This is a genomic window from Jiangella asiatica (genome assembly GCF_004349065.1).
GTDB classification, from domain to species: Bacteria; Actinomycetota; Actinomycetes; order Jiangellales; family Jiangellaceae; genus Jiangella; species Jiangella asiatica.
Genome location: NZ_SMKZ01000001.1, coordinates 171,688 through 229,358, shown reverse-complemented (window position 1 = coordinate 229,358; position 57,671 = coordinate 171,688). Strand labels below are relative to the sequence as shown.

Sequence of the window (57,671 nt, the reverse complement as noted above, 5' to 3'; positions counted from 1 at the left end):
AGGCCGCCGACCGTCTCAGGCGTAGCGTCGTCGCCGCCGGTCGAGCAGTGCCAGCCCGGCGTGCGCACCACACCGAACACCACGGTCGACGCAGGCGAGGACGGTGGCAGCGTGGCCGTGATCCCGTGCCCGCTGACGTCCACCGACGACGGCGCGCCGGCCCGCAGCGACGCAACGGCGGCCGACAGCGCCGCCCGGTCGAGGCAGCCGAGAGGGTTGGCCGGCAGCCGGGCCGGGCCGTAGACCCGCAGCGTCACCTCGACGGCGCCGTCAGCACCCGCGGCGCCGGCCCGCAGCACGGGCGCGCCGGTGTATACGCCCGGCAACCGGCTCGACTGCCAGAGGACGGCCCGCCAGCCGGTGGCGTCATCGAGCACCTCGCCGACGAACGCCGGCGCAGCGAGGTACACCTCGGAGCCGGCCGGGCAAGACGCCGTAACCCGCACCTCCTGCGGCAGGGCCGCGCCGGCCGCGGGCTCCAGCAGGAAGTGGCGCCGTCCTCCGGTCACCGACAACGCCGGGTCGGGCATCAGCCGCACCTGCGGCACCGTGTACACGTCGGCGCCGAGCGCGGTCTCCTGGTTTCCGAACGGCGCTGGGTCGGGCGACGCCCAGGTGTCGGCTGGGCGGACGGTGACCAGCGGCGCCACCTCGGGGTTCTCCGCCAGCCGGAGCGATCCTGCCTCGTCGGCCACCACCCGGGCGCCGATGGCGAAGATGGCGTCGACCACCGGGTTGGCGGGGTCGGTGTTGGCCCGCACGTAGCCGCTGTACCCGAAGCCCAGCCCGGCCAGCGCCACGGAGACGTCGTCGGGGATGGTGCTCGAGTAGTACTGCGACCCCTGCCCGCCCAGCAGCATGGGGTCGTTCTGTGTGACGTGCGCACCCGGCGACACCCGCGTCGCCGGCCAGGCGTCCGCCGCTTGCACGAGCGCGCGGACCTGGTCGTTCGTCTCGCCCCAGACCGGGCGGGCCGACAGGAACTCCGCCCGCGCCTGGTCGATCGCCACCGCACCGGCGGTCGCCTCGACGACGACGGCGGCGCCGACCACGCCTGCTGCCATCGCGGCGACCCACGACGGCGGGCGGGATCGGCCGCGCCCCGCGACCAGCCAGGCGATCAGCGCGATCGCGGCGACCACCGGGACGGCGACGCGGGTGGTCGGCGTGACGAACGAGCCGGACCGTACGGCGAGGTAGAGGCCGCCGACCAGCACCAGCGGCGCCACCACCGGCACGACGCCGCGCAGCCCGGCCGAGCCGGAGATCCAGCCGGCGATCACCAGCAGCCCGGCGACGACGAACGCCTGCCGGAACGGGCTGCCGTTGGGGGTGTCGAACCCGTGCCACACGGCGTGCGTCAGCGCGATCTGCATGCTCAGCACCGTCAGCCCGATCACGACCGTCCACATCAGCCGCTCGCGCCACGGCACCGCCGGGTTGAACGGCAGGCTCACGGCCAGGAGCAGCAGCACCGTTCCGACCGCGAGCCCGGGACTGGAGCCGACCCCCTCGCTGCCGGCCAGCAGGCGCGACAGGAAGTCGAGCCAGTCCATCGCGTGGAACTCGCCTTCCGGGCTGGGCCGCGAGTACCGCACCGCCCAGAACGTCGGCACCAGCAGCGGCGCCGCCAGGCCGATGCCGGCGGAGACGGCGAGCGCGCAGCGCAGCACTCCGCCGAGCCGCGTCCGCCACGACACGGACGACTCCCACGACAGCACCCGCACCAGCACGACGATCGCCGTGCCCATGGTGGCCATGTAGACGGTGTAGAACTGCGACGTCCACAGCAGCGCCACCACGAACGGCGCCACGCACACCGGCAGCCACGACCGCCGCTGCAGGATCCACTCGCACAGCAGGCACAGCACCGGGAACGCCACCAGCCCGTGCAGCCAGACGGTCATGTAGGCGCCGTCGTCGAGCGCCCAGCCGCACAGCGCGTAGGAAACCCCGGCGGCGACAGCGAGCCAGGCCGGCCCGGCGGGCCGGACCAGCCGCAGGTAGGCCGTCATAGCGGCCGCCGCCAGCGCCAGCGCCACGACCGCGATGACGAACAGCGCAAGGTCCATGCCGTCACGCGGGAACAGCAGCACCAGCCAGGACAGGGTGCTGCCGAGATAGGACATGTAGTCGCCGAGGAACGGGACGCCGAACCCGCTGGACCAGTTGAAGGTGATGTCGCCAGCCGCGTCGCCGGTCAGGACGTCGCGCAGGTGCGCGTGCATGGGGATCAGCTGCTGGCCGAGGTCGTTGATGTTGCGCGACGCGTCGCCGAACGGGAACGTCCCGCGGATGGCACCGCTCGCCATGAACGCGCCGGCCGCCAGCACCGCGGCCGTGACGGCGGACAGCAGGGCCGTCCGGCGCGGCGGTGGTCCGTAGACCTCCGCGCCGCAATGCAACCTCGCAGGCGCCTCGTGCGTATACACAGTAGTTGCACCGATCCATCGGCTCGCGAAAGCGTCCCGACCCGGGCCGCACAATAGCGCTGACCGTAGCACGGCATTAAATGGTGCCCTTGCAGGGAGGGATATTGCACTCGTTCCGTGCCACAATGACGCCGTTGCCATCGCCACCGCGGAGTCCGAGATCCGAGCTTCTATACCCATGGCTGCCGCCTATGGGTAGGACAACAATTCAATGACGACCGCAGGACGTGCTGTGTGGGTCGATCGGCACTGATCAGATAGCAGGGGGGAACCGCATGATCACCTCGATCGTCGTGCCGTGCTACGGCGAGGCGGACGGGTTGCCGATACTCTATGCCCGGCTGGCCGCAACGTCGGAGATGGCAGAGACCGACATGGAGTTCGTCTTCGTCGACGACGGCAGCACCGACGACACGCCCGCGGTCCTCCGCAAGCTCGCGGAATCCGACTCCCGCGTGAAGTACATCGCGCTGAGCCGGAACTTCGGCAAAGAGGCAGCCATGCTCGCCGGCCTGCGTGCGGCTCGTGGCGACGCCGTCGTGATCATGGATGCAGACTTGCAGCACCCGCCCGAACTGATTCCCAAGCTTCTCGAAGAACACCTGGCCGGCGCCGACCAGGTGGTGGCGCGGCGAGACAGAACCAACGATCCGCTATTTCGGCGAAATCTCAGCCGCCTCTACTTCCGAGCGGTCAACTCCGTCGTCGACGTGCGCCTGGCCGACGGAGAAGGCGACTTCAGGTTGCTCAGCCGCCGTGCACTGGACGCCCTGCTCAGCCTGACCGAGCACAACCGGTTCTCCAAGGGATTGTTCGCATGGATCGGGTTTCCCGTAACCGTCGTACCGTTCAAGAGCGGAATACGCGAGCACGGCAGCTCGTCGTGGTCGCTCGGGAGCCTTGTGAACTACGGCGTCGACGGAGTCCTGTCGTTCAACATTAAGCCCCTACGGTCGGCGATCCACGCCGGGATTCTGCTCGTGATCGGATCGGCTGTGTATCTCGCCTGGCAAATCATCAATGCCCTCATGGTCGGCGTGGACACCCCCGGGTACTTGACGTTGATCGCGGCGATCATCGGCCTGGGCGGAGCCCAGATGATCGTGCTCGGCATAATCGGGGAATATGTCGGTCGGATCTTCCTGGAGACCAAGCGCCGACCACACTTCATCGTCAAGGAATCGAACCTCGACACCCCGCGTCTACCGCGATGATCGGTCAGGCTCTGAGATTCGTCGTCGTAGGCGGTGTCAATACGGCGACCTACTACGGGTTCTATCTCTCGATGCGTGAGTGGATCGGGTACTTGCCGGGGCACGTCGTCGCCTTCGTTCTCTCCACGATCGGGTCGTTCTTCCTCAATACGCTCTTCACCTACAGAGTCAGACCGACGCTGCGGCGGTTCCTGCTCTTCCCGCTGTCCACCGTGGTCAACTTCGTGGTGACGACCGTCGGCGTCGTCGTGCTGGTCGAGTATGTCGGGTTGGGCGAACGGGTGGCCCCGCTATTCGCGGCTGTCATGGCCATACCGGTCACCTTTGTCGTGGCACGGCGTCTTCTCGTCGGACGAGCGAGAGGCGAGGGGCTGCGCCGAGGTGAGGACCAGATGATCACAGTGTTCGAGCGTCGGTCGCGACCACAGTGACCCTTCCGCCAGCCCCGGACGTTGCATAGGCGTTTGGGTGGTGTCGAGTACGGCGGTCCATCGCGGTGGGCTCGGAAGTGAACCCGGGAAGGTCCCGCTCGGAGGGGTTCCGGGTTTTCGCGCTGTTTGGGTCAGATCACAATTTCAGTGATCTTTCCATCGAGGATCCGCCGGGAGGTGTCGTCGCCGGCGTACGCGCCCATCACGGCTCCACCGGCGATGTCGGCGACGCCCGGCAGCGACGTGCCCGGTCCTCGCACATGGTTCGGCGATCAGCTTCTGATTGCGCAGGCCCAGCAGCAGTACACGTCACGGGCATCGCCCTTGGACTCCCGCGCCTTTTCGAGTGTGCATCGCGCAGGCGAGAACCACGCACGAATCCCTAATCTAGGTTGGCAGGCAGCGTCTTCGCCGCGCGGTCCGGCGGTCAGAACGGCACAGCGACAATGTCGCGGTCAGTCCTGGTCGGCTCGCCGGCGATGCTGCGCGCGTGGATCGTAGAGAAGGTCTGGTCATGGAGCGACCACGACGGCTCCCTCGACGCTGTGGGGTCGTAAACTGCCCAGCCGGCGCCTCGGGCTAAGGGATTGACGACAAGATCGGCTGCAGTCTAGCATGTCATTACTTTGCTCTCGGCCGAGAGATCAGTCAGCCAAGAATCTGGTTTCATTCGCCAAGAGGTCCAATCCGCGCGCGGACAGCGGGTCGAAGGGCCTCGAATCTAACTGATTGGTGGAACATGCGATTCAATAATTGGCGAAATCTTGCTTTGACGGCAGCCTTTGCGACCGCATCAGCATTGACAACAGGGGCCATCGTAACGCCATCTACGGAGGCGTCCTTCACGGGCCAAGTATCGAGCAGTCAGCCTGGACTGCGGGTCGAGATGACGGACACCTTCAACGGTAAGGATGTTTATACCACTCAGTTCAGCGACAGCTCAGCGCCGAGCGCTCAGGAAGCTGCTGCGGCGGCAGCTTCCCCTGGTCAGTGTGTCGGAACCTGGATCACGACTACAGCTCGAATCGGCTTCTTCTCCCACGCCCGCGCCGACTCCACTATCAAGTACTTTCTCGAAGCCGGATCCACGTGGCCGTGTCGCGATCTCACACTGGGCGGCCGTTATGACGCTTGTGGTGTCACCAACGGCAATGGTTGGATCCTGCTTCCCGACCTTGTCACAGGGGCACCCTGGGCTGGCTTCACCACGAGCGCATGCACCGTGGATCCTTAAGCAACGTCCCGAGGAGGCCATCCGAATCAAGTGCATTCGCATGGCCTCCTCATTGCGATGAACTTACGAATATCGAAGAATTCGGCGATGAGGACACATATCGCCCAGGCGGCGCCGGCTCGCATTACGACCAGCGTTGCGGAATCGACCACTCTCAGGTTCACCCGACCTGACGATATCGCCATCACGCCACGGCATGACGGTCACCTGCCGGCGCAGCTGCTCGCCTCGCGATGGCCGGCCCGTAGCTGGAACTCAGTTCGATGGCGAGCCGAATCCATCTTCGAGGGGACCATATGCTCCTCCGCTACCGCCCCGAACGCCCACCGGCTAGCCGCCGGCCGCGGTGCTCAATCGGTGCGGCGAGCCGGTGACCGCAGCGTCGTACGGGTCGGCGAACGCCTGCAGGTACTGCCAGCCCGCGCACCGTCCAGGCGCCGTTGGTCGAGGTGAATTGAGTGAACGCGGGTGCGCCGTGCGTGAGGATGCGGCCGGAAATAGCGGCGACCGCCGTCGTCTGCGGCACAGTAATCGTAGCTGCGATCAAGTCACCGCCGGTGATGTAGTCGCCTGCGGCCCTCCAGCATCAGGTCGCCGTCCGCCGTGAGGGTCGCGACCTCCGCGCCCCCGTTGTCGACGGCCGATGCCGGTGTGCCGGTCAGGGTCATGGCCGACGCCACGGCCAGGGCCGCCGCCGCGACGACCGTCCTACCTCGCCCCCGGCGCATCGGCGCTCAGAACAACCGGTTGTAGCCGCCCCAGCCGGTGCCCACCGTTCTGGCCCGGCCGAAGCCACCGGTGCCGTTGCCCGGGTAGAGCACCAGCGTGCCGACCGTGCTGCGAGCGACGATGTCGGCCCGCCCGTCGCCGCTGGCGTCGCCGACCCCGGCGATCTGGTAGCCGTTCCAGCCGACGCCGATGCGCCGCGGCGTCCCGAACGTGCCCGCGCCCCCGCCCGGATAGAGCCAGAGTGACCCGTCGGATCGGCGGCCGACCAGGTCACCGACGTTGTCGCCGTCCCAGTCGCCCACCCCGACGAGCGTGGTGAACGACTGCCAGCCGCTGCCGATCCGGCGCTGCTCGACGAAGCCGCCGCGGCCGTTGCCGCGGTACAGCCACAGCGTGCCGTCGGAGGTGCGCCGCGCGATCAGGTCCGGGTTGCCGTCGCGGTCCCAGTCGCCGGGCGCGGTGACCAGGCTCATGATCTGCCAGCCCGAGCCGATGCGGACCGGCCGGGCGAACGTGCCGTTCCCGGCGCCGGGATACAGCAGGAGGGTGCCGTCGCGCCGCCGGGCGATCATGTCGTCGCGGCGGTCGCCGTTCCAGTCCCCGGGCAGCGCGATCGAGACCATCGCGTTCCAGCCGGTGCCCACCGAGCGCATCCCGACGAGGGCGCCTCCGACCACATCGGCGGCGACGAGTGAGCCGTCGGAGCGGGTGGCCATCAGGTCGGCCCTGGCGTTGCGGTTGGTGTCGCGGCTGGGCGACAGGCTCATCGTCGTGACGGTGCCGGCCCGGATCGTGCCCAGCCGGGCGTAGAGGGCGTCGCCGGGGCAGGCCGTCGCGGCCGCGTCGCGGTGCCCGGCGATGGCCGGCCAGCTCTCGCCGTCGTAGTTCACCGCGTGCCGCGGGTTGACGCCGTGGATGCCGAACTTCCAGCCGAACAGCTCCTCGTAGGCACGCAGCATCTGCGCCGTCGGCGGCGAGTCGGTGTAGGTGCCCAACGCCGAGGCCGCGAACGCGTCGTCGTTGTAGCCGGCCGTGTGCGCGCCGGTCACCGCCCGGTTGATGCCGCCGTAGCGGCCTTCCCAGATGCGGCCGAACCGGTCGATGATGAAGTTGTAGCCGATGTCGTTCCAGCCCCGGGAACGCACGTGGTAGACGTAGATCGAGCGGATCATGCTCGGCACGTCCGCGGCCGAGTACTGCGTGGCGCTCACCGTGTGATGCACGAAAGCCCCGTTGACCTGCCCGAATGTCGGCGGGTCCGCCCGCATCGACTCGTCGGCGCCCCACTGCGAGCGCCGGTAGACCGAGGGCTGCGGCGTCGCGACCCGCTCGTCCTGCGCCGGTGCCCGCTCAGCCTGGGGTTCCGCCGAGGCCGCGGTCGGCGTCGCCGACGGGTCGACGAGGTCCAGGCGCAGGTCGCCGAGCTGCCGGGTCCCCGGACGCACGGAAGAGTCCACCCGCACCTGGATGCCGTCGGACTCCGGCACCAGCAGCGGGTCGGTGCCGTTGCGGGTGGCGGCGGCCTCGGCGGAGCCGGGGTCGGGCTGGTGGTCGGAGTCGGCGGGCAGCTCGTACCACTGCGACCACGTGCCGTCGGTGCGCACCCGCGCCCACGCGGACACCGGCGCGGTGCCGGTCCAGGTGACGGCGGCCAGCTGGAACGGGCTGACGTCGTACTCCGGTGTGTAGACGACCGGGACGGTGCCCAGGCTCGGGTCGTTCGCCTGCCCCTCGGGCGTCGGCGGCAGGGTGCCGATGCCGCCGAACGCGCTGCTCATCGCCGGTAGCCGGACGGTCTGCAGCTCCTGCCGATCAACCGCCGCATCCGCAGTCGTGGTGGGGCCCGCGGCCGCACCGGGCTGCGCGGGCAGGGTGAGGCCGAGCGCGACGAGAGCGCCCGCCAGTACCGCGCGCATCGTCGTCATCGCCGACCCCCGTGGTGGTGCCAGGTATCCCAGTAGTAACAACAGTCTCACTGGTCACAATTGACACCGCAAGCACAATCGGCCGAAATCTGCAGGCGGGACGGATCAGGCGTCGACGCCCAGGAAGCCACCCAGCACCCGCGCGGACTCGCGACCGTCGTGGAAGCGCTGGACATAGTCGACGCCCGCGGCACCGGCCTTGATGGCCTCGTCGCGCTCGGCGACCAGCCGCTCGATGACGTCGCCGAGGTTGTCCGGGGTGGCCTCGAGCAGCGGCAGATCGACCGGGATACGCGCCCTGACCTGGTCCGCGACATGGCCGACGGTGACCCGGCCGGCCGCCATGGCCTCGCACGCCGCCACGCCGTACGAGCCGAGCAGCAGTTGGTCGACGACGATGTCGGCGTCCTGGATGATGGCCATCAGCTCGCCGTGCGGCACGCCCTGCACCCGCCGGTACTCCACGACACCCCGGTCGTGCAGCTCCTGCACAGCGGCGTCGACGAAGGCCGACCCTTTCAGCGCGCTGTGCGACGGGGCGTGCACCACGATCGGGCGCTCCCGCTCGAGCACCGGCCGGTCGGTCCGCAGCTCGTCGACGGCCACCACCACCGGCAGCCACGTGCTGTTCTCGACGAAGTCGAGCAGGTCGGGCGTGGTGACGAAGCGGGGCCCCGCGAAGTCGTGGATGGCGTCCTGCACCATCTGCGTGGCCCGCTGCAGCCGCCCGGTCAGCTCCTCGTTCGGGTCGGAGAACGGCGAGTAGCGGTACCACTCGCGGTGCAGCCGCGGGTCGCGCACCTCGGAGCCGTGGAAGACCAGGCCGGTGCGGATGCCGGCCAGCTCGAAAGCCGGCAGATCGGTGTCGAACAGCTGGCCGCGGGCCTGTCCGAGGATGGGCCGGCCAGCCTCGAACAGCACGTGCGTGACGTGGTGCAGCACGTAGTCGGCGAACTCGACCATCCAGGCGAGGTCGGTGCGGAACTGCTCGGACGGCACCACCCGGTGTGCCCGGAATATGAAGTCGCCGGTGTCGGCCATCAGCGACTCCGCGTGCACCGACGGCAGCGACCGCTCCACAGCGCTGGCCCACTGCCAGGCCTGACCGGCGCTGTTGGCCGGCCCGATGACAAGGTACGGCCGCTGCGCCCCGGGGCTCGGTGCGGCCGGTGTCTCGGCCGCCGCGGCCACCGTCTCGGACCGGCCGGCGGGCAGCTCCAGCGTCGCGTCGAGCAGCTCGCCGTAGAGGTCACGCAGCGCGTCGGCCTGCCGGTCCCACGAGATGGCCTCGAGCAGGGCGGGCTCGTGCGTGGCGGCGCGGTAGCGCGCCTTGTCGGCGAGGACGGCCTGGACCTGCCGGGCCAGGTCGGCGGCGTCGCCGGCGCGGAACGGCTCGCCCACCTTCCACTGCCGCACGAAGCCGCCCAGGCTCGGCAGGTCTGTGACGACCATGGGGATGCCGGCGTGGATGTACTCGAACAGCTTGTTCGGCAGCGCGACGTCGTGGTTGCGGGGACCGGCCGTCAGCGGGTGCACGCCGACGTCGGCCGACCCGAGGAACGGCACGACCTGTGACGTGTGCACTGGGTTGACGAAGTGGACCTGGTTGTTGACGCCGGCCTGCTCGGCCTGCTCGCGCAGGGTGTCGACGTAGGCGCCGGTGGTGCTGGGCACGCAGACGACCGCGAGGTGCACGCCGGGCAGGTACCGCATGGCGTCGATGACCAGGCCGATGCCGCGCGCGGGCGTGAGGCCGCCGGAGTAGACCACGAGCGGGGTGTCGTCGCTGAGGCCGGCGCGGGCTCGCAGCGATGCCGGCTCGTCGGCCTGCACCTCGATCATCGGGGTGTTCAGGATGACGGTTGGTTCGCGGTCGAGCCGGTACCGCTCGGTCAGCGCCGCCGCCAGCGCCGGGCTGACAGTGACGACTCGGTCGGCGCGGCGGATGTACTCGCGCTCGTGGTTGCTCCACGCCTTGACGAAGCGCGGCGTCCGCGGGCCGTAGCGGGCCATGCCGGCGACGAACTCGTGCGCGTCGTAGACCACGCGCATGCTGCGTCCGCGCAGGCTGGCCCGGCCCGCGGCGCGGACCGCGACACCGATGAGGTGCATGTCGTGGGCGTGCACGGCGTCGGGCGCGAGGTGGTCGAGGACCTTGCCGAAAGTGGCCTCGTAGTCGTCGGCCTCCGGCAGATAGGTACGCCAGCGCGCGGGCCAGGTGATGCGATTGCCGACGAAGTCCCAGCCCTTCCACCCGAGCTTGAGCCCGTCGCCGACGCGGTGACCGACGCCCGCGCGCACCCGGACGCCGCGACCGACGGCCTTCCACAACAGGTAGCGCACCTTGCGCGCGACCACGCCGAAGCGGTAGGTCACGTCTCCCGCACCGCCGCCGCGGTGCGCGATGGCCCAGCCGGAGTCGGCCTTGACCTCGCCGAGCCGGGCCCGGACGCGAGCGGCGCGGGACAGGTGCTCGGCGCGGGTGCGGTAGCCGACAAGGGGCGGGCGCCAGGCTCGCCGCATGCGCCGCCGCCGGTTGCGCTCGTCACGCATCAGGAAGTTGACGGGCAGGCGGACGATCAGCGCGTCACCGAGCCGCTCGAAGGATCGGACTCCGTCGAAGGCGACGCCGAGCACCGTGACCCGAGCGCCGCCGTCGACGAGCGCGAGCGCCTCCTTCTTCACCCTGCTGTCGGCCGAGACGTCGTTCCCGACCATCATGACGACGTGGACGCGGTGGTCCGGCTGGGCGTCCGAAGTGCTCACTTCTAAGCCGCCCGTCCCACCACGACGCGGGTGACGCCACTCCAGCGCGCCGCCTCGGTGACGTCGCGGCCGTCGACCAGGACCCGGACACCGGGGAGGTCCTCGGAGCCGAGCTCGGCGTACTCGGGATGATCGGCCTGGACCACAGCCGCGTCGACCGGCTCGCCCAGCGTGTACGGCGTGAACCCGAACGAGGAGAGCTCGTCGTCGCTGTACATGGGGTCGTGGACCAGGACCTGCGCGCCCTTGTCGCGCAGTGCCTGGACCGCGGGGAAGACCCCGGAGAACGCGGTCTCCTTCACCTTGCCCCGGTAGGAGGCGCCGAGCACGACCACCCGGGCGCCGGTGAGGTCGCCGTAAGCGGCCTCGACCAGCCCGACGGTGTAGGCCGGCATGCCGGCGTTGGCCTCGCGTGCCGCGCGCACGACCGTGGCCTCCGGGTCGGTCCACAGGTACAGCCGCGGGTACACCGGGATGCAGTGGCCGCCGACGGCGATGCCCGGCCGGTGGATGTGGCTGTAGGGCTGGGAGTTGGACGCCTCGATCACCTGGTAGACGTCGATGCCGTGCGCCGCGGCGAACCGGCCGAACTGGTTGGCCAGGCCGATGTTCACGTCTCGATATGTAGTCTCGGCCAGCTTCGCCATCTCCGCTGCCTCGGCGCTGCCGAGGTCCCAGACGCCGTTGCCCCGCTCGAGGTCGGGCCGGTCGTCGAAGTCGAGGACGGCCTCGTAGAACGCCCGCGCGTGCTTGGCGCCGTCGGTGGACAGCCCGCCGATGAGCTTCGGGTACTTGCGCAGGTCGGCGAAGACCCGTCCGGTGAGCACCCGCTCCGGTGAGAAGACCAGGTGGAAGTCGTCGCCCTCGCTGAGACCGGAGACCTTCTCGATCAGCGGCTTCCACCGGGTACGGGTGGTGCCGACCGGCAGCGTCGTCTCGTACGACACCAGAGTGCCCGGCCTGAGATGGGCGGCCAGCGAGCGGGTCGCGGCCTCCATCCAGCCGAAGTCCGGCTGCCACGTCTCGTCGTCGACGAACAGCGGCACCACCACGACGACGGCTTCGGCGGCGGGGATGGCGTCGGCGTAGTCCGACGTGGCGCGCAGCCGGCCGTCGCCGACCACCTCGGCCAGGCGAATGTCCAGCTCGGCCTCGCCGGGGAACGGCTCACGGCCCTGGTTGACGAGATCGACGACGGTCTGGTTGACGTCGACGCCGACGACCCCGTGACCCTTGCCGGCGAACTGGACGGCAAGCGGGAGCCCGATCTTGCCGAGTGCGACAACGGCGATTCTCACTGCTTGACCTCGGGGTGACGATGATGAGATGGGCGCCGTATAGGCTACCCCGGGTCAGCGTGTGCCCGTGCACGCCATTGACACTGAGTGACACCGAGAGCCCAAGAGACCCCACGATCAGCAACGAGGACGGCCGGATCCACATGAAGGTGCTCAGCATCGTTGGAGCGCGCCCGCAGTTCGTCAAGCTCGCGCCCGTGGCCGAGGCGTTCGCCGACTCCGCGCACACCCACGTCATCGTGCACACCGGGCAGCACTACGACTCCAACATGTCCGACGTCTTCTTCGCCGACCTGAGGATCCCCGACCCCGACGTCCACCTGGGCGTTGGTTCCGGTAGCCACGGGGTACAGACCGGGTCGATGCTCTCCGTCCTCGACGCCGTCCTGGACGAGCACCGGCCCGACTGGGTGCTCGTCTATGGCGACACGAACTCCACGCTGGCCGGTGCTCTGTCCGCGGTGAAGATGCATCTGCCGGTCGCGCACCTGGAGGCCGGGCTGCGCTCGTTCAACCGGGCCATGCCCGAGGAGCACAACCGCGTGCTCACCGACCACGCCGCCGACCTGCTGCTGGCGCCCACCCAGGTCGCGATGGACCACCTGCGCGACGAGGGCCTGGCCGCCCGCTCGGTACTGGTCGGCGACGTCATGACCGACGTGTGCTTCCGGGTCCGCGACGCCGTCCGCGACACGCCACCGGCCCTGCCCGCCGGATTGGAACCCGGCTCCTACGTCGTCGCCACCATCCACCGGGCGGAGAACACCGACCGGCCCGAGCGCCTGCGCGCGATCACCGAGTCGATGGCCGGGCTGGACGTCCCGGTGTTGCTGTTGGCGCACCCGCGCCTGGTCGCCCGCTGCCACGAGTTCGGCATCGACCTCGCCCGGCCGGGCAGCTCGCTGCGCACCGCGGAGCCACTGCCCTATCCCGGCATGGTCGCCGCGGTACTGCACGCCGCCGGCGTCGTCACCGACTCCGGCGGCCTGCAGAAGGAGGCCTACCTGCTGGGCCGCCCGTGCACCACCCTGCGCAGCGAGACCGAGTGGGTCGAGACGCTCGAGGACGGCTGGAACGTCCTGGCCGACGACCTGACCGGCCTCGCCGACCTGGCCGCGCGCCCCGCGCCGGCTGCCGTTCAGCGCCCCGTCTACGGCGACGGCAAGGCTGCCCACGCCGTCGTGTCGGAGCTGGCTGCCACCCATTCCCGGTGAGCGTGCCGTGACAGCGCCCGTCACCACCTCCGCTGCGCCGGCTACGGCGGCACCGGCACGCCCGGCCGCCACCGGGCACGGCGGCTTCCAGCCGGAGATCCAGGGCCTGCGTGCCGTCGCAGTGCTCCTGGTCGTCGTCTTCCATCTCTGGCCCACCCAGCTGACCGGCGGCTTCGTCGGCGTCGACGTCTTCTTCGTCATCTCCGGCTACCTCATCACCGCGCACATCTTCCGTGAGGTCCAGCGCACCGGCACCATCTCGTTGCGCCGGTTCTGGGCGCGGCGCATCCGCCGGCTGCTCCCGGCGTCGCTGCTGGTGCTGGCGCTGAGCGCGGCGGCGACGGTGCTGTTCCTGCCGCCGACGGTGTGGAGCGACACCGCCCGCCAGATCGCGGCGAGCGCGCTCTACGTCCAGAACTGGGCGCTGGCCGGCGACGCCGTCGACTACATGGCGCAGGACAACGTGCCGACGGTGGCACAGCACTACTGGTCGCTGTCGGTCGAGGAGCAGTTCTACCTGGTCTGGCCGATCCTGGTGCTGACGCTCGTGGCGCTGACCGGCCGGTACGCCGCCCGCCGGGCGAACGGTGTCCGCGCAGTGCTGGCGGTCGGCATCGGGGCGCTGGGCGCGATCTCGCTGGTGTGGTCCATCATCGCGACCGCCCGGGAGGCGTCCACCGCGTACTTCGTCACGCCGACGCGGGTCTGGGAGTTCGCGGTCGGCGCGCTGCTGGGCCTGGGCGTCGTCGGAACCGTGCGCGGCCGTGTCGCTCACGTGCTGCTGGGCGGCGCCGGCCTGATCGCCGTCATCACCGCCGGCATGATCTTCGACGGCGAGAGCCTATTCCCCGGCTGGATCGCGCTGCTGCCGGTGCTGGGCACGGCCGCGGTCATCGCCGCGGGCTACTCCGGCACGCCGCTGACGCCCGGCTGGCTGCTCTCCCGCCGCCCCATGACGTTCGTCGGCGACATCTCCTACTCCGTGTACCTGTGGCACTGGCCGCTCATCATCTGCGTCCCGTACGTCACCGGCGTCGACCTGCGCACCGTCGACAAGCTCGGCATCTTCGCCGCCACCCTGGTGCTGGCCTGGCTGAGCAAGGCCTACGTCGAGGACCCGATGCGCCGGCAGCGCACGCTGTCCGCCGTGCCGTGGCGCAGCTTCGCCTTCGCCGGCGCCGGCATGGCCGTCGTCGTCGCCGGCACCGTCGGCATCACCACCGAGCTCGACCGCCGGGCGGACGCCGCGGAGGCGTCGGCCGAGTCGGTCCTCGGCGATGACGTGTTCACCACCGCCGGCGACGACTGCGTCGGCCCCGCGGCGATGGAGGACGGCTGCGGAGCTCCCGAGGGTTCGGACGAGCTGGTCGTCCCGCCGGAGGTCGTGGTCGAGCAGAACCACGCGGCCACCTATCCCGGTTGCCAGCAGGGCATCACCACCCCGGACGTCAAGACCTGCACCATCGGGTCGGAGTCCGAGACACCGGACCGGGTGGTCGCGCTGGTCGGCGACTCTCACACCACCCACTGGTTCGCCACCTTCGACGCACTCGGCCGCGAGCGGAACTGGCAGGTGATCACGTACACGAAGGCGTCCTGCCCGGTCACCCACGCCCGGCGCCTCCTTGACAACGAGCAGACCGACGAAGCCGGCGACAGCTGCCTGGCATGGGGCCGTGAGGTCGAGGCGACGATCGCCGCCGACGAGCGCATCTCGGCGGTGTTCACGTCGGCGTTCTCCAGCGCCTACGAGTTCGCCGATGCGGACACCCCCTTGGACGACCCGGCCGCCGACGGCTTCGGCTCGGTGTGGCAGTCCTGGAGCGCGGCCGGCAAACAGGTCTACGTCATCAGGGACGTCCCGCCCACCCGCGGCGACGACAGCGTGCCCGACTGCCTGCTGTCGCATCCGGACCGCAATGATTGCGCCACCGCGGCCGAGGACCTGCCGGACGACCCGCAGACGGCCGCCGTCGACGAGGTGGCGGATCCCCGCGTGCACCTCGTCGACCTCACCGACCGGTTCTGCGACGACTCCACGTGCTATGCGGTCGTCGGCGACCTGGTCGTCTACCGCGACACCAGCCATCTCACCGACGAGTACGCCCGGGCGCTGGCGCCCTACCTCGCCCAGCAGGTCGACGCGGCGGAGTCAGCCGGCGACTGAGCCGCCGTCCGCGGGCGTGCGCCGCCCGCGTGCCAGGTCGCGCGCCTGCAGCGCCGCGCCCAGGATCGGCTGCGGCAGCACCTGGGCAGCCCGGCGGCGGGCCTGCCGGTAGCGGCTGCGCGACGGTACCGGCAGCGGCCGCGGCACCTGCACGAGCGCCCGCACCTCGGCGTTGAGCTCGTCGAACAGGTCCTCGGCCGTGGCCAGCACGACGACGTTGCGCAGCGCCGCGTCGTCCTTGCCGGTGCCGTCGCCCGCTCGTACCCGGTCGAAGGCGTCCTCGATGCTGACGCGGTCGAAGAGGTCGAGCAGCGGACCCGGCGGCCTGGCGACCATCTCGGCCAGCACCTCGACGCCGTCGCCGTCCCAGATCCGCGGGATCGCCGACGGGGCCAGCCCTGCGGTGTTCGGGATGAACGGCACGCCGGCCCACTCCGGCACCAGCGAGTCGATCAGCCCGGTGTGGATGGCCCGCGCCCGTTTCTCCTCCAGCGTCATCGCAAACGCCGACCGTACAAACTCCGCCGTCAGCAGCGGCGCCACCTGGTTGACGTGGAATCCGGCCGAGCTCCACACCCGCATCCGCTCGGCCAGGTATGTCAGGTGCACGGTGCCGACGGCGTCGAGGCCGAGCCGGGCGCCGCGTTCGACGACCTCCTCGACGGCGATGGCCAGCCGGCGGCGGGTGTCGCCGGTCTGCCATTCCGGCTGGATCTCCGAGGCCAGCACGTGGTTCAGGACCGAGCGCAGCGCGGCGCCGTCGACCTTGCCGTCCTGGCCCGGCCAGGAGTGCGGTATCCATCTCGCGGTCGCGATCTCGCCCATGGCGCCTCCGACGGTGGGCGCGGCCAGGGCGGCCGGCCACGCCAGGCCGACGGCCGGGCGGAGCAGGTAGCTGCTGCCGTAGCCGAACTCGTAACGCTGCAGCAGCTGGCGCGCCCGCGCGGCCAAGCTCTCGACGCTGACCTGGGCCTTCGTGACCGTCGGGACGATGTCGTGGGGCAGCTCGAGGCCGCGGGCGTCGCGGACCCGCCCGACGAGCTCCGTCGCCGTCGTCGTCTCGGCCGGGTTGTCGTCGCGAGTGAACAGCCGCGGGCGCAGACCGGCCGACACCAGCGCGGCGGCGACCAGCCGGGAGTCCTTGCCACCGGACAGGCCCAGGCGGACCTCGCCGGGCCACAGCGCGGCCAGGCCGGCGCCCGCGCGGCGCAGGCCCGACGCCGTCGCCGCCAGTGACTGCGCCGCAGACGTCGCCGGGCCGGTGAGGAGGTCGTCGATCCGCTCGCCGTGCGTCAGGCCGGTCCGCCAAGTCCCGTCGTCCAGTCGCCGGCCGGCGCGCACCGCACCGGCCGGAAGCCCGCGTACGCCGCGGACGGGGGTGCTGGAGCCGCCGAAGATGCCGCCGCCCAGGTACCGCGACCAGCCGTCCTCGTCCGGGACCAGGCGGTCGCCGAGCACGTAGGGCGGCATGACAGGGCTGCTGGAGAAGGTCACCAGCCCTTGGGAGGAGTACTCGAACATACGGGCCATGCCCAGCCAGTCCTGGGTGAGGCTGAACCGGCCGGCCGCCTGGTCGAGGGCGAGCAGGCCGAACGGCGGCACGACGCCGCTGCCGCCGACGCCGGCCCCGATGCCGCCACCGCGCAGTGCCGCCCGGCCCAACGCCGCGGGGCCCGCCGTGACGACGTCCGGCTCCAGCCCGACCGGCGGTGCCGTCGAGACCACCGTGAGCTCGTCGTCGTCGGCGAGCAGCTCCCACTGCCAGCCGCCCGCCGCGGGCGCGGCCGCGAACACGCCCCAGCCCGGGCCGTACCGCAGAACTCGCGTCCACTCCGGGTTGGTCCGGGCGGCGGCGAACCGCTCGATCCGGCTGAGCAACAGCTCGCGACAGTCGGGCAGCGGGCGCCGCACCGCGAACCAAGAAAAGAAGATCATCAGCCCCCTCCAACGCACCGTTGCGTTGTCATCACCCGTGAACACTCGCGGGGTGCCGATTAGGTTGCACCAAATCGAGAGTCGGCGCTAGATGATCGCGTCATTCACCGGAAGTCGCGGTCGAGCCACGAGGTCGGTGGTTCGTCCCATCCCGCCGCCACGACCGCCATCAGCAGGATCAACAAAACGGCGAGCACCAGCCAGTCGCCACGGCGCCACCGGTGGTCCACGTCAGAGCCCCATCGCCGACGTGACCTGGCCACACCAGGTGTCGATGCCGGCTGGCGAGGGATGGACGCCGTCGTCGAGCAGGGTCGCCGCGGCGTCGGGGGTCAGCGCGGCGTCCCACTCCACCAGCACGAGCCCGGGATGCCGCTCGGCCAGCCAGCGGAGCTGGTCGTTGACCCAGGCAGAGTTGCGCCGGTCCGCCGCCCGCACCTCGTCCGGCAGAGCCCACCGGTCGACGTGGACGGTGAGCCAGTAGACCGGCTTACCGTCGGCGGCATCGACCACCCGCTCGACCTGGCGCCACCAGCCGTCCGGGTCGAAGATGTCGTTGGCGCCGGACACGACGACGATCCCCCGGTCCGGGATCAGCTCGGCGTTCTCGACGATCCAGTCCGCCGCCGGTGCCGTCGGCCGGCTCGGCCAGGTGTTCACGGCGATCGGCAGGCCGTGGCGGGTGCCGACGACGGCCGCGCACTCGCGCGACACCGCCGACCCGATCGAGTCGCCGACCACGAGCAGCCCGTTCGCTGCGAGGACGTCCGCGAACTGCTCCGGCGTGCTGAGGGTGAGCTCGTAGTCCTCCCACGGGCCGAGCCGGCCGGAGCCGTACGGCGCCAGTTCGGGGTCCGCTACCGGCGGCAGGCCCAGCGGCGGCCCGGCTGGCCCGTACTTCGCGCCGAGGGGTGCGGCGACGGCGTCCGCCGGTCTGGCCGCGATGGCCCGCAGTTCCTCGGTGTCCTGCGCGCACCCGGAGCTGCTGACGACGACGGCGGCGAGCAGGGCGAACGCGGGCAGGCCGAAGCTGGGCAGGGTGAACGAGGGCATGGTGAACTCCTGGACGCTCGGACGGCTGCGAAGGCAGCGGTGAGCGCGCTCAGGGCTCAGCAGGCGTCGAAAGAGGGTCGCTCGCGCGGGCATCGCCGCCTGGGCAGGCGCGACCGCCCCGCGGAGCGGAAGAAGATGAAGGCGGCGAGGCATCCTCGCCGGACGGCAGCGTCAGCGGCCGGTGTCAGTGCGCGCGGGAGCCGGGCGGCCCGTCCCTGCCGCAGATAGAGGTTCCGAAGAACGGCACGCTGACCTCCGTGGTCGTCGTCTCACCGCTGTACTGATTAGACGCACGACCCCGCCGATATGGTTGCATCGCCACGATCCCCGCACGATCGCCGACATCACGAGGATGGTGTGTGCTTCACCATGCTTGTAACCCTGGTGGAGCGCGGGAACTCCTGGTGATGTCGCGGATCGTTGATGATCGGAAGGGACGGCTCAGATGCCGAGGGCGTCCAAGGCGATGGTGCGGCCCTCGCGCGCCGACGAGAGGACGGCCTCGGCCACGGCCACCGTCGCCAGGCCCTGGCGCATGGTGACGACCTCGGTGTCCTTGCCCAGGACGGCGTCGCGGAAGACCTCGTGCTCGGTGCGCAGCGGCTCGGGCTTGGAGATCGCGTAGCGCACGACGTCACCCTCGCTGACACCGCGGAACTGGGCGAGGTCGCTCCAGGCGGTCGGGATCGAGCCGTTGGCGTGGAAGGTGAGGTCGGCGTGGAGGGTGTCGGCGATGTACGCGCCACGGTCGCCGGTGACGATGGTGACGCGTTCCTTCATCGGCGACAGCCAGTTGACCAGGTGGCTGGTGACGGTGCCGTCGGCGAGCTGGCCGGTGACGGCGACCAGGTCCTCGTGCTCGCGGCCGCTCTTGTAGGCGGTGCGGGCGGACACCGACGCGTACGGGGAGCCGACCACCCACGCGGTCAGGTCGATGTCGTGCGTGCCGAGGTCCTTCACGACGCCGACGTCGGCGATGCGGGCCGGGAACGGGCCCTGCCGGCGGGTGATGATCTGGTAGATCTCGCCGAGCTCGCCGGCGGCCAGCCGCGAACGTAGGTTCTGCAGGGCCGGGTTGAACCGTTCGATGTGCCCGACGGCGCCGACCAGGCCGACCGCCTCAAACGCGTCGGTCAGCTTCGCGGCGCCGGCGGCGTCCTTGGCCAGCGGCTTCTCGATGAGCGCGTGGACGCCGGCCGCGGCCAGCGCCAGCCCCAGCTCCTCGTGGTAGGCGGTGGGCGTGGCGACGACGCAGTAGTCGAGCCCGACACCGATGAGCGACTCGATGTCGGCCATCACGTCCAGCCCGCCCGCGACTCCATGCGGGTCGCCGGCCGGGTCGGCGACGCCGACGAGGTCGACGCCGTCGAGGGAGCGCAGCACGCGGGCGTGGTGCCGGCCCATCATGCCCAGGCCGATGAGGCCCGCTCGCAGGTTCGTCATCACGCTCCCGCCTTCGTCAGGGTGTTGACCGCCGTGACGATCCGCTCGAGGTCCTCGCCGCTGAGCGACGGGTGCACCGGCAGCGAGATGACCTCGGCCGCCGCTTTTTCCGTCTCGGGCAGGTCGAGGTCGCGGCCGAACGAGGGCAGCCGGTGGTTGGGGATCGGGTAGTAGACGCCGCAGCCGACGCCGTGCTCCTCGCGCAGCGCGGTGACGAAGCCGTCGCGGTCGGCGGTGACCCGGATCGTGTACTGGTGGTAGACGTGCGTGGCGTGCTCGGACACCGGCGGCACGACGACGCCGTCCAGGTTGGCGTCGAGGAAGGCCGCGTTCTCCTGCCGCTGCTTGGTCCAGCCGGACAGCTTGGTCAGCTGCACCCGGCCGATGGCGGCGTGGATGTCGGTCATCCGGTTGTTGAGGCCGACCAGCTCGTTCTCGTACTGGCGCAGCATGCCCTGGTTGCGCAGCAGCCGCAGCCGCCGCTCGATCTCGGGGTCGTCGGTGCTGACCATGCCGCCCTCGCCCGAGGTCATGTTCTTGGTGGGGTAGAGGCTGAACATGGCGAACGTGCCGAAGGTGCCGACGGGCGAGCCCTTCCAGGTGGCCGCATGCGCCTGGGCGGCGTCCTCGAATACCTTCAGGCCGTGCCGCTGGGCGACCTCGCCGAGCGCCGTCATGTCGGCGGGGTGGCCGTAGAGGTGCACCGGCATGATGCCGACGGTCCGCTCGGTGACGGCGGACTCGACGGCGGCCGGGTCGAGGCAGAAGTACCGCGGCTCGATGTCGGCGAACACCGGGGTGGCGCCGGTCAGCGCGACGGAGTTGGCGGTGGCCGCGAACGTGAACGACGGGACGATGACCTCGTCACCGGGGCCGACGCCGGCAGCCAGCAGGCCGAGGTGCAGCCCGGACGTGCCGGAGTTGACCGCGACACAGGCCCGGCCGCCGACCAGACCCTGACCGAACTCGGCCTCGAAGGCGGCCACCTCGGGGCCCTGCGCCACCATGCCGCTGCGCAGCACGCGATCGACCGCCGCTCGCTCCTCGTCGCCGATGATCGGCTTCGCGGCCGGGATCGGGCTGGTGCTCATGAGTTGTCCTCCGTGCTCTGAACGGTCTCCCGCAGGTGCCCGTCCTCCTCGACGTACTGCTCACCGGTGCGCGGGCAGCGCCAGCGGCCCTCGCCGACGTCGTGCAGCGGGACTCCGGCGCGCCCCACCCAGGCGATCCGCCGCGCCGGAACCCCCACGACCAGCGCGAAGTCCGGAACATCCCGAGTGACGACCGCTCCGGCGGCTACGGTAGCCCATCGACCCACCGTCACCGGCGCCACGCACACGGCGCGGGCTCCGACGGAGCATCCCTCGCGCAGCGTCACGCCGACGGCGTCCCAGTCGGCTGCGCTCTTGGCCGAGCCGTCCGGGTTGACCGCGCGCGGGAAGGTGTCGTTCGTCAGCACCGCAGCCGGGCCGACGAAGACCCCGTCCTCGAGCACCGCGGGCTCGTAGACGAGGGCGTAGTTCTGGATCTTGCAGTTGTCGCCGACGCGGACGCCGGTGCCGACGTAGGCGCCTCGGCCCACGACGCAGCCGCGACCGAGCGCGGCCTTCTCACGGACCTGGGCCAGATGCCAGACCGACGACCCGTCGCCGATCTCGGCGCTGGGGTCGACGTCGGCCGACTCGGCGATGCGGGTGGCCAAACCAACTCTCCTCGGTTGCGTCTCTGATGTCTCGACGATGCACGATTGTTACACCCTCGCGGCCCGTGGCCACCCTCGGCCGCTCCGGTCAGTCCGGCGGCGGGAACAGCCAGCCGGCCAGCGCGGCGGCCGAGCGCGACCCGTCGTGCACGGAGCGGACGAACCGTGGTCCCCCGGCGGCCAGTTCGCGGGCTCCGTCGCGACCGGCGACGATACCCGCCACGACGTCGGCAAGCGTCTGCGGGCCGGCTTCGGCGACCGGCAGTTCGAGACCGGTGGCCGAGCGCACCCGCGCGCGCACGTCGTCGCCGACATAGGACACGACCACCCGGCCGGCGGCCATGGCCTCGCAGGCACCGACCCCGTACAGCCCCATGACCAGCTGGTCGACGACGACGTCCGCGTCGGCCAGCGCGGCCGGCATGCGGTCGTTGGGCACGCCCTCGAGCCGGCGGTACTCGATCAACCCGTCGGCCACCAGCAGCGCCATGGCCGCCTCGACCGCCTCGGTCCCCTTGAACCGCGGGTTGGACGGCGCGTGCACGACGAGCGGCCGCTCCCGTTGCAGCACCGGCGCGGCGGTGGCCCAGCGGTCCACGTCGACGACGACCGGCAGCCAGGTGGCGCCCGGAAGGTACGTCAGCAGGTCGGGCGTGGACACGAACACCGGACCGTCGAAATCGGCGACGACATCGGCTGCCAGCCGCGCCTGCGCCTCCAGCCGCTCGGTGAGCTCGTCCCGGACGTGGAACGGCGACCACCGCTCGGCCGCGGCGTGCGCGCTGGGCAGCCGGACGTCGGAGCCGTGGAACGCCAGGCCGGCGGCGAGACCGGCCCGGACGATCACGTCGAGGTCGCCGCGCGCGTCGCGGCCGTGGCGGCCGCCGAACAGGGGACGCATGGACTCCACGAGCATGTGGGTGTAACCGCCGAGGACGTACCGCTCCTGCGCCCGCTGCCAGCGCGGGTGAGCGTAGACCGGTATCGGCGCGCCGTAGTCGTCGGCGAACCCGAAGCTGTTGCGGCGCACGGCGAAGCAGGTGGCGCCGGCCCCGGCCCGCTCGGCGCTGCGCGCCCACGCCCAGCCCTGGCCGGCGGAGTTGGTGGGACCGACGAGCAGCCGCACCGGCGCGGTCGGCACCGGCGGAAAGCCGGGCGCGGGGCCGACCGGCCGCAGCCACCGCAGCTGCCGCCGCGCCGTGGCGACCGCGCCGACCACCGGCGCGGGCAGCCGTCGCCGTGCGACCCGCCCGACCGAGCTCACCTGCATCTGCCGAACCCTCCGCGGCGGTCTGCGCCGCCGCGCTGATCTGTCGTAACCTGTGCGGGACATGATGACGCACGACACCTCACAGCAGCCCGGCTCGGGCCGTGCGGGCCAGCCCCATCTCCTCTACGTGGCCTGGGGTTTCCCACCGTGTCGCGGTGGGGGAGTCTACCGTGCGCTGGCCACCGCCAACCGCTTCGCCGAGCAGGGCTGGCGGGTGACGGTCCTCACCGCCGAGCGTGACACCTTCATCCGTTTCACCGGGGCCGACCCGACCTTGGAGGACCGCGTCGACCCGCGGGTCGAGGTGGTCCGGGTCCCGTTCGACTGGCCCATCCACGAGGCCAACCTGCGCAACTGGTCGCGGTTCCGCGCCACCCGCCCGAAGGCCTGGGCGAAGCTACGCTCCCGGCGCGACCAACTGCCGTTCCCCGAGGTCGGCTACGGCCCGTGGCGCGGGGTCATCGAGGGCGCCGCCGAACGCATCCACGCCGCGGACCCCGTCGACCTCGTCGTCGCCACCGCCAACCCGCACGTGGCGTTCACCGCCGCCTGGAAGCTGCACCGCAACCACTCCGTGCCCTATGTCATGGACTACCGCGACGCCTGGCTGCTCGATGTGTTCAGCGGCGACCGCCTGCACGACGAGCGCAGCCGCGCCGCCAGGTGGGAGCGCAAGCTGGTCGACGCCGCCCACGAGGTGTGGTTCGTCAACGACCCCATCCGCGACTGGCACCGCGACCTCTACCCCGCGCACGCCGGCAAGATGCACACCGTCGCCAACGGCTTCGACGCCGAGCTGGCGCCGGCGGTGCACGACCGCGGCCCCGTTGGCGACCGGCCGCTGGTCTTCGGCTACATCGGCACGGTCTCCCCCAAGGTGCCGCTCAAGGAGTTCGTCGAGGGCTGGCAGCTCGCCCGGTCGCAGTCCCCCGATCTCGACGGCGCCGAGGCGCACATCCACGGCTACCTCGGCTTCTACGCCCAGCCACGCGTCGACATGCTGGCCACCATCAACTCCGCGGCCGACGACGGCCTCAGCTACCAGGGCCCGGTCGGCAAGACGGACATCGGCAAGGTCTACGACGGGCTCGACGTCCAGCTGCTCATCCTCGGTGCCGGGCGGTACGTCACCAGCGGCAAGGTGTTCGAGTACCTCGCGACCGGGCTGCCCGTGGTGTCGGTGCACGACCCCATCAACGCCGCCTCCGACATCCTCCGCGGGCACCCGCTGTGGTTCCCCGTCACCGACCTCCAGCCGGAGTCGGTCGCCCGGGCGCTGGCCGACGCCGCGCACGCGGCACATACCGCCGACGAGCAGACCCGGCGGGCCGCGCGCGAGTTCGGCGCCCGGTTCCGCCGCGACCTGCAGCTCGATCCGCGCATCGCCGCGCTGCGCTCGGCGATCGCGCCGGCCGGCGCACCGGCACCGGAGGTCACCGCACCGTGAACGTCGTCCTGCTGGCCACCGGCCGGCTGCCGCGCTCCTACTTCGACACCGTCCGGGCCGACCTCGGCGACGATCCCGACCTCGAGCTGGACGTCATCGCCTGGTCCCCGCCGCGCGAGCCGCTCGGCGACGTCGTCCGCAAATACGTCCTGCTCGGCCCTGGCCGGATGCCGGTCGACCCGCCACCTCCGGCGGCTGCTCCAGTGGCGCCGGACGCTCCAGTGGCGCCGGCTCCCACAGCGCCCACGGCGCCCGCACCCGCGCCGCCGAAGCCGTCCCGACCGTCGTACTCGCCCCGGCGCATCGCCGGCGGGCTGAAGCGGCGCGGTAAGGGCGTCGTGCGCCGCCTCAAGAAGTCGCCGCCGCTGACCACTCTGCGCAAGCTGCGCACCGACGAGGTCGCCCGCGAGTACTGGTCGCGCGTCCGCACCCGCCAGGACGCGTTGGCCGTCATCGGAGCCGCCGACATCGTCATCGCGCTGGACTCCCGGTCGGTCAAGGCCGGCTGGCACCTCGCCCGGCGGCCCGGCGCACCGACGGTGGTCCTGGGCATCCAGGCCGCGGTGCGCGAGCGCGCGGTCGCCGCCGCGCGCCGCTGACGGTCCGGCTGGAGGGCCACGACCTCACCTGCTCGCGGTAGGCCACCGCCGCGACATCTACCGGAGCTCGCCGTGACGAGATCGGCCGCGGCTCGAGTCACGATTGTCGGAATGGTGACGAACCTGCCGATCGCAGGTTGGGTCAGCTCTTGATCAGCTCCGCGACGGCGTCCGCGAGCTCGTCGTAGGGCGTGTTCTCGGTCAGCTTGCGCTCGGCCCAGCGGCGTGCGGCCTTGCGGTAGGTCTCGAGCTCGTCGGGGTCGCGCGCCCACCGGCGCAGCACCTCGGCGGCCTCGACGGCGCCGTCGACGAGCAGTCCGCCGCCGGACTCCTGCACCACCGCGCTCTGCCGCGGCAGCGGCGTCGACAGCACTGGCAGGCCGCTGGCCAGGTACTCGTACAGCTTCGTCGGCATGGCCTCGCGGAAGGCCGGCGTCTCGTGCAGGAAAACCAGCCCCGCCCAGGCGCCGCGGGCGATCTGCCAAGCCTGCTCCGGTGGCTGCCGGCCGTGCAGGCGCACCCGGCCGGCCACATCGGCCCGCTGGACGCGCTCCTCCAGGGCCTCATGGTCGGCCGCGGCGACCGGGCCGACGAGGTCAAGCGTCCACTCCGGCGCCAGCGCCACCGTCTCGACCATGTCGAACAGGCCGCGGCTGGAGCGCAGGTCGCCGATGTACACCGCGCGCGGCTCCGGCTCCGGCGGCCCGGGTGCCAGCAGTCCCATGTCGGGGAGGTTCTCGACCACGATCCGCCGCCGCGCCGTGCGTGGCGGGATGTGGCCGTCGGCGACGACGGTCAGGTCGGCGTGGGCGGCCAGCCAGGTGCTCGTCCGCACGACCACCCGGGCTCCCAGCCCGACCAGGCCGCTGGCCCAGGAGCGGTCGGACAGCAGCCGCGCGTAGTCCTCGTGGACGTCGACGACGACCTTGCGGCGGCGCACCATCCCGGCGGCGCGGGCCATCGGGATGACGTCGGGGTCGATGGTCATCAGGACGCGAGCGCCGACCCGCCACGGGAGCGCGGCTGCGCGCAGCGCCCGCCCCGCCATCCCGCCGCGCTGTACCGCGCGGACCCGGGCGTCGCGAGGTCCGGCGGCGGCGTCGCCCAGCCCGGCGATCTCGACGCTCAGCCCGCGCCGGACCAGCGCCGCGGTGATCTTGTGCAGCCTGGCGTCGGCAACGTCGTGCCCCGCCGAGATGATGGCGACGTCAGCTCGCGCCGGCCCCACAGCTCACAGGTCCTCGAGGCTGAAGGCGTCCTCGCCGACCTTCAGGAACTTGTTGTACGCGGCGATGACCTCGTTGGGGTTGCCGCGCATCATCAGCTGACCCTTGTGCAGCCACAGCGCGTCGTTGCACAGGTCGCGGACGCTACTGAGTGCGTGGCTCACCAGGAACATGGTGCGCGCGTTGGTCACCAGCTCCTTCATCTTGGCCGCGGCCTTCTGCTTGAACTTGGCGTCGCCGGCGGAGAGCGCTTCGTCGACGAGCAGGATGTCGGGCTCCATGTGCACGGCCACGGAGAACGCCAGGCGCTGGAACATGCCCGAGGAGTAGGTCCGCATGGGCATGTCGATGAACTCGCCGATCTCGGCGAAGTCGGCGATCTCCTCGTATCGTTCCTGGATCTCCTTGCGCGTCAGCCCGCTGGCCAGCCCGCCGAGCACGACGTTCTCGCGACCGGAGAGCGCCGCGTTGAAGCCGACTCCGAGAGACAGCAGCGTGCTGACGCGGCCGTTGACCTGGATGCGACCCTCGGTCGGCGGCAGGATGCCGGCGATCATGCGCATCAGCGTGGATTTGCCGGCGCCGTTGGCGCCGATGATGCCGATGGCGTTGCCGTGCGGCACGTCGAAGGAGACGTTCTGGACCGCCTGGACCTCCCGGACCGCGCGCTCGCCGCGGCCGAAACGCACCAGCGCGGTCTTCAGCGTCGGCACGCGCTCGAATGTCGTCCGGTAGGTCAGCGAGACGTTCTCCACCTGGACGGCGTTGGCGGGACCGGTCGTGGTCACGGCGCTCATTTCAGAGACGGACGACAAACTCGCGCTCCCTCGACATGAAGAACAGGCTGCCGATGACCGCGGCGGCGAGCGACCATGCCGCACCGGCGATCCAAAGGGACAGCTCGGGGATCTGGCCCCGCACCAGGAGGTCGGTCCAGCCGCCCAGCATCGAATACAGCGGGTTGAAGATCATGAACGGCTCGAAGCGCTCCGGCGCGTCCTCGGGGAACCACAGCACTGGCGACAGGTACAGCCACATGCGCACGAAGTAGGGCAGGAAGCTCGCGGTGTCGCGGAAGTACACCTGCAGCGTCGCGAAGATCATGGCCATGCCGGCCCCGAACACCGTCAGCATGAGCAGGAACAACGGGGACAGCAACATCTGCCAGGAGAGCGGCTGCCCGAAGCCGAGGTGGATGGGGATGTAGACGACCATCGTCGGCAGGAATCGGAAGAACGCCGTGCGCACCGCGGACAGCGGCAGCAGCAGCCGCGGGAACGACATGTTCAGCAGCAGCTTGCCCCCGGCCACCACGCTGGAGGCACCGGTCTGCATGGCGCCGGAGAAGTAGTAGAACGCGAACAGCCCCGCGCACAGGTGCACGAACCGGGCCGCCGGGTCCTCCATGCTGCCGGCCCGCAGGATGGTGACCAGCACGTAGTACACGCAGGCCAGCAGCAGCGGATTCAGCACCAGCCAGATCTGGCCGAAGAAGGTGTTGGTGTTGGCCGCCCGGATGCTTGCCCGGGACATCTCCGCGGCGAACTGCCTGCGCTGCCACAGCGTACGGATGTACGGGCCGAGCCGGGGCAATCCGGCCCGGTGCGGCTCGTACACGTGCACCGACGAGGTGAAGTCCTCGTCGACACGAGTGGCGTTCATCGAAGGCTTGCCTTTCTACCGCGGCCGGGTGCCGGATCGGCTGGATCCGCACCGGATCGGGTCAAGGGTAGACGACACGGTGCCGAAATCTCGCACCCACCGGCCGGACGGGAGAGTGTCACGACTCTCACGCCGCTTCCAGGTCAGCGTACGTGTCGGCGAGTACCCGCGCGTCCTGCTCCCATGCCAGGGCGGGCCTCGCCTTGCGGACGGCTTCCAGATAGCCAGCATAATCCGCGGCGACCGCTTGGACAGCCGTGGCCAGCGACGACGCGCTCCCCGGCTGGTAGAGCCGGCCCAGGCCGTGGTGGAGGACGACGGAGTGCAGCTCCGGCAGGTTGGCCGCGACCACCGGCACTCCGGCTCGGACGGCGTGGAACAGCTTGTTCGGCAGCGCCAGGCGGTGGTTCTCGCAGGTGTCGGTGAGGGTGACGACCGCCACACCGAGCTCCTGGTACAGCTTGTCCACCTCGGACAGCGACATCGGCGGCATCACCTCGACCCCGGTGGGGTCGAAGCGGTAGCCGGGGTCCGCCGGACCGGCCAGCACTGTGCGCAGAGGCTTGAGCAGGGCGGCCGCCCCCACGACGGCCTCCAGGTCGCGCCCGGGCCCGATGCGCCCGGCGTAGGCCAGCCCGGCCGGGCGGTCGGGCAACGACGGCGCGTCGTGGTCGCCGAGCGGGAAGGTGTTGCGCACCACCCGCACGTCGGCCAGCCGGCGGCCGCGCAGACGCTGCGCGATGCCCTCACTGACGGTCAGGACCACCTTCGCCTCGGCCGCCAGCCGCGCCTCGTGCCGGCGGCCCCGCCGCCGGGAGACCGGCGTCGGCCGCCCGGGCAGGCCGCGGTCGAACCACAGCTCGTGGCTGTCGTAGATGAGCCGGGCCGACCACCGCCGGGCCAGCTCGGCGCCGAGCTCGAGCGTGTTGTAGTCGTGTGCGTGCACCACGTCGAACGCCGGGCGGTCGGCCAGCAGCGCGGCCGCCGCCCGCCGCCAGTGCCGCTCGGTTCGCTCGCGGTGCTCGGGTAACAGCAGCCACCGGCCGGTGCGACGGACGGCGGCCTGCGGTCCCGACGTCGCCGCGGCCAGCCCCGCCGGAGCGCCAGGCGGCCGCATGCCGCGAGACCGGCTCACCGACTCGACGGTGACACCGGGGCCGGCGACGAAGCCGTCCGGGACGTCACGGCCGACGATGCGCACCTCGTGCCCAGCCTCGACCAGCGTCGCCGCCTCCCGCAGCACTCGCGAGTCGCCGGCGACCGGGGACTGCACGAGCATCAGGACGTTCACGTCGTCGGGCCTTCCGCCTGGGCACGATCCCGCGCACCGCCTCCGTCCGCCGGATCGCCGTCGCCTCGGCTGCCGTCGTCTCGGCCGCCGCGCGCTCGGGCGTCGTCCACGGCGTCCGTCTCGCCGACCGCCCGCCGTGACCTGGCCGCGTCGCGCGAGCCGACGATGAACCCGGCACCCCAGGTCAGGTGCATGGTGGCCAGGACGGCGGGCAGCCAGGCGCGTGCCTTGACGGGCAGGCCGCGGCCGGCCAGCAGCGCCGCCCCCGCGACGCCGACGGCGTAGCCGGCCGGCGCGAGCCACCCGAGGAGCAGCCAGCCGGGGCCGACGAGCCCGGCGAGGCCCGCCAAGGTCCCGGCGGCGACGGCGACCGTCACCGCGGGCGCGGCGAGGTAGCGCGGGTTCGCGGTGTCCGGGTAGCGGCGCACGACCTCGCGCCGCCACTGCCCGGTCTTGAGGAATTGCTTGGCCAGCGCGCGCAGGGTCGGCCGCGGCCGGTAGCTGACCGTCAGCTCGGGTGTGAACCACACGGTGTGCCCGGCGGCGCGGATGCGGTAGTTGAGCTCCCAGTCCTGGGCCCGGCGGAAGTGCTCGTCGAAGCCGCCGAGCTGGTCGAGGACCTCGCGGCGGAAGACGCCCAGATAGACGGTGTCGGCCGGGCCGGCCGCGCCGCCGATGTGGAACCGGCCGCCGCCCAGGCCGAACGGCGAGGTGTACGCCCACGCGACGGCGCGCTCGAAGTCGGTCAGCCCTTCGGCGTGCATGATGCCGCCGACGTTGGCCGCCCCGGTCTGCTCCAACGTCTCGACCGCGGTGCGGATGTAGGAGTCGGACAGCACGCCGTGCCCGTCGACCCGCACGACGACGCCGTGCCGGGCGACGCCGAGCGCGGCGTTCAACCCGGCCGGCGTGCGGCCGACGGGGTTGGCGACCAGCCGCACCCTCGGGTCCGCGGCGGCCAGCTCGCGCGCGATCTCGTCGGTGCGGTCGCGAGACGGGCCGAGCGCGAGCACCAGCTCCAGCTCGCCCGGATATTCCTGCGCCAGCACACCCGCGACGGCCTCGGCGAGGTGACGCTCCTCGTCGAGCACGGGCATGATCACGGAGACGGCCGGCCAGGCGCGGTGGTCCGCGGGCGGCGTTGGGGTGGGGTAGGCGGCGTTCATGTCGGCGAGCACCTTACCCGCTCAACCTGGCCATAGCCCCGCCCCCACCAACCACCTCGACGATTGATCACATTAAGTATGGATGCGACCGCTTCACCACGCATGCGCAGGCGACGAGGCGGCACATCACGAGGACTCCTGATGCGTCACCACGCTTGCGTCACTGGTAGAGCACCAGAAATCCTCGTGACGTCGCGTGGTCGCGTGCGGTGTCACTCGTAGGAGCACACCGACGACATGCCGACCGGCCCGGACGACTCATCCTCATCGCCGGACTCGCCGCCCGAGCCCTCATCCCCGGAGCCCGCGTCCCCGGAGTCCTCGTCCGTCGGCTCGTCGGACCCTTCGTCCGGCTCCTCCGTCGGCTCGTCGGACCCTTCGTCCGGCACCTCCGTCGGCTCGTCGGACCCCTCGTCCGGCTCCTCCGTCGGCTCGTCCGACCCTTCGTCCGGCTCCTCCGTCGGTTCTTCCGTCGGCGACTCGGTCGGCTCGGATCCGCCGGTCTCGGCGTCGCCGGAGAGCAGCGCGTCGGTCTGATCCTGGATGAGGCCGATGTTGGGGTCGGCCGGCGCGATGAGCGGCGGCACGAACTGCAGCGACGTCATCTCCTGGTCCTTGGCCTTCATCGCCAGGTCGATCAGGTTGGTCAGGTCCTGCTGTGGGATGTCGGTGGTCACCACGGACTTCGACGCGTCGGCCAGGTCGAGGAAGTTCGCCAGAACGGTCCGCGGGTCGGCCTCGTTGACCAGGGCGCCGATGACGCAGCGCTGCCGGGCCATCCGGGCGTAGTCGGACGAGCCCTCGCGCGACCGGGCGTACCAGAGCGCGTGATACCCATCGAGCTCCTGCACGCCGGGCTCGAGGACCCGGCCTTTGTCACCGATCGGCAGTTCCTCGTGGACGTCGATGGTGATGCCGCCGATGGCGTCGATGATGTCGCGGAAGCCCTGAAGGTCGACGGCGACGTAGTAGTGGACGGGGACGCCCAGGGTGCCCTCGACCGCCTGCTTCACCGCCGTCGGCCCGGGCCCGGACGGACCCTCGAACAGCTCCGGGTTCTCCTCGCCGAACGTCCACGTGGCATTGAGCATGTAGTCGGACTCGTCGCCCTCGCCCGAGAACCCCCGCGGGAACTCGTCGTCGGCGGGCGTGCCGTCGGGGAAACGGGTGTTCTCCAGGTTGCGCGGCAGGCTGATCATCGCCGGTTCGCCGGTGCGGACGTCGACGGAGACCAGGTTGATGCTGTCCGGCCGGATGCCCACGCGCCCGTCGCCGGCGTCGACGCCGAGCAGCAGGATGTTGAGCCGGCCGTCGCTGGCGGCGGCGACCTCGCCGGACGGGAACATCTCGACGACGGCGTCATGTGCGGCGGTCGCGTAGCGGGCGGCGACGACGAACGGCGTCGACACCATCGCCGCCAGCGCCAGCGTCGCGCCGATCATGATGAGCCGGTGCTTCTGGTTCAGCCCCGGCGGGTGGCCGAGCCGCCAGGCGTCGATGATGACGACGACCCAGGCCAGCGCCACCCCGAACACGAACACCTTGAACGTGGACAGCAGCCACGGACGCACGGCGAGGCCGGCCAGGTCCTGCAGCGGCACCAGCCAGAGCACGAGCAGCGTGATGGCCAGCAGACCGGCGGCCACCCCCAACACGATCTTGCCGGCCTTGCGGTGCCCGGCGATGATCTGGGCACTGCCCGGCGCGATGACCGACAGCGCCACCAGGGTCACGGAACGGCGGAACCGCGCCGCCTCGGCCCGCTGGGCCCGAAGCGCCGCCATCGCCTGCCGCCGGCCTCGATCCCGCCGCGGATCCGGCGGTCGTGCCGCTGTACCCATGCACATCCCCCAACATGCAAACCACACGACGGGGCCCCGTCGCGCACCCCGCTGCGCCAGTATCACCACGAGGAGCACCGATATCGTCGGCGGCGCGCCGAGCCCAGGGGTCTCTTGCGTCACACCCGTCACACGATGGCCACGTCACGTCATGGGTGACACGCAACGATTCGGGCACCTCACGAGGACTTCTGGTGCTCTACCAGGCTTGCGTTCCTGGTAGAGCACCAGGAGTCCTGGTGAGGTCGCCATCACAAGTCGGCGGAGCCGCCCTGCCGCGACCGCAGGATCGCCTCGCGGCGGGCCAGCCGGTGGGTCCGGCGGATCTCGGCCTCGGCGAATCGGCGGCGATCCTCGTCGGTCTCGGGGAGCACCGGCGGCACCTCGCGCGGCTTGCCGTCCGGGCCGAGAGCGACGAAGACGAGGTACGCCGTGGCGACCGCCGTGGCCGGGCGGACCTCGTTCCACGGCTCGGCGACCACCCGCACGCCGACCTCCATGGAGGTTCGGCCGGTCCAGTTCACCTTGCCGTGCGCGTGCACGAGGTTGCCCACGTGCACGGGTTCGAGGAACGTCATCTCGTCCATCGACGCGGTGACCGCGGGGCCGCCGGAATGCCGCTGCGCGACCGCGCCGGCGACGTCGTCGACCAGCTTCATGATCACGCCACCGTGCACGGTGCCCAGGAGGTTGGTGTCGAGCGCGGTCATGATGCGCGACAGGCTCGTCTGCGCCGCCGATGTCGGCCTGCCTTCAGGACTCACGCCGTCAGCGTAGGGCAGCGACCGGATTGACCGGCCCGATGGCGCCGGATACGGTTCAACGCGTGACGCGTGGCCAGATGATGATGATGCGAATGCTGCACTCCCCGTGCGGTGGTTCGCTGCTGGCCTAGCTCCGTCACGCCAGCGTCGAGGGCCCCCGCATCTGCCGGGGGCCCTTTTTCATGCCCATCTCCCACCAGCTGACCCCGAGGGGACCATGTACCCGCCGATCACGTACCTCAGCGACTGTACGGACACCAACGCACAGGCCCGGCTGAGCACGCGAATGGCCGCGCTCTTCGGCCGGTCGCCGGTACTGCTCCCGCTCGACGGCCCGGCGCCGGAGCAGACAGCCGGGCTCACCCTGCTCGACGTGCTGCTGGCCACCCGGTCGCTCGGGGAGGACGGGTTCCCGACGGTGACGCTGGTGAACGTCGCCCCGCGCGACGGCACCTGGGAGAACGGCGCACCGTTCTGCTGGTTCCGCCTCGGGCCGCACACGGTGTTCAGCACCTACGACTCCCGGCTGCTGGCGATGGTGCGCACCCACCTCGACGTCACCCAGGTCGAGGTCACCGACGCGCGGACGGTGCTGGGTGCGGCCACAGCGTGGGCCGACCTCTCCCGGGCCGAGGCGGACGCCGTCGCCACCACTCAATTCCGCAGCCTGTGGTACCTGCCGCTGCTGGCCAAATGGGTGCTCGACGGGCATCCGGTGCCGGCGACGACGACGCGGGTGCCGGCCGTGCCCGAGGCGACCAAGGTCCGGGTCGGGCTGGTCGACAACTTCGGCAACTGCAAGCTGACCGCGACAGCGGAGGCTGTCGGCTTCGAGCCGGGGTCGCGCCTGGCCGTGAGCTTCTCGCGGGCCGGCGAGGACCTCGGGTCGCACAAGGTGCGCTGCTACGAGCGGCTCGCCGAGGTGCCGGCCGGCGAGGCGGGTCTGGTGGTCGGCAGCTCGGGCTCCGGCTTCGTCGAGCTGGTGGTCGGCTGCGGCTCCGCGGCCCACCACTTCGGCGTCGTCGACGGCACGGACGTCGAGTTTCCCTGAGGTCCGCGCGAGGGTCGGCGGGTTACTCCGCGCCGTCCGATGTGGGTATGGTCGAGCAGTGATGCGACCCGACGGCGAATCCGGCACGCCGCCCGAGCAGGGCGGCGGAGCGAGAGGTACCGAGGTCAAGGTCACGACGTACCGGGCGGGCAACGTGCCAGGTGTCTCCTACCGGGGTGGCGTGCCGCATTCCCCTCGGGAGGACGAGGAGGGCCCCGAGCCGGCGCCAGCTGCCCCCCGCGGCACGAGCGTCATGCCCGCGGCCGCCGAGCCCGCCTACCCGGCCGCGCAGCCGGCCGGCGGCGAGCCACCGACCCCGGCGCCACCGGCCACCCGGCGTCGACCGGGCGACGAGCCGCCGGACCGGCCGAAGAAGCGCCGATCCGGGTTCGGTCGCTTCCTGCGCTGGTTCCTGGCCATCCTGCTGGTGATCGCCATCGCGCTGGGTGTCCTGGTCTGGTGGGTCTGGTCGCGCATCGAGAAGGTCGACGCCATCCCCGAGGACCACGGCTCGGCCACGTCCGACGGCCGGGTGTTCCTGCTGGTCGGCTCCGACAGCCGCGAGGACCTGTCCGAGGAGGAGCAGAGCGAGCTGGGCACCGGCAGCGTCGAGGGCCAGCGCACCGACACCATCATGCTGCTGCACGTTCCCGGCGGCGGCGCCCGAAACGCGTTGGTCAGCATTCCGCGCGACTCCGTCGTCGACATCCCCGGCCAGGGCGAGAACCGCATCAACGCCGCCTTCGCGTTCGGCGGGGCGCCCCTGCTGGTCGAGACCATCGAGGCCAAAACCGGCGTCGCCATCGACGACTACGTCCAGATCGGTTTCGGCGGGTTCGCCGAGATCGTCGATGCGCTCGGCGGCGTCGAGATGTGCCTGGACGAGGCGGTGCAGGACGAGCAGGCCCACATCGACCTCCCGGCCGGCTGCCAGGAACTGAACGGCGCCGACGCGCTCGGCTACGCCCGCGCCCGGCACTTCGACCCCCGCTCCGACCTCGGCCGGGTCGAGCGGCAGCGCGAGCTCATCTCCGCGATCTCCGACAAGGCCATGTCCGCCGGCACGCTGCTCAATCCGCTGGAGCTGGCGCGGACGGCGCTGGCCGGCGGCGACGCCCTGGTTCTCGACGAGGACACCGGACCACTGGACATGTTCGCGTTCGTCCGCGGCATCGGCTCGGTCTCCGGCGGCTCCGGCGACACCCTCACCGTCCCCCTCGGCGACGTCGGCAACACCGTGACCTGGGACGAGGAGGCGGCCGGGCAGCTCTGGACGGCCCTGCAGGACGGCACCGACATCCCCTCCGAGCTCCTGGAGGAAGAGCAGTAGGCTTCGGCGCATCCTTCCGCTCACCCCACGCCCGCCCGCTGACCTGGACCCTCCCCCGGGGCCCGAAATGATCACGTTCAGCACGTAATCCCGTGTCGCACCATGATCGCAAGCCTCGTGATGCGCGGGAAGTCCTGGTGATGGCCCAGCTGTCAGGGGCGGCCGAGACCGCGGTAGGTCCAGCCCGCGGCGCGCCACGCGTCGGCGTCGAGGCAGTTGCGCCCGTCGATCACCACCGGCGTCTCGACCACCTCCGCCAGCGCCGCGGGGTCGAGGGCGCGGAACTCCTGCCACTCGGTGAGGTGCAGGACGACGTTCGCGCCCCGGCAGGCCTCGACGGCGGACTCGGCGTACGGCAGCGTCGGGAAGATCCTGCGCGCGTTCGGGATGGCCTTGGGGTCGTAGACGGAGACCCGGGCACCCTGCAGGTACAGCTGGCCGGCGACGTTCAGCGCCGGCGAGTCGCGGACGTCGTCGGAGTCGGGCTTGAAGGCCGCGCCGAGCACCGCGATGCGCCTGTTGGCGACGCTGCCGCCGACCAGCTCGCGCGTCAGGTCGACGACGCGCTGCCGGCGCCGCAGGTTGATGGCGTCGACCTCGGCGAGGAAGGCCAGAGCGTGCGACGCGCCCAGCTCGCCGGCGCGGGCCATGAACGCCCGGATGTCCTTGGGCAGGCAGCCGCCGCCGAAGCCGATCCCGGCGTTGAGGAACTTGCGCCCGATGCGGGCGTCGTGGCCGATGGCGTCGGCGAGCTTGGTGACGTCGGCGTCGGCGACCTCGGCGATCTCGGCCATCGCGTTGATGAACGAGATCTTGGTGGCGAGGAACGCGTTGGCCGACACCTTGACCAGCTCCGCCGTCGGCAGGTCGGTGACGACGACGGGGCTGCCGGCGGCGATGGTGCGCGAGTAGACCTCACGGAGCGTCGCCTCGGCCTCGGCGGACGTGACGCCGAAGACCAGCCGGTCCGGACTCAGGGTGTCCTGGACGGCGAAGCCCTCCCGCAGGAACTCGGGGTTCCACGCCAGCTCGGCGTCGGCGCCGGCGGGCGCCGTCTTGAGCAGCCGCTCGGCCAGCCCGGCCGCCGTCCCGACCGGCACGGTCGACTTGCCGACGACGAGGCACGGCTTGGACAGGTGGGGCGCCAGCGCGTCGATGGCACCCTCGACGTAGCTCATGTCGGCGGCGAGCCCGTCGCGCCGCTGCGGCGTGCCGACGCAGACGAAGTGCACGTCGGCGTCGGCCGCGGCGGCGAAGTCGGTGGTGAACGTGACGTGGCCGGCGGCGACGTGCGTGGCCAGCAGGTCGTCCAGACCGGGCTCGTAGAACGGTGCCTCGCCGCGCGCCAGGGCCGCCACCTTGTCCGCGTCGACGTCGACGCCGACCACGGAGTAGCCGAGCTCGGCCATGCCGACCGCGTGGACCGCACCCAGATAGCCGGTGCCGATGACGGAGATGCGCATGGCCACGAGCAGACCCTTCGCCGCTGAATCGCTGAGACCCGACGAGGGTACATCCGGCCCCGGACGAGAACTTGCCAGCCGCACCCTACTGACGAGTAGCATCGGGTCATGGACGCCGAATTCGACCTGTACCGGCTCTCCGAGGAGCACGAGGCCATCCGCGGCGCCGTGCGCGACATCTGCACCGACAAGGTCGCGCCGCACGCCGCCGAGGTCGACGAGTCCGCGCGGTTCCCCCAGGCGTCGTACGACGCGCTGCGCTCGGCCGACTTCCACGCGCCGCACATCCCGTCCGAGTACGGCGGGGCCGGCGCCGACGCGCTGGCCACCTGCATCGTCATCGAGGAGGTGGCCCGGGCCTGCGCCTCCACGTCGCTGATCCCGGCGGTCAACAAGCTCGGCACCATGCCGCTGCTGCTGGCCGGGTCGCCCGAGCTGAGGGCGCGGTACCTGCCGCCGGTGGCGGCCGGCGAGGCGATGTTCTCCTACGGCCTCTCCGAGCGCGAGGCCGGCTCCGACACCGCGTCCATGACGACTCGCGCGGTGAAGGACGGCGACGGGTGGGTGCTGTCCGGCCAGAAGTCGTGGATCACCAACGCCGGCGTCTCGCAGTACTACACCGTCATGGCGGTCACCGACCCTGATGCCGGCTCGCGCGGCATCAGCGCGTTCGTCGTCGAGGACGGTGACGACGGGTTCTCCTACGGTGCGCTCGAACGCAAGCTCGGCATCAAGGGGTCACCGACCCGGGAGCTGCTGTTCGACAAGTGCTGGATCCCGCAGTCGCGGCTCGTGGGTGAGCTCGGGCAGGGCCTGAGGATCGCGCTACGCACACTCGACCACACCCGGGTGACCATCGGCGCACAGGCGGTCGGCATCGCCGCCGGCGCCGTGGCGGCCGCGACGGCGTACGTCCAGGAGCGTCAGCAGTTCGGCCGCCCCATCGCCGACTTCCAAGGCGTCCAGTTCATGCTCGCCGACATGGCCATGAAGGTCGAGGCCGCCCGCCAGCTGGTCTACCGCGCCGCGGCCGCATCGGAGCGCGACGAGGCTTCGCTGGGATTCCTCGGCGCTGCCGCCAAGTGCTTCGCCTCCGACGCCGCCATGCAGGTGACGACGGACGCGGTGCAGCTCTTCGGCGGTTACGGCTACACGCGCGACTACCCCGTCGAGCGCATGATGCGCGACGCGAAGATCACCCAGATCTACGAGGGCACCAACCAGATCCAGCGCATGGTCATGGCAAGACAGCTGCTCAAAGGGGTTGTGAGCTTCTAGTCCGAGGGCGCGCATCGGGCCGGTTTCCATGATCGGGCCGTCTCTGGGCCGTCAGTTTCGGATCCGAACACGGCATCGACGGCTTGCCGCGCCCGCATCGGCCTGGATCCAGGTACTCGGCCAGTTCCTTGATCGACAACCCGGGGGCGAGCAACGTCGAGGGGTAGAAATGCCGCAGCGCGTTGATGCCGTCGGTCCGGCCGCGGAACATCCTCGATCCAGAAGCCGCACCAGCGACAGTGTGTCGAGCACCTACCGGGACGTACCGCCCCAACCACGCTTGTCCTGCGTCGGGTGATGTGCGACGGATCGCAGGTCAGGCCGTCTCACGTCCGGCCGGGGTCGCGCTACTCGCACGGCCGCACTTGCGGCCCGGGGCGCAGCGGTCTACGTTGGACCCCAAAATGGATCCAAAATCGGGTCCATTACCGGCGGGTGACGGAGCGATGAGTATGGCCTTCAAGCACTGTGTCCAGGTGGGGATCCTCGGCCGGTACGCCGATCGGTTCACCGAGTACCAGCCGCCCCGCCCGTTGCGTGACCGGCTCGCCGCGACCTCGGGGATCGACGGCGCCCGCGGCGTCGAGCTGGTCTACCCGCCCGACTTCGAGGACCCGGCCGAGACCGCCGCCCTGGTGCGCGAGTTCGGGCTCGAGGTCGCCGCCGTCAACCTCAACGTCAAGACCGACCCGGTGTGGCGGTACGGGTCGTTCACCAACCCGGACCCCGCGATTCGGGCCCGGGCGGTGTCCGACCTGCGGGTGAGCATGGACCTTGCCGCAGATCTCGGTGCCGGCCTGGTCACGGTGTGCCCGCTCATCGACGGCTGGGACTACAACTTCCAGGCCGACTACCAGAAGCAGTGGGCGTGGTTGATCGACGGTCTCCGTGAGGCCGCCTCCCACCGGTCCGACGTGCGAGTGAGCATCGAGTACAAGGCGTTCGAAGCGCGCCAGTCGATCATCGTGCCGAACATGGCGACCACGCTGCACCTGTGCGACCGGATCGGTCTGGACAACATCGGGGTCACCATGGACGTCGGGCACGCGCTCATCGCGGGCGAGACCCCGGCCATGAGCGCCGTTATGGCGCACGACGCGGGACGACTGTTCTACGTCCATTTCAACGACAACAACCGGGCCTGGGACTGGGACATGGTGCCCGGGGCGGTCAACCTCTGGGACATGCTGGAGACGCTCTTCTATCTCGACCGCCTGGGCTGGGACGGCTGGTTCTCCTACGACGTGTTCACCAAGCACGGCGACCCGGTGGAGGCCTTCGACGCGACGATCCGCGCGATGGACGCGCTGGGCCGGATGCTGGACAAGCTCGGCCGCGCCGAGCTGCAGGACCTCATCGACACGAAGTCGCCGGCCCGCGCCACCGAGTACCTGCTCACGACCCTGGCCCGCTGACATGGAACTGGGCGTCGGCAGCTACGCGTTCCGCTGGGCCGTCGGGCACCCGGCCTTCCGGCCACGGGTCCCGCTCACCGTGGCCGGCATGGTCGACGAGGCCGGCGCGCTGGGTTGCGGTCTGTTGCAGATCGCGGACAATGCCGAGCTCGATTCGATGGATCCCGACCGGTTGCGAGCCCTGCGCGATCACGCCGACGCGCGCGGCGTGCGGTTGCAGGTCGGCACGTCGGGACTGACCGAGGCGCGGCTGCGGCGTCAGCTCACCGTGGCGGCCGAGCTGGGCGCCGACATCGTGCGAGTCGTCCTGGACGCCGACGGCGTCCATCCCAGTCCGGCGGAATGCGTCGCCATCCTGCGTGCCGTCGCCCCGGACTACGAGGCCGCCGGCGTCACCGTCGCCATCGAGAACCACTTCCTCACCCCGAGCGACCAGCTCGTGTCGATCGTGGAGGGGTCCGGGAGCCGAGCGGTCGGCGTCTGCCTCGACACCGCCAACTCGATCATGATCGGCGAGTGGCCGGCCGAGACCATCGCGCTGCTGGCTCCGCACTGCGTGAACCTGCACTTCAAGGACTACGCGGTGGTGAGCGACCAGCACGGCGTCGGTGGCCATGTGGTGGGCCGGACCCTCGGCGAGGGCTGGTTGGACATCCCAGGCCTCCTGACCGCGGTCGTCGCGGCGGACCAGCGGCTGGACGGCCGGCTGGGCGTGATCGTCGAGCAGTGGCTGCCGCTCCAGGGCGACGAGACGGCCACGTTGGACGCCGAACGCGCCGGCCGCGAGGCCAACATCGACGCCGCCCGGCGCATCCTCCGGCAGAACGACCCGGCGAGGATGACGCCATGAGCGAGCCAAGGAACACCGAGCGCGTGCCCGCGCCGGAACGCGTGTATCGCGAACTGCGCCGAGCGATTCTGGAGGGCGCCATCGCCCCCGGCGAACGGCTCACCACGATGAGCCTGGCCGAGCGCCTCGGCGTGAGCCGCACGCCGATCCGGGCGGCGCTGGTTCGCCTCCAGGCCGACGGGCTGGTCGACAGCGAAGGCGGCCGCTCGGCCCGCGTCCGCCCGCTCACCGTCGACGAGGTCGAGCAGGCCTACGACGTCGCCATGGGCCTGGAGGGCGTGGCGGTGTACCGGCTGGCCCAGCATGCCGACGACACCCAGAAGGATGACCTCCTGCGGGTCGTGTCGCGGATGGAGACGGCGGCAGAGCGCGGCGACCGCGGCGCGTGGGTGGAGGCCGACGAGCAGTTCCACCAGCTGCTGGCCGAGCTCACCGGCAATCCGCTGCTCCGGCAGGTCATGGAGCGCGTGGAGACCATCATCGGCCGGCTGCGCTTCATGTCGTTGCACATCTACCCGCAGGGCGCCGCCACCTCGGCGCACGAGCACCGAGCCGTGGTCGACGCGATCCGGGACGGCGAGCCGGAGCGGGCCCGCCAGCAGCACCACGACCACTGGGAACGGGTACGCCAGGCCAACGTCGGCTTCCTGCGCGAGGGGTTCAGCGGGAGCGCGGGCTACCTCTTGACCACGCCGCCGGCCCGACGCCCCCGGGACGAGGCCTCCGCCACCGACTGACCCGCGCATGATCCACATCACCGACGATTGGAAGTGCAGACGATGACGTCCTTCTCCCGTTCGCGGACCGCATGCGCCGTGACCGCCGGCGTGCTGATGCTCAGCGCCGCGTGTACGAGCACGTCGGGCGACGCCGGCTCCGGTGGGAGCCACGAACTCATCCTGGGTGCCACCTCAGCGGGTGGATCGCTCGAGGTCCAGGCTTTGCAGCGGTGGGCCGACGCCGTCGCCGAACGCAGCGACGACCGCCTCACCGTCACGATCCTCGCCGACGGACAGCTGGGCAGCGAGCTGGAGACCCAGGAAGCGATCATCAACGGCGACGTCCACGGCGTCTCCGGCGGCGTCACCGGCGTGCCGGAGCTGGACTTCCTCGCCGCGGCCTACATCTTCCGGGACGCCGACCACATGCTCGAGGTGATGCGCAGCGACGTCGCCGAGCCCTGGTCCGAGGCCTGGGTCGAGCAGTCCGGCGTCGAGATCGTCGGGGTCCTCGAACGGCTGCCCCGCACCTTGACGAGCAACGTGCGGGTCGAGGAACCGGGCGACGCCGACGGGCTCGACGTGCGCGTGCCCAACACGGAATTCCAGATCGACATCTGGGAGGCGGTCGGTGCCACGCCGGTCGGCATCCCGTCGCAGGAGGTGTACTCGGCGCTGGAGACCGGCGTCGTCGACGCCCAGGAGAACGCCCTTGACACCGCGTACGCCAACGCCGTCGGTGACGTCCAGCAGTACGTCACGCTCACCGAGCACACGTACATGCCGCAGTTCGTGGGGGTCAGCGTCGCATTCCTCGAATCGCTGCCGGACGACCTCCAGGAGATCCTGCGCGACGAGATGCGCGCGGCCGAAGAGTGGCTGTCCGCGGAGCTGGACACCGCCTACACCGACATCCTGGAGGAGTGGGAGAGCCAGGGACTGGAGATCATCGAACCGGACGTCGACGCCTTCCGTGAGCTGATGTACCCGGTCACCGAGCAGTACGCCGCCGACATCTGGGGCGACGGCGTCCTCGACCGGATCCAGTCGGAGTTCTGACATGCCGACGACGACACGCCCCGGCACCGTGCGCCACGCCGTCGATCGTGTCTCGCGGTTCCTCGACCTGGTCCAGCGCGTACTGGTGACGAGCATCGTCGTGATCCTGTCTGCCTCGGCGTTGCTGCTGCTCTGGCAGGTCTTCGACCGTCTCGTGCTCGGCCAGGGCCAGAACTGGATCGAGGAGTATGCGCGGCTCTCCCTGGTCTGGATGACCTTCCTGGGCGCGGCCGCACTGCTGCGCGAACACCGCCACCTGACCGTTGAGTACGTCGTGGACAAGTTCCCGGCACCGCTTCGCCGCTGGTTCGGGCTCGCCGTCGACGCCGCGGTCCTCGCGTTGCTCACCGTCCTGCTCCTGCAGATCCCGGCGGTCTGGGCGTCGTCGTCGGTGCTGGTCTCCCCCAGCCTCGGCATCCCGCGGACGACGCTGGCCCTGGCGGCGTTCATCAGCTACGGCATCGGCGCCGCCTACTGCCTGGAGTCGATCGTGCGCCGGGTCCTCGACATGGACCCGGTCCGGCGGATCGCCACCGACGACGCCACCGAGACCAGCGGCATCTGAGCCGCGAGGAGACTCCATGGACATCATCTGGCTACTCGTCCCGATGATCGCGCTGATCTTCGCGCGTGTCCCCGTCGCCTACGCGATCGGCATCTCGGCGGTCGCCTTCTCCCTCCTGCAGGGCTCGAACGTCGCCGCCGTCGTGCAGCGCTCGGTGGCGGCGCTGGACTCGTTCACTCTGCTGGCCATCCCGCTGTTCCTGCTCGCCGCCGAGATCATGAACGCCGCGGGCCTCACCCGCGTCCTCATGGACGCCGTGCTGAGCTGGGTGCGCAACCTGCGCGGCGGGCTCGCCTACGCCAACGTCGGCGCCAGCATGGTCTTCGCCGGCATCTCCGGGGCGGCCGTCGCCGACGCCGCCGGAACGGGACGGCTGCTGATACCGCAGATGACCCGCAACGGCTACAGCCCGCGCTACGCCGCGTCCGTGACGGCGTCGTCCTCGCTCATCAGCCCGATCCTGCCGCCGTCGATCCCACTCATCGTCTACGGCCTCATCGCGCAGGTGTCGATCGGTGCGCTGTTCATGGCCGGGATCCTGCCGGCCTTCCTCATGGCCGGCGCACTGCTGCTGGTCGTGTTCGCGACGACATCCCGCGACCGGTCGCTGCCACGGGAGCCCTTCTCCGCGTCCTTCGCCGCCAGAGCGACCGGAAAGGCCCTGCCGATCCTGCTGCTGCCGATCGTGATCATCGGCGGGCTCCGGTTCGGGTACTTCACGCCGACCGAGGCTGCCGCGATCGCCGTCGGCTACGCCCTGGTGTGCACGCTGTTCTACGTGCGGCTGCCCGCGCGTGTCCTCGGTCAGGTCCTCCAACGCGCCGCGCTGACCTCGGCGAGTATCCTCATCATCATCGCGTTCGCCGCGCACGTGGGCTGGATCATGTCCGTGCGCGGCATCCCCCGCAGCATCGCCGAGACGTTGTCGTCGATGACCTCCAGCCCGCAGGTGCTGCTGCTCATCGTCATGGTGTTCCTGCTGGTCATCGGCACCTTCATGGAAGCCATCGCCGCGATGCTGATCGTCGTGCCGGTGCTGGCGCCGGCGGCGACCGAGCTCGGCATCGACCCCGTGCACTTCGGCGTCGTCATCGTGATGACGCTGATGCTGGGCTTGCTGACGCCCCCGGTCGGCCTGGTGCTGTACGTCGTCGGCGAGGCCGCCGGGCTGGACGCGATGAAGGTCGCCCGCGCCAACGTGGCGTTCTTCCTGGCCCTGCTGGCGGCGACACTGCTCGTCGCGCTCGTCCCCGAGCTCGCCCTGTGGCTACCGGGCCTCAGCCTCTGAGCGGCGGGGCAGGCCGCGAGTTCCGGATCGCCTCCGCCGGCTACCGCGCCGTGGTGACCCGGACCGGCGCCACCCTGCGCGAGCTCACCTACGACGACAGCCCACTCGTCGACGGGTTCGGCGCCGGGGAGCTGCCGCCGGCCGGGCACGGGCAGATCCTCGCGCCGTGGCCGAACCGGCTGCGCGACGGCCGCTGGAGCTGGCGCGGCCAGCAGCACCGGCTTCCGGTCGACGAGCCGGCCAGAGGCCACAGCGCCAGTCACGGCCTGGTGCGCTGGCTCGCCTGGCAACCGCGAGCGCACGACGCGTCGAGCATCACGCTCAGCTGCGAGCTGCCCGCGCGGCCGGGGTATCCGTTCGCCCTGGACCTGGAGTGCCGCTACGCGTTGTCGGAGGACGGGTTGTCCGCCCGGCTGGTCACCCGCAACGCCGGAACGGCCGCGGCGCCGGTTGCTCTCGGCGCCCACCCGTACCTGCGCCCGCTCGGGCCGCTCGACCAGTCCGTGCTGACCGTGCCGGCCACTCGACGAGTGCTGACCGACGCCGCAGGGCGGCCCAGCGGCGTCGGCGACCTGTCGCGGCACGGACCCGACCTCCGTCACGGCCGGCCACTCGACGGCCTCATCCTGAACCACACGCTGGGCGGGCTGCGCCGCACGGACGGACGCGTCAGCTGCATGCTCGCCGAACCGGCACGCACGATCGAACTGTGGGCCGGACCCAGCTGCCGCTGGCTGCAGATCTACACCGGCGACGCGCTGCCCGGGCCCGCCCGCCGCCGCGCCGTCGCCGTCGAACCGATGACCGCGCCGCCCCAGGCCCTGGCCACCGGAACCGATCTCGAGGTCCTCGAACCGGGCGCGGAGTTGGACCTCGAGTGGGGCCTGCGGATAACGCCGGCCAGCCGAATCCCGGCGGCGCCGGTCGTCCCCTGATCGAGCCAGTCTCGCGCGGCCGAGCGCACTGGATGCTCGCTTTTGCACGCTTTCCCCTTGATTTGCCGTACGCCAAGCCCTAGCGTCTGACTTATCAGGACGACGTCCTGATATCAGGAACGCAGGGAGCCGCGATGAGTCAGACCTACTCGACCTCGCTGACCACGCTCGCGGTGCTGGAGCGGGCCGGCCAGGAGGACCGTGCCTTCCGGGCCGCCGACATCCGGGAGAGCCTGGGGCTCACCCGCGGCCAGCTCTTCGCCCACTTGGTGACACTGCGTGAGGCGGGTTGGCTCGAGCACCTACCCGACAGCACGTTCCGGCTGTCGCTGAAGGCACGCCACCTGGGTGAGCGGGCACTGGCGCAGGCGGGCATCGGGGAGCGGGTCCGGCCGGTCATGGAGGAGCTGACGGGCTCGGTGATGGAGGCGGTGTCGCTGGCCGTCATCGACGGTGACGTCGCGCGCATCGTGGAGCGGGTCGAACCGGACCGCGCGGTCCTGGCGGACTCGACGTTCGAGGGCCGGATGAACCTGCGCCACTCCGCCTCCGGGCGCGTGCTGCTGGCGTGGGGAAGCCCGGCCAAGGTACGCGCGTTGCGCGCGTCCGGCGTCGACGTGCCCGGCGACGACGAGCTCGACGCCATCAAGGAGCACGGCTACGCCCTCTCCGACACCGGCATCGGGCTGGAGACCGTCGCCGTCGCCGTCCCGGTCTTCGACGCCGGCGGCGCCGTGTTCGCCGCGCTGTCGATCATCGGCCCGGTCGGCCGCTTCGACCCGGCGCAGGCGCTCGGCGAGCTCACCGCAGCGGCGGCTCGCATGAACGAGCTGCACACCGGCCTGGGCGCGGAGCGATGACGATGCGTGACCCCGAGGTGATCATGCGCCCGGAACGGCTCGCGGTCCTGCAGCCCAGCCGGCTGTCGGCGAGCCGGGCACTGATGAACATGCTCGTCGGCTCCAACTGGTCGATCTCGCGCGTCACCTGGGACATCGACGAGCGCGGCCGCGGCGAGGCGCTGTACCGGGTCGACGCCGGTCGCTACACGTTCGACCTCGTGGCGCTCTCGTTCGAGCCGCGCATCGAAGGCCGCACCGCCCGCATCATCGGCCGGCACTGGGACATGATGGGCGCGCTGCTGGAGGGCCCGGTCACGCCGGCCGCCCTCGAACAGACCCGCTCCGAACTACCCAAGCTGTACGAGGGGCGCGCGCCGGAGGGCACCCTGGCGTGGGCGCGGTCGAACCGCAGCCTGCGCGCCTTCGATCACGTCGTCGACAGCCTCGCCGCCGGCCGGCAACCCGATCTGGACCGCCTCGCCGAAGCCGGCTACATCCTTCGCAACACCGGGCTGGACGGCAACGGCACGTTCGGGACCCGTTCGTTCCTCGGCTACGAGGAGAACCACCCGCTGCGGGTGCCGTACTTCGCGCAGATGCTGGCCGCCTACCTGATGCGGGAGTTCGGTTTCGATCTGGCCGAGTCGCTGGCGCGGTCGCGCGGCCCCGGCGCGGTCCCGCTCGATCCCCGGCTGAAGACGTACCTCGGCCTGGGCAACGGCTCCGGCCTTGGGCTGATCCTCTGGGTACACAACCACCCGCGCGTCGTGTCGCGGTGGATCCAGCTGCGCGAGCGGGCGATCGCCCACGCGTGCGCACTCTCCGCCGAACAGATCGGCGACGGTTTCGAGCTGCTGGAGTCGCTGCTGGTCAAGGCCGCCCGGCACCGGCGCGAGGACCGGACGCGCTACGAGTCGTTCGACGCCAGCGAGCTCATCGCCCGCGATCTCGACCGCGTGCTCGAGGTCGCCCGGGGGATCGCCGGCGAGACCCGGGCCGGCACCGGCGCGGCCCCAGCCGCACCGCTGTCCGAGCTGCGCCGCCGGGTCGCCCCGCTGGTGTCGCCGACCGCCGCGGAGACCCTGGACTCGCTGCTCATCGAACTGGTGCCGGAGTACGCCGACGCGCTGCTGCGGGAGCTGACCGTGAGCGAGATCCTCGTGCGTTCGCCGCAGTCCACGATCGGGGAGCTCAAGGCGCTCATCGACCGCCAGTACGGCTGGGCCCTCGACCTGGCGCTGGCGGGCGTCCCGGACGACCCGCGGGTTCTCTACAAGTCCCGCAACGCCGAGGAGCCCCGGCGCGGCCCGCGCTCGGAGGCGGGCGAGGCGATCGACCTGGCGCTGCACCTGCCCACGCTGCTCGCGGGGCTGCGGGGCGAGCTGGACGACCACCCCGACGAGCTGTCCGTCGCGAGGTTCCTGGTCGCGCATCCGCGCCGCCGGCAGCTGGTCGAGCGGGTCCAGGCGCTCGCGGACGATCCGTACCACACCCCACTGATGGAGCTGCTCGGCGACACCGTCAACCCGGCGCACATCATCGCGTTGGTCAACATCGCCTTCTACGGCCTGGACCGGACCAAGGACCACCTGCGCCGTACCCTGCGCGGCCTGCTCTTCCACGGTGCACCGACGTGGAGCGACCTGCGCGAGCGAGGCAGCGCGCACTGGTTCTGGCCGGCCGAGCCACGCATGGGAGTCACGTCATGAGCGACACGTCCCTGGTGAGCACCGACGCCCCGTCGCAGCACCGCTGGCCCGGCGACGAGAACGGCGTCATGCGGCTCAGCCCGCGCGAGACCCGGCTGGTCGTCGAGCGCAACCTGCTCCTGCTGGGCTTCGCGCAGAGCGAGAGCGGCCCCGTCCGCGACCTCATCCTCGAAGCGCAGGCCCTCGGCCTCGGCGCGCTGGAGGTGCTTGCGGACGACTTCGACCGGATCCGCGACCGGAACGGGCAGCGCCTCACCATCGTCACCGACGACGGCGAGTTCCTGCGGGTCACCGGCCACGGCGCCTTCTCGCTCCTGGTCGCGCCGAGCATCGTCGACCTCGCCGTCGACACCGTGTACCGGCACGGGCGGGCGGTGCTGAGCGTCGACGACGTCCTGCACCCGCGGCTGCTCGCCGCCGTCACCGCTTCGGCGCACCGGTACGGCGTGAGCGTCGTGGTGGTCTGCGGTGGCGCGCGCACCACCGCGTCGACACCGGACGGCGACGCCCGCGACGTCGCCGGTGACGTCGTCGTGATCGCCGCACCGGCCGCCGAAGGCAGTGGGCCGGCCGGCGTGAGCGCCGTCGCCGGCGGAGCCGCCCTGCTGCGCGCGGCCCGGCACGGTATGCCCACACCGGCACGCGTCTACTGGACGGCCTACGACCGCGCGCTGCTCGCTCTCGCGCCGGACAACGACGTCTCCAGCCGGCACGCCGGACCGATGATGATCGACGCCGACGGCGTCGTGCACGGCGAGTCCTTCGAGGAGCTGTAGATGACGACCGCGACCACCCAGCCGACCCAGATGATCTACGTCGACGGGCTGGAGAACAGCATCTACGACCGGCAGGTCTTCCAGGAGCTGCGCGCCGGCCGCATCACCTGCGCCGTCGTCACCATGGCGTTCTGGGAGGACACGCTGGAGACGATGGACCGCATCGGCCAGTGGCACGACTTCGCCGAGCAGAACGCCGATCTCATCCTGCTGGCCCGGACGACGCGCGACATCGAGCACGCCGCGGCGACCGGCCGCACCGCGATCATGCTCGGCACTCAGAACAGCTCCCCGATCGCCGACCGGGTCCGGTTCGTGGAGCTCTTCCACGACATGGGCCTGCGGGTCATGCAGCTGACCTACAACAACCAGAACGCCCTCGGCGGCAGCTGCTACGAGCCGCGCGACTCCGGCCTCACCCGCTTCGGCGAGCAGGTGATCAGGGAGATGAACCGGGTCGGCATGCTCATCGACATCTCGCACGTCGGCGAGCGCACCGGGCTCGAGGCCGCTGAGCGCTCGGAGCGGCCGATCGCGATCACGCACGCGAACGCCAGCTCGCTGGTGCCGCACAAGCGCAACAAGGGCGACGACCTGATCACGGCCGTCGCCGAGCGCGGCGGGATCATCGGCATCCCGACCTACCCGAAGATCTGCGGGGACTACTACGCGGCGAGCCTCGAGCGCTGGTGCGAGCTGATCCTGCGCACCGTCGAGATCGCCGGCATCGACCATGTCGGCATCGGCACGGACATCGGACGCAACGAGGACCAGGCCTACCTGGACTGGATGCGCGTGGGCCGGTGGACCAAGGGCGAGTTCTACGGCGCCGGCTCGGCCGCCTCACCCGGCGTGACGCCGCCGCCGGACTGGATGAAGACCACCGAGGGCTTCCCCGCCGTCGAGCTGGAACTGCGCCGCCACCTGCCGGAGGCGGACGTCGCCAAGGTCATGGGCGGCAACTGGATGCGCGTCTACCGCGACGTCATCGACCCCACCTGAGCGGCACGGACGAACCGACCGAGAAGGAGAGCCCAGTGACGGAGAAGAAGCTAGACATCGGCGTGCTCGGGGTGGGAGAGATCGCGCTCGGCCCGCACGGCGTGCTTCCGAACCTCCACCACATCGCGCACAAGGTGAATCTCGTCGCGCTGGCCGACCCCGTCGAGGACCGGCTCGCCGCGGCCGCCAAGACGTACGCCGTCCCGCACACGTTCGCGTCCCTTGACGAGCTGCTCCAGCTGGACGAGCTGGACGCCGTCGTCAACCTCACCCCGATCCCGGCGCACGGCGACACGTCGCGGCGGATCCTCGAGGCCGGGAAGCACCTCGCGCTGGAGAAGCCCGTCGCCACCACGCTGGACGACGCGAACGCCATCGTCGACCTCGCCGAGGAGCAGGGTCTCACCGTCGTGGTGTCGCCGCCGAACATGCTGTATCCGTCGCGCAGCGAGGCGCGCAAGCTCATCCGCGACGGCGTCATCGGCCGGATCGCGTTCGCCCGGGCCCGACCGTCCGGTGCCGGACCGGCCGCCGGCGCGCCGTGGCGCGACCCGTCCTGGTTCTACCGAGAGGGTTCCGGCCCGACGTTCGACGTCGGCGTCTACGGCATCCACGAGCTGCTCGGGCTGCTGGGGCCGGTGCGCCGGGTGACGGCGTTCTCCGGCATCACCGACCCGGTCCGCACGGTGCGCCGCGGCCCGTTCAAGGGCCTCGAGGTCGAGGTCACCGCCGACGACAACACGCTGATGCTGCTGGACTTCGGCGACTCCGTCTTCGCCACCGTGGACTCGACGTTCAACGTCTACGCCGCGAAGGGGCCGCGCATCGAGGTGTACGGACGCGAAGGCGCGCTGAACGTCAACTACAACATCAACCAGTCCGGCCCGGCGCCGCAGCTGGAGGTCTACCGCACCGACATCACCGGCAGCGAGTTCGACGGCTGGATCGCGCCGGACCTCGGGCACCTCGCCGGCGCGGAGACCTGGGCGCTCGCCCTGAAGCGGGCGCTGCTGGTCGACCACCTCGCCGACTGCGTGCTCGGCGGCACGCCGTCGGCGCTCGGCGCGGACCTGGCCCGGCACGCCCTGGAGATCATGCTCGGGGCGTACGAGTCCGCGCGGACCGGCACGGCGGTGACCATCGAGTCCACCTTCACCGACGTGGAGCCGCCCACGCCCGCGCTCGGCTCGCAGTGGTGAGCGCGGTGCAGATTCTCTCCGCGATCGTCATTGGCCTGGCCAGCGACCACGCGTGGTCCATGGCCGCCGGGCTGCTCTCCACCGGGAAGGTCACGGTCGCCGCCGTCGTCGACGACGGCGACCACCTGCGCGCCCGTGCCTGCGACACGTTCGGCCCGGTGCCGGCGTACCGGTGCCTGGCCCAGGTGCCCGACGACGCACGGTTCGACGTCGCGCTGGTGTGCTCGGACAACCGGGCCAAGGCGGAGGTGGTGCCGTGGTGCGTCGCCAGGGGCAGCCACGTCTACATGGACAAACCGCTGGCGGCCACCGGCACGGGTGCGCAGGCCGTCGCCGAGGCCGTCGCCCGGTCCGCCGACGCCGGCACCCGCGTCATGGTGGCGTTCCACACCGTCTTCGACGGTGTCCACGACGAGGCGAGGCAGCTGGTCGCGGACGGCGCGCTGGGACGCGTCTACCTGGCCCGCGGCGTGGCCGGTCACGGCGGGCTGCGCGAGGGCGGTGTCTCGGACGACTTCGTCGACTGGCTGGTCGACCCGGCCCGCGGCGGCGGCGGCACCTTCATCGACCAGGCCTGCTACCTGCTCGACACGTTCATGGACCAGCTGGGCGACACCATCGTCGAAGTCGACGGCACCGCGGTGAACCTCGGCGAGCGCGACTACCTGCCGGCATCGGTCGAGGACGTCTCCCTGGCCACGCTGCGGTTCGCCGGCGGCGCCGTCGGCGTCGTCGACACCAAGTGGCACCAGGTCGGCCCGTCGCCGTTGCGGCTGTCATACCACGGCACGGGCGGCACCCTGATCGACGTCGGCGGCCGGTGGGAGCTGCACACGGCCGCCGGGGTCGTGCCGCCGCTGGACTGGCAGCGGACGACGGAGCGCGACGGCGTCGTCTCGTACACCCGCGCCACGCCGCCGAAGGACGGGTATGCCGGCGAGGCCGGCTACTTCGTCGACCGGGTGCTCTCCGGCGAGCCGTTCCATCCCGCTCTGACCGTGTCCGCCGCGCTGCGGGTCCAGCGGGTCATCGACGCGTTCTACGCCTCGGTGCGGACGGGCACGAGGGTGGCGGTGGCCGGCTGATGGGCGTGTTGCTGGGCATCGACATCGGCACGACCGCCACGAAGGCGGTCGCGCTCGATCCGGTGCGCGGCGTGGCCGGGTCGTGGTCGCGGCCGGCGGTCATCGACAGCCCGGCGCCCGGGTACGCGCAGGCCGACCCGGAGCACTGGTGGGACAACGTGTGCGCGATGACGCGGGAGCTGGGCGAACTGCCCGTCGACGGCGTGGCCGTCACGGGCATGGTCCCGACGGTGATCCCGGTCGACGACGACGGCAGGGCGCTGACCCCGTCGATCCAGCAGAACGACGTGCGCGCCCACGAGGAGATCGCCGAGCTGGCTGAGCGGTCCGCGAGCCTCGACGTCCTGGCCGTCACCGGCGCGCCCGTCAGCGCGCAGTCGGTCGGGCCGAAACTGAGGTGGCTGGCCAGGCACGCTCCCGCGGCTCTGGAGGCCGCCAGGTGGGTGGTGGGCTCGTACGACTTCGTCGCCGCCCGGCTCACCGGCCGGGTCACCACCGAGACCAACTGGGCGCTGGAGAGCGGGCTGTGGGAGCTCGCGTCGGGGGCGTGGTCCGAGCTCATGGTGACGGCCGCGGGCGTCGACCGCGATCTCCTGCCGACGGTCCTGGCCAGCGGTGCGCTGATCGGCACGGTGACGGCATCGGCAGCGGCGGCGACCGGCCTGCGGGCCGGCACGCCGGTGTTCACCGGCGGAGCCGACCACGTGCTGTCGGCCCTGGCCGCCGGGATCACCGAGCCCGGGCAGGTCCTCGTCAAGATCGGCGGCGCCGGCGACATCCTCGCCGTGTCCGGTGAGCCCATCGTCGACGAACGACTGTTCCTCGATCTCCACCCGGCGCCCGGCCGTTACGTGCCCAACGGCTGCATGGCGGCCAGCGGCAGCGCGATCCGCTGGTTCGCCGAACAACTGGCGGCGGGCACGGCCCTGCCGGACCTGGACGCCGCGGCCGCTGCCGTCCCCGCCGGCGCCGACGGCGTCGTGTTCCTGCCGTACCTGCTCGGTGAGAAGACCCCGGTCAACGACCCGTCAGCGCGCGGGGCGTTTGTCGGCCTGTACCTCGGCGCCGGTCGCGGCGTGTTGTACCGGGCGGTGCTCGAGGGCATCGCCTACGGGTTCCGCCAGCACGTCGACGTCCTCGCCCAGCGCGGCCTGCCGGCCGGCTCGGTCCGGGTCTCCGACGGCGGCGCGCGCTCGCGGGTGTTCGCGGGCATCGTCAGCGACGTCTTGGGTCTGCCGGTCGAGCGGCTCGGGCCACACCAGAGCTCCGCGCTCGGCGCGGCATACGTGGCCGGGATGGGAACCGGCGCGTTCACGGACTGGGCGGACGTGGAGCGGCTGGTGGACGTCGTCGACAGGATCGATCCCGAGCCTGCGCACGAGGCCGCGTACGCCGTCGGGTTCGGGGTGTACTCCGCGCTGTACCCGGCGCTGCGCGGGATCCGCCCGCCCGGCGGGCGTCTGTAGAGGCCATGGACAGCCGGCGCCCGCGATCAGGAACTTTCCGCCGCTGGGTCTGCGGCGACGCAGATCAGCCGGTCGCCGTAGGCGCCGCGGTCAGCGACCGGCAGGTCGTCGTCCGTGATGAGGTGGCGGACGTCGTCGATGGCCGCCACGGGGCACACCGATCGATGCCCGAACTTGCTGCTGTCGGCGAGGACCGCCGTCGCGCTCGCGGACACGATCATGGCTCGCTTGGCCTTGCTCTCCTCGAGGCTGGAGTTCGTGATCCCGGCCGTGGGGTCGATCGCGTCGGCGCCGAGGAACGCCCAGTCGGCCCGGACCTCGCCGAGCAGGCGCACGGCGTGGTCGCCGATCATCGTGTAGACCCCCTCCATCACCTGCCCTCCGGTGACCAGCAGCATCCAGCCGGCCTGCTCGGCGCTGAACTTGGCGACGCGAAGGTCGTTGGTGACGATGGTGAGCGAGTTCAGGTGGCGCAGGCGCTCGACGAACGCGTACGTGGTGGACCCGCTGTCGATGACGAGGATCTGCCCGTCGGACACCAGGCCGGCCGCGTGTTCCGCGATCGCCTTCTTCTGCGGGAGGCGCTTGGTCTTCTTCAGCCGATAGGGGATGTCGGGCTCCCCGGCCACCGTCAGCGCCGTGGCGCCGCCGTGGCTGCGCCGCAGCGCTCCTTCGCGCTCGAGTACGGCGAGGTCACGACGGATCGTCGAGACGTCGACGCCGAACCGTTCGCTCAGCTCGCTGGTGGCGACGAAGCCATTGGCGAGGAGTTCTCGGCGAATGAGCTCGTGCCGCGTGGTCATCAACACAGGTCCGCCCTCTCTCCAGTGTGCGGGCATTGTATCGCGCAAGTTCGCAGCGCATCATGCCCGAATACCCCGCTCTGCCGCATGATGCTGCACGAATTTACGCGATTTTGCCTTGACTACCGAGCGAAACCGGGCGTAGCGTCCACGCACCGGCGCGCACATCACTCGAGCGAAGGACAACCGTGACCGTCATCACCGAACTGTTCGGCAAACCGAAGGCCATCATCGCCATGGCGCACCTGCCCGCCCTGCCGGGATTCCCGCTGTACGACGAGCGCGGTGGCATGGCCGCCATCCGGGACGCTGTGGCGCGTGACGTCGCCATCCTGGCGGCCAGCGGTGTCGACGCGGTGCTGTTCTGCAACGAGAACGACCGTCCGTACAGCACGACGGCCGGGCCGGAGGTGACGTCGGCCATGGCGGCCGTGGTCACCGAGGCGGCGCGCGAGCTGACCATCCCGTTCGGCGTCGACGTCCTGTGGGACCCGCAGGCCGCGATCGCCATCGCGCACGCCACCGGCGCGCGGTTCGTGCGCGAGGTGTTCACCGGGGTCTACGCGAGCGAGCTGGGATTGTGGGACACCGACCCGAACGGTGCGCTGAAGTTCCGGCGCGCCATCGGCGCCTCCGAGGTGAAGCTCTTCTTCAACATCACCGCCGAGTTCGCCGCGCCCCTGGACACCCGGTCGGTGGGGCAGGTCGCGCACAGCGCGGTGTTCAGCTCGCTGGCCGACGGGATCCTCGTCTCCGGCTCCGCCACCGGCGTCGCCGCGGACCCGGAGAAGGTGCGGGAGGCAAAGAACGCCGTCCCGGACGTCGCCGTACTGGCCAACACCGGGGTCACCGCGGCCAGCGTCGGATCGGTCCTCTCGATCGCCGACGGCGTCATCGTGGGCTCCTCGCTCAAGAAGGACGGCAACACCTGGAACGAGGTCGACGCAGACCGGGTGGCCGAGTTCGTCGAGGCCGCCACGGCCAGCGGTCACTGGCGGCCGGGGGCGTAACGCGGCCGGTACACCGTCCGCCGGCCCACGAGCACGTGACAAGCACGCATCACCGACAAAGAGGGAGCACGGCAGTGTCGAAATCGCATCGCAGAACCACTGCTCTCGTGGCGGCCGGATGTTCGGCCGTGGTCCTAGCGGCGTTTGGCTCGTCCGGCGACGGGGGGACGGCCGGCGGGACCGAATCGGGCACCTTGGAGATCTGGCTGAGCGACTGGGGCCCGGAGTACGAGCCGTACTGGGCGCAGATCGCCGACGAGTTCAGCACCGACGGCGTCGAGGTCGAACTACGGTTCGTCGGCGGCAACGACGCCCACCAGCAGTACGTGACGGCCATCAGCAGCCAGACGGCGCCGTGCATCGGGCTGGTCGGCAACACCTGGGTGCCGGAGTTCGCGTCGCTGGGCGCGCTCCGGCCGACGGGTCAGTCCCCGGACGACGTCAAGGAGCAGTACGTCTCCGCGGCCGCGGACAGCGTCACGTACGAGGACGAGGTCTACGGCTACCCGTGGAACGCAGCTGTCCGGGCGCTGGTCTACCGGGCGGACCTGTTCGAGCAGGCCGGTCTCGAGCCTCCGGCCACGTGGGACGACGTGGTCGACGTCGGGCTGGCCTTCCAGGACGCCTATCCCGACATGTACGGGTTCGGCGTCGCCGGCGGCGGGCAGTGGTACTACCTGCCCAACGTCTGGGCGTGGGGTGGCGAGATCGCCACGCAGGACGACGGCACGTGGGCGTCGCGCATGAACGAGCCCGAGGCCGTCGACGCGTACTCGTTCTACGCCGGCCTGCTCACCGAGCACGGCCTGTCGCCGGAAGGCGCCATGAACTGGAACGGCGGCGACCTCGTCAACGCGTTCAGCCAGAACGAGATCGGCATGTTCGTCGCCGGGAACTGGGACCTCAAGAGCCTGCTGCTGCAGAACCCGGAGATGGAGTCGAAGGTCGCCACGGCGCCGATGCCCAGCGGGCCCGCGGGCAACAACGCCACGTTCCTCGGCGGCAGCGACTTCGTGATCTTCGAGGGCTGCGAGCTCCCGGAGAAGTCCGAGGAGATCATCGACTACATCCTCGACCCGGAGCGGCTGGTGGAGATCACCAGCCAGCTCGGCTTCATGCCGGCGAAGCTCGACGCGCTGGAGCTGGAGTCGACCACCGGCTCGTACTCGTCGGAGCTGTGGAACGTGTTCCCGGCACAGCTGGAGACGGCCCGGTTCGTGCCGACGACCCCGGCCTGGGGCGGCGTCGAAGCCACCGGCGAGCTGGTCAACGCGCTGCACGCCATCATCGGGGGTTCGGCTCCGCGAGACGTCATGGACGACCTCGCGCAGACGATGGACGACACCCTGGGAGACGGCTAGTGGCCGTCCGGGCCGACGCACGCCGTCAGCCGCCGCTCCGCCGGGTCCCGGCCCGGCGAGGCGGCGGCTGGCTGGCTCGGGACCATCGCCGCTACGCGCTGCTGTTCCTGCTCCCGGCACTCGCGGTACTGATCGGCGTCATCGGTGTTCCGCTGCTGGACGTGTTGTGGCTGTCGCTGCACGACGGCCGCGGAGTCGAGACCGGCGAGTTCGTCGGGTTCGAGCACTACACGGAGCTCGTGACGGACGCGCAGTACCTGGCGTCCCTGCTGCGCACCATCGTCTGGGTGGCCGGCACCGTCGCGCTCAGCATGGTGCTCGCGCTGGCCGTGGCGTTGCTGCTCAACCGGCTACCCCGCTGGGCCGGGCTCTTGGGAATCGTGGTGCTGCTGCCGTGGGCGATGCCGCGGGTGGCCTCCGGGATCATCTGGAAGTGGATGTTCAACGACCAGTACGGCGTGGTCAACTGGCTGCTCACCTCGCTCGGGTTCGAGCGGTTCGACGGGTTCTCGTGGTTCGCCCAGGGCGAGACGGCGTTCGTGGCCATAGGTACGGCCAGCGTGTGGCAGCGGGTGCCGTTCCTGGCCATCGCCCTCTACGGCGCGCTCAGCACCGTGGACCGGGCGGTGCTGGAGGCCGCTCGCGTGGACGGCGCCGGCTCGCTGCGGATCCTGCTGCGCATCACGCTGCCGATGATCATGCCGGTGCTGCTGATCCTGATCGTGCTGTCCAGCATCTCGTCGTTCAACTCGTTCGACTACGTGTTCGTGATGACGACCCCGGCGGGCGGTCCGAACCACGAGACCGAACTGGTGTCGATCCTGACCTGGGTGACTGGGTTCGGCCTGCTGGAGCAGGGCCGCGCGGCGGCGATCGCCGTCACCTCGCTGCTGGTTCTCAGCGCACTCACCGCAGTCTACTACCGCCTCAGCAGGGAGGAGAGGACGTGAGCCGCCGCTTGACACCGCGCCGTCTCCTGACCGGCACCGGGTTGACGATCATGACGACGCTGCTCGTCGTCGCCTGCCTCTTCCCCTTCTACTGGATGTTCGTCACGTCCATCAAACCCGAGCCGGAGATCTTCACCAAGACGCCGCACCTGTGGACCGCGAACCCGACCTTCGAGCGGTACGGCGCGCTGTTCGAGGGCGACTTCCTCCAGCAACTGGTCAACTCGTTGATCATCTCGACGGCGACGGTGGCGCTGACGTTGCTGCTGGCGGTCGTCGCGGCCTACGCCCTGGCCCGGCTCCACATCCGCGGCAAGACGGTACTGCTGGTCGTCCTTCTGTCACTGCAGATGCTGCCGGAGATCGTGCTGATCATCCCGCTCTACCGGTTCGCGATCGACGCCGGACTGATCAACACGCTGATCGGGGTGATCGTCGCCAACCTCACGATGACCGTGGCCTTCACGATCTGGCTGGTCCGCGGCTACCTCGTCGGCATCCCGATCGAGATCGAAGAGGCCGCCTGGGTGGACGGGGCCAGCCGCTTCACCGCGCTGTGGCGGATCGTGCTCCCGCTGGCCTGGCCGGGCATCGCGGCGGCCGCCGTCCAGGGCTTCATCAGCGCATGGAACGAGCTGCTCATCGCGGTGACGTTCCTGCGCGAGGAGGAGCTCAAGACCCTGCCGGTCGCGCTGCAGTCGTTCTT

The 57,671-nt window shown here is 71.1% G+C and carries 48 protein-coding genes (2 of these 48 only partly in view); 27 read left to right on the top strand and 21 right to left on the bottom strand.

Annotation, left to right across the window (positions count from 1 at the left end; all coding sequences use genetic code 11):
* Positions 1–2,432: the 5' portion of a YfhO family protein gene (locus E1269_RS01010; protein ID WP_162606161.1), read on the bottom strand. 184 nt of this gene lie to the left of the window's left edge; the window shows 2,432 of its 2,616 coding nt (coding positions 1–2,432); the start codon lies at positions 2,430–2,432; its stop codon lies beyond the left edge, outside the window.
* A 275-nt stretch (positions 2,433–2,707) separates the two neighbouring features.
* Here E1269_RS01010 and E1269_RS01005 point away from each other — a divergent pair, with 275 nt between their 5' ends.
* Both E1269_RS01005 and E1269_RS01000 read left to right on the top strand, forming a co-directional pair.
* Entirely contained in the window at positions 2,708–3,646 is a 939-nt protein-coding gene (locus E1269_RS01005; protein WP_131890065.1) for a glycosyltransferase family 2 protein, read from the top strand.
* Positions 3,643–4,077, top strand: a complete 435-nt coding sequence (locus E1269_RS01000; protein ID WP_131890063.1) for a GtrA family protein — start codon at positions 3,643–3,645, stop codon at positions 4,075–4,077. Before E1269_RS01005 ends, E1269_RS01000 begins: the two co-directional genes overlap by 4 nt.
* 1,782 nt (positions 4,078–5,859) lie before the next feature.
* Here E1269_RS01000 and E1269_RS00995 read toward each other — a convergent pair.
* The 4 genes from E1269_RS00995 to E1269_RS00980 all read right to left on the bottom strand — a co-directional run bounded on the left by E1269_RS00995 (position 5,860) and on the right by E1269_RS00980 (position 12,029).
* Positions 5,860–6,039, bottom strand: a complete 180-nt coding sequence (locus tag E1269_RS00995) for a hypothetical protein (protein WP_131890061.1) — start codon at positions 6,037–6,039, stop codon at positions 5,860–5,862.
* 6 nt (positions 6,040–6,045) lie between these two features.
* The gene (locus tag E1269_RS00990) at positions 6,046–7,965 is read right to left on the bottom strand and encodes an FG-GAP-like repeat-containing protein (RefSeq protein WP_131890059.1); all 1,920 of its coding nucleotides are present in this window, start codon (positions 7,963–7,965) and stop codon (positions 6,046–6,048) included.
* 105 nt (positions 7,966–8,070) lie between these two features.
* Positions 8,071–10,731 (bottom strand): glycosyltransferase family 4 protein, encoded by a 2,661-nt coding sequence (locus E1269_RS00985; RefSeq protein WP_131890057.1) that lies wholly within the window; start codon positions 10,729–10,731, stop codon positions 8,071–8,073.
* A 2-nt stretch (positions 10,732–10,733) separates the two neighbouring features.
* On the bottom strand, positions 10,734–12,029 hold the full coding sequence (locus E1269_RS00980; RefSeq protein WP_131890055.1) for a nucleotide sugar dehydrogenase: 1,296 nt from the start codon (positions 12,027–12,029) through the stop codon (positions 10,734–10,736).
* Between the two features lie 143 nt (positions 12,030–12,172).
* On the opposite strand from E1269_RS00980, the gene wecB reads away from it, so the two are divergent.
* Positions 12,173–13,243, top strand: a complete 1,071-nt coding sequence (wecB, locus tag E1269_RS00975) for a non-hydrolyzing UDP-N-acetylglucosamine 2-epimerase (protein ID WP_131890053.1) — start codon at positions 12,173–12,175, stop codon at positions 13,241–13,243.
* Between the two features lie 7 nt (positions 13,244–13,250).
* Entirely contained in the window at positions 13,251–15,410 is a 2,160-nt protein-coding gene (locus E1269_RS00970) for an acyltransferase family protein (RefSeq protein ID WP_131890051.1), read from the top strand.
* On the opposite strand, the gene E1269_RS00965 is transcribed toward E1269_RS00970, so the two are convergent.
* The 7 genes from E1269_RS00965 to E1269_RS00940 form a co-directional block, all read right to left on the bottom strand.
* The gene (locus E1269_RS00965; protein ID WP_131890049.1) at positions 15,396–17,345 is read right to left on the bottom strand and encodes a hypothetical protein; all 1,950 of its coding nucleotides are present in this window, start codon (positions 17,343–17,345) and stop codon (positions 15,396–15,398) included. The two genes, E1269_RS00970 and E1269_RS00965, sit on opposite strands and share 15 nt — an antisense overlap.
* Before the next feature lie 104 nt (positions 17,346–17,449).
* Complete coding sequence (locus E1269_RS33700) at positions 17,450–17,575, bottom strand: hypothetical protein (RefSeq protein ID WP_275263733.1); 126 nt, start codon at positions 17,573–17,575, stop codon at positions 17,450–17,452.
* A gap of 1 nt (position 17,576) precedes the next feature.
* Positions 17,577–18,398 carry an SGNH/GDSL hydrolase family protein gene (locus E1269_RS00960; RefSeq protein ID WP_131890047.1) on the bottom strand — a complete coding sequence of 274 codons (822 nt, stop codon included), beginning with the start codon at positions 18,396–18,398 and terminating at the stop codon, positions 17,577–17,579.
* Positions 18,399–18,839: 441 nt separating this feature from the next.
* Positions 18,840–19,841 (bottom strand): Gfo/Idh/MocA family protein, encoded by a 1,002-nt coding sequence (locus E1269_RS00955; protein WP_131890045.1) that lies wholly within the window; start codon positions 19,839–19,841, stop codon positions 18,840–18,842.
* On the bottom strand, positions 19,841–20,932 hold the full coding sequence (locus tag E1269_RS00950) for a DegT/DnrJ/EryC1/StrS family aminotransferase (protein ID WP_131890043.1): 1,092 nt from the start codon (positions 20,930–20,932) through the stop codon (positions 19,841–19,843). Before E1269_RS00950 ends, E1269_RS00955 begins: the two co-directional genes overlap by 1 nt.
* On the bottom strand, positions 20,929–21,543 hold the full coding sequence (locus E1269_RS00945) for an acyltransferase (RefSeq protein ID WP_131890041.1): 615 nt from the start codon (positions 21,541–21,543) through the stop codon (positions 20,929–20,931). Before E1269_RS00945 ends, E1269_RS00950 begins: the two co-directional genes overlap by 4 nt.
* A gap of 88 nt (positions 21,544–21,631) precedes the next feature.
* Complete coding sequence (locus tag E1269_RS00940; protein WP_131890039.1) at positions 21,632–22,813, bottom strand: glycosyltransferase family protein; 1,182 nt, start codon at positions 22,811–22,813, stop codon at positions 21,632–21,634.
* Positions 22,814–22,874: 61 nt separating this feature from the next.
* On the opposite strand from E1269_RS00940, the gene E1269_RS00935 reads away from it, so the two are divergent.
* Positions 22,875–24,260, top strand: coding sequence for a glycosyltransferase (locus tag E1269_RS00935; RefSeq protein WP_203432674.1), 1,386 nt, complete (start codon positions 22,875–22,877; stop codon positions 24,258–24,260).
* The gene (locus E1269_RS00930; RefSeq protein WP_131890037.1) at positions 24,257–24,859 is read left to right on the top strand and encodes a hypothetical protein; all 603 of its coding nucleotides are present in this window, start codon (positions 24,257–24,259) and stop codon (positions 24,857–24,859) included. Before E1269_RS00935 ends, E1269_RS00930 begins: the two co-directional genes overlap by 4 nt.
* 142 nt (positions 24,860–25,001) lie before the next feature.
* On the opposite strand, the gene E1269_RS00925 is transcribed toward E1269_RS00930, so the two are convergent.
* The 7 genes from E1269_RS00925 to E1269_RS00895 all read right to left on the bottom strand — a co-directional run bounded on the left by E1269_RS00925 (position 25,002) and on the right by E1269_RS00895 (position 32,755).
* Positions 25,002–26,087 (bottom strand): glycosyltransferase, encoded by a 1,086-nt coding sequence (locus tag E1269_RS00925; protein ID WP_131890035.1) that lies wholly within the window; start codon positions 26,085–26,087, stop codon positions 25,002–25,004.
* Between the two features lie 3 nt (positions 26,088–26,090).
* The gene (locus tag E1269_RS00920) at positions 26,091–26,882 is read right to left on the bottom strand and encodes an ABC transporter ATP-binding protein (protein ID WP_131890033.1); all 792 of its coding nucleotides are present in this window, start codon (positions 26,880–26,882) and stop codon (positions 26,091–26,093) included.
* 1 nt (position 26,883) lies between these two features.
* Positions 26,884–27,747: an ABC transporter permease gene (locus tag E1269_RS00915; protein WP_131890031.1), complete on the bottom strand. Its 864-nt coding sequence runs from the start codon at positions 27,745–27,747 to the stop codon at positions 26,884–26,886.
* A gap of 127 nt (positions 27,748–27,874) precedes the next feature.
* On the bottom strand, positions 27,875–29,026 hold the full coding sequence (locus E1269_RS00910; RefSeq protein ID WP_203432670.1) for a glycosyltransferase: 1,152 nt from the start codon (positions 29,024–29,026) through the stop codon (positions 27,875–27,877).
* 8 nt (positions 29,027–29,034) lie between these two features.
* A complete protein-coding gene (locus E1269_RS00905; protein ID WP_131890027.1) occupies positions 29,035–30,204 on the bottom strand; it encodes a glycosyltransferase family 2 protein in 1,170 nt (389 codons plus the stop codon).
* Positions 30,205–30,416: 212 nt separating this feature from the next.
* A complete protein-coding gene (locus E1269_RS33695; RefSeq protein ID WP_162606160.1) occupies positions 30,417–31,988 on the bottom strand; it encodes an LCP family glycopolymer transferase in 1,572 nt (523 codons plus the stop codon).
* A gap of 308 nt (positions 31,989–32,296) precedes the next feature.
* Positions 32,297–32,755, bottom strand: coding sequence for an acyl-CoA thioesterase (locus E1269_RS00895; RefSeq protein ID WP_131890439.1), 459 nt, complete (start codon positions 32,753–32,755; stop codon positions 32,297–32,299).
* Positions 32,756–33,026: 271 nt separating this feature from the next.
* Here E1269_RS00895 and E1269_RS00890 point away from each other — a divergent pair, with 271 nt between their 5' ends.
* Both E1269_RS00890 and E1269_RS00885 read left to right on the top strand, forming a co-directional pair.
* Entirely contained in the window at positions 33,027–33,860 is an 834-nt protein-coding gene (locus E1269_RS00890; RefSeq protein ID WP_131890023.1) for an SAM hydroxide adenosyltransferase, read from the top strand.
* Between the two features lie 61 nt (positions 33,861–33,921).
* Positions 33,922–35,190 (top strand): LCP family protein, encoded by a 1,269-nt coding sequence (locus E1269_RS00885; protein ID WP_239000736.1) that lies wholly within the window; start codon positions 33,922–33,924, stop codon positions 35,188–35,190.
* Positions 35,191–35,342: 152 nt separating this feature from the next.
* Here E1269_RS00885 and E1269_RS00880 read toward each other — a convergent pair whose 3' ends face one another.
* The gene (locus tag E1269_RS00880) at positions 35,343–36,659 is read right to left on the bottom strand and encodes a UDP-glucose dehydrogenase family protein (RefSeq protein ID WP_131890021.1); all 1,317 of its coding nucleotides are present in this window, start codon (positions 36,657–36,659) and stop codon (positions 35,343–35,345) included.
* Positions 36,660–36,761: 102 nt separating this feature from the next.
* On the opposite strand from E1269_RS00880, the gene E1269_RS00875 reads away from it, so the two are divergent.
* The 15 genes from E1269_RS00875 to E1269_RS00800 all read left to right on the top strand — a co-directional run bounded on the left by E1269_RS00875 (position 36,762) and on the right by E1269_RS00800 (position 52,841).
* A complete protein-coding gene (locus tag E1269_RS00875) occupies positions 36,762–37,931 on the top strand; it encodes an acyl-CoA dehydrogenase family protein (RefSeq protein ID WP_131890019.1) in 1,170 nt (389 codons plus the stop codon).
* Positions 37,932–38,377: 446 nt separating this feature from the next.
* Positions 38,378–39,346 carry a sugar phosphate isomerase/epimerase family protein gene (locus E1269_RS00865; protein WP_203432666.1) on the top strand — a complete coding sequence of 323 codons (969 nt, stop codon included), beginning with the start codon at positions 38,378–38,380 and terminating at the stop codon, positions 39,344–39,346.
* Between the two features lies 1 nt (position 39,347).
* A complete protein-coding gene (locus tag E1269_RS00860) occupies positions 39,348–40,196 on the top strand; it encodes a sugar phosphate isomerase/epimerase family protein (RefSeq protein ID WP_131890017.1) in 849 nt (282 codons plus the stop codon).
* A complete protein-coding gene (locus E1269_RS00855; protein WP_131890015.1) occupies positions 40,193–40,933 on the top strand; it encodes a GntR family transcriptional regulator in 741 nt (246 codons plus the stop codon). The genes E1269_RS00860 and E1269_RS00855 overlap by 4 nt, the downstream gene beginning before the upstream one ends.
* Positions 40,934–40,975: 42 nt before the next feature.
* A complete protein-coding gene (locus E1269_RS00850; protein ID WP_131890013.1) occupies positions 40,976–41,974 on the top strand; it encodes a TRAP transporter substrate-binding protein in 999 nt (332 codons plus the stop codon).
* Position 41,975: 1 nt separating this feature from the next.
* Positions 41,976–42,539: a TRAP transporter small permease gene (locus tag E1269_RS00845; protein ID WP_131890011.1), complete on the top strand. Its 564-nt coding sequence runs from the start codon at positions 41,976–41,978 to the stop codon at positions 42,537–42,539.
* A gap of 16 nt (positions 42,540–42,555) precedes the next feature.
* Positions 42,556–43,827, top strand: a complete 1,272-nt coding sequence (locus E1269_RS00840; protein WP_131890009.1) for a TRAP transporter large permease — start codon at positions 42,556–42,558, stop codon at positions 43,825–43,827.
* Positions 43,803–44,762: an aldose 1-epimerase family protein gene (locus E1269_RS00835; RefSeq protein ID WP_131890007.1), complete on the top strand. Its 960-nt coding sequence runs from the start codon at positions 43,803–43,805 to the stop codon at positions 44,760–44,762. Before E1269_RS00840 ends, E1269_RS00835 begins: the two co-directional genes overlap by 25 nt.
* Positions 44,763–44,896: 134 nt before the next feature.
* Positions 44,897–45,622: an IclR family transcriptional regulator gene (locus E1269_RS00830; protein ID WP_131890005.1), complete on the top strand. Its 726-nt coding sequence runs from the start codon at positions 44,897–44,899 to the stop codon at positions 45,620–45,622.
* Between the two features lie 2 nt (positions 45,623–45,624).
* Positions 45,625–47,313 (top strand): hypothetical protein, encoded by a 1,689-nt coding sequence (locus E1269_RS00825; protein WP_131890003.1) that lies wholly within the window; start codon positions 45,625–45,627, stop codon positions 47,311–47,313.
* Positions 47,310–48,089, top strand: a complete 780-nt coding sequence (locus tag E1269_RS00820; RefSeq protein ID WP_131890001.1) for a hypothetical protein — start codon at positions 47,310–47,312, stop codon at positions 48,087–48,089. Before E1269_RS00825 ends, E1269_RS00820 begins: the two co-directional genes overlap by 4 nt.
* Positions 48,090–49,091 (top strand): dipeptidase, encoded by a 1,002-nt coding sequence (locus E1269_RS00815; protein ID WP_203432664.1) that lies wholly within the window; start codon positions 48,090–48,092, stop codon positions 49,089–49,091.
* A 35-nt stretch (positions 49,092–49,126) separates the two neighbouring features.
* Positions 49,127–50,290, top strand: a complete 1,164-nt coding sequence (locus tag E1269_RS00810) for a Gfo/Idh/MocA family protein (RefSeq protein ID WP_131889999.1) — start codon at positions 49,127–49,129, stop codon at positions 50,288–50,290.
* Positions 50,287–51,375 (top strand): Gfo/Idh/MocA family protein, encoded by a 1,089-nt coding sequence (locus E1269_RS00805; RefSeq protein ID WP_131889997.1) that lies wholly within the window; start codon positions 50,287–50,289, stop codon positions 51,373–51,375. The genes E1269_RS00810 and E1269_RS00805 overlap by 4 nt, the downstream gene beginning before the upstream one ends.
* Positions 51,375–52,841: an FGGY-family carbohydrate kinase gene (locus tag E1269_RS00800; RefSeq protein WP_131889995.1), complete on the top strand. Its 1,467-nt coding sequence runs from the start codon at positions 51,375–51,377 to the stop codon at positions 52,839–52,841. The genes E1269_RS00805 and E1269_RS00800 overlap by 1 nt, the downstream gene beginning before the upstream one ends.
* A 26-nt stretch (positions 52,842–52,867) precedes the next feature.
* Here E1269_RS00800 and E1269_RS00795 read toward each other — a convergent pair whose 3' ends face one another.
* A complete protein-coding gene (locus E1269_RS00795) occupies positions 52,868–53,644 on the bottom strand; it encodes a DeoR/GlpR family DNA-binding transcription regulator (RefSeq protein ID WP_131889993.1) in 777 nt (258 codons plus the stop codon).
* A gap of 188 nt (positions 53,645–53,832) precedes the next feature.
* On the opposite strand from E1269_RS00795, the gene E1269_RS00790 reads away from it, so the two are divergent.
* From E1269_RS00790 to E1269_RS00775, 4 genes are all read left to right on the top strand, one after another.
* Positions 53,833–54,654 carry a BtpA family protein gene (locus E1269_RS00790; RefSeq protein ID WP_203432662.1) on the top strand — a complete coding sequence of 274 codons (822 nt, stop codon included), beginning with the start codon at positions 53,833–53,835 and terminating at the stop codon, positions 54,652–54,654.
* Between the two features lie 194 nt (positions 54,655–54,848).
* Entirely contained in the window at positions 54,849–56,015 is a 1,167-nt protein-coding gene (locus E1269_RS00785) for an extracellular solute-binding protein (RefSeq protein WP_162606158.1), read from the top strand.
* A complete protein-coding gene (locus E1269_RS00780; protein WP_131889989.1) occupies positions 56,015–56,965 on the top strand; it encodes a carbohydrate ABC transporter permease in 951 nt (316 codons plus the stop codon). Before E1269_RS00785 ends, E1269_RS00780 begins: the two co-directional genes overlap by 1 nt.
* Positions 56,962–57,671 carry the 5' portion of a carbohydrate ABC transporter permease gene (locus E1269_RS00775; RefSeq protein WP_131889987.1) on the top strand. The gene runs 130 nt beyond the window's last position, so only the first 710 of its 840 coding nucleotides appear in the window; the start codon lies at positions 56,962–56,964; its stop codon lies beyond the right edge, outside the window. Before E1269_RS00780 ends, E1269_RS00775 begins: the two co-directional genes overlap by 4 nt.

Bases quoted from the DNA above. Each gene is read 5' to 3' on its own strand.
- E1269_RS01005 (WP_131890065.1), top strand. From the start codon at position 2,708: ATGATCACCTCGATCGTCGTGCCGTGCTACGGCGAGGCGGACGGGTTG.
- E1269_RS01000 (WP_131890063.1), top strand. From the start codon at position 3,643: ATGATCGGTCAGGCTCTGAGATTCGTCGTCGTAGGCGGTGTCAATACG.
- E1269_RS00995 (WP_131890061.1), bottom strand. From the start codon at position 6,039: ATGCGCCGGGGGCGAGGTAGGACGGTCGTCGCGGCGGCGGCCCTGGCC.
- E1269_RS00990 (WP_131890059.1), bottom strand. From the start codon at position 7,965: ATGACGACGATGCGCGCGGTACTGGCGGGCGCTCTCGTCGCGCTCGGC.
- wecB (WP_131890053.1), top strand. From the start codon at position 12,173: ATGAAGGTGCTCAGCATCGTTGGAGCGCGCCCGCAGTTCGTCAAGCTC.
- E1269_RS00965 (WP_131890049.1), bottom strand. From the start codon at position 17,345: ATGATCTTCTTTTCTTGGTTCGCGGTGCGGCGCCCGCTGCCCGACTGT.
- E1269_RS00960 (WP_131890047.1), bottom strand. From the start codon at position 18,398: ATGCCCTCGTTCACCCTGCCCAGCTTCGGCCTGCCCGCGTTCGCCCTG.
- E1269_RS00955 (WP_131890045.1), bottom strand. From the start codon at position 19,841: ATGACGAACCTGCGAGCGGGCCTCATCGGCCTGGGCATGATGGGCCGG.
- E1269_RS00950 (WP_131890043.1), bottom strand. From the start codon at position 20,932: ATGAGCACCAGCCCGATCCCGGCCGCGAAGCCGATCATCGGCGACGAG.
- E1269_RS00940 (WP_131890039.1), bottom strand. From the start codon at position 22,813: ATGCAGGTGAGCTCGGTCGGGCGGGTCGCACGGCGACGGCTGCCCGCG.
- E1269_RS00935 (WP_203432674.1), top strand. From the start codon at position 22,875: ATGATGACGCACGACACCTCACAGCAGCCCGGCTCGGGCCGTGCGGGC.
- E1269_RS00920 (WP_131890033.1), bottom strand. From the start codon at position 26,882: ATGAGCGCCGTGACCACGACCGGTCCCGCCAACGCCGTCCAGGTGGAG.
- E1269_RS00915 (WP_131890031.1), bottom strand. From the start codon at position 27,747: ATGAACGCCACTCGTGTCGACGAGGACTTCACCTCGTCGGTGCACGTG.
- E1269_RS00910 (WP_203432670.1), bottom strand. From the start codon at position 29,026: ATGCTCGTGCAGTCCCCGGTCGCCGGCGACTCGCGAGTGCTGCGGGAG.
- E1269_RS00905 (WP_131890027.1), bottom strand. From the start codon at position 30,204: ATGAACGCCGCCTACCCCACCCCAACGCCGCCCGCGGACCACCGCGCC.
- E1269_RS33695 (WP_162606160.1), bottom strand. From the start codon at position 31,988: ATGGCGGCGCTTCGGGCCCAGCGGGCCGAGGCGGCGCGGTTCCGCCGT.
- E1269_RS00895 (WP_131890439.1), bottom strand. From the start codon at position 32,755: ATGACCGCGCTCGACACCAACCTCCTGGGCACCGTGCACGGTGGCGTG.
- E1269_RS00890 (WP_131890023.1), top strand. From the start codon at position 33,027: ATGTACCCGCCGATCACGTACCTCAGCGACTGTACGGACACCAACGCA.
- E1269_RS00885 (WP_239000736.1), top strand. From the start codon at position 33,922: ATGCGACCCGACGGCGAATCCGGCACGCCGCCCGAGCAGGGCGGCGGA.
- E1269_RS00875 (WP_131890019.1), top strand. From the start codon at position 36,762: ATGGACGCCGAATTCGACCTGTACCGGCTCTCCGAGGAGCACGAGGCC.
- E1269_RS00865 (WP_203432666.1), top strand. From the start codon at position 38,378: ATGAGTATGGCCTTCAAGCACTGTGTCCAGGTGGGGATCCTCGGCCGG.
- E1269_RS00860 (WP_131890017.1), top strand. From the start codon at position 39,348: ATGGAACTGGGCGTCGGCAGCTACGCGTTCCGCTGGGCCGTCGGGCAC.
- E1269_RS00855 (WP_131890015.1), top strand. From the start codon at position 40,193: ATGAGCGAGCCAAGGAACACCGAGCGCGTGCCCGCGCCGGAACGCGTG.
- E1269_RS00850 (WP_131890013.1), top strand. From the start codon at position 40,976: ATGACGTCCTTCTCCCGTTCGCGGACCGCATGCGCCGTGACCGCCGGC.
- E1269_RS00845 (WP_131890011.1), top strand. From the start codon at position 41,976: ATGCCGACGACGACACGCCCCGGCACCGTGCGCCACGCCGTCGATCGT.
- E1269_RS00840 (WP_131890009.1), top strand. From the start codon at position 42,556: ATGGACATCATCTGGCTACTCGTCCCGATGATCGCGCTGATCTTCGCG.
- E1269_RS00830 (WP_131890005.1), top strand. From the start codon at position 44,897: ATGAGTCAGACCTACTCGACCTCGCTGACCACGCTCGCGGTGCTGGAG.
- E1269_RS00825 (WP_131890003.1), top strand. From the start codon at position 45,625: ATGCGTGACCCCGAGGTGATCATGCGCCCGGAACGGCTCGCGGTCCTG.
- E1269_RS00820 (WP_131890001.1), top strand. From the start codon at position 47,310: ATGAGCGACACGTCCCTGGTGAGCACCGACGCCCCGTCGCAGCACCGC.
- E1269_RS00815 (WP_203432664.1), top strand. From the start codon at position 48,090: ATGACGACCGCGACCACCCAGCCGACCCAGATGATCTACGTCGACGGG.
- E1269_RS00800 (WP_131889995.1), top strand. From the start codon at position 51,375: ATGGGCGTGTTGCTGGGCATCGACATCGGCACGACCGCCACGAAGGCG.
- E1269_RS00795 (WP_131889993.1), bottom strand. From the start codon at position 53,644: ATGACCACGCGGCACGAGCTCATTCGCCGAGAACTCCTCGCCAATGGC.